The organism is Pseudoalteromonas aliena SW19, assembly GCF_014905615.1.
GTDB lineage: Bacteria > Pseudomonadota > Gammaproteobacteria > Enterobacterales > Alteromonadaceae > Pseudoalteromonas > Pseudoalteromonas aliena.
In genome coordinates, this window is sequence record NZ_AQGU01000029.1 from 749,729 (window position 1) to 807,399 (window position 57,671).

50 protein-coding genes and 1 pseudogene (2 of these 51 running past the window's edge) are annotated in these 57,671 nt (G+C 38.1%); 32 read left to right on the plus strand and 19 right to left on the minus strand.

Annotated features, from left to right (window positions below; all coding sequences use genetic code 11):
• Positions 1-519: the 3' portion of an alcohol dehydrogenase AdhP gene (gene adhP, locus PALI_RS19700; RefSeq protein ID WP_182702252.1), read on the plus strand. Its footprint begins 492 nt before the window's first position; only the last 519 of its 1,011 coding nucleotides appear in the window; the start codon falls outside the window, past its left edge; it ends in the stop codon at positions 517-519.
• 100 nt (positions 520-619) lie between these two features.
• Here the strand turns inward: adhP and PALI_RS19705 are convergent, their stop codons facing one another.
• Together PALI_RS19705 and PALI_RS19710 are read right to left on the minus strand one after the other, a co-directional pair.
• Positions 620-3,037, minus strand: a complete 2,418-nt coding sequence (locus tag PALI_RS19705) for a TonB-dependent receptor (protein ID WP_193156713.1) — start codon at positions 3,035-3,037, stop codon at positions 620-622.
• Positions 3,038-3,289: 252 nt separating this feature from the next.
• On the minus strand, positions 3,290-4,567 hold the full coding sequence (locus PALI_RS19710; RefSeq protein WP_193156714.1) for a Xaa-Pro dipeptidase: 1,278 nt from the start codon (positions 4,565-4,567) through the stop codon (positions 3,290-3,292).
• A gap of 154 nt (positions 4,568-4,721) precedes the next feature.
• Here PALI_RS19710 and PALI_RS19715 point away from each other — a divergent pair, with 154 nt between their 5' ends.
• The 3 genes from PALI_RS19715 to PALI_RS19725 all read left to right on the plus strand — a co-directional run bounded on the left by PALI_RS19715 (position 4,722) and on the right by PALI_RS19725 (position 7,685).
• Entirely contained in the window at positions 4,722-6,563 is a 1,842-nt protein-coding gene (locus PALI_RS19715) for a DUF885 domain-containing protein (protein WP_193156715.1), read from the plus strand.
• Between the two features lie 97 nt (positions 6,564-6,660).
• A complete protein-coding gene (locus PALI_RS19720) occupies positions 6,661-7,173 on the plus strand; it encodes a YcgN family cysteine cluster protein (protein ID WP_138586654.1) in 513 nt (170 codons plus the stop codon).
• Positions 7,173-7,685 (plus strand): RNA methyltransferase, encoded by a 513-nt coding sequence (locus PALI_RS19725; protein WP_138586653.1) that lies wholly within the window; start codon positions 7,173-7,175, stop codon positions 7,683-7,685. Before PALI_RS19720 ends, PALI_RS19725 begins: the two co-directional genes overlap by 1 nt.
• A gap of 296 nt (positions 7,686-7,981) precedes the next feature.
• Here the strand turns inward: PALI_RS19725 and PALI_RS19730 are convergent.
• Positions 7,982-8,742 (minus strand): IS5 family transposase gene (locus PALI_RS19730; protein WP_193156716.1). Its coding sequence is split into 2 segments (ribosomal slippage): positions 7,982-8,464 and positions 8,467-8,742, totalling 759 coding nucleotides; the frame shifts between segments, so codons are not numbered across the junction.
• 573 nt (positions 8,743-9,315) lie between these two features.
• On the opposite strand from PALI_RS19730, the gene PALI_RS19735 reads away from it, so the two are divergent.
• The 12 genes from PALI_RS19735 (at position 9,316) to PALI_RS19790 (ending at position 25,529) form a co-directional block, all read left to right on the plus strand.
• The gene (locus PALI_RS19735) at positions 9,316-10,209 is read left to right on the plus strand and encodes a substrate-binding periplasmic protein (RefSeq protein WP_077535302.1); all 894 of its coding nucleotides are present in this window, start codon (positions 9,316-9,318) and stop codon (positions 10,207-10,209) included.
• A gap of 577 nt (positions 10,210-10,786) precedes the next feature.
• Positions 10,787-12,040 (plus strand): L-fucose:H+ symporter permease, encoded by a 1,254-nt coding sequence (fucP, locus tag PALI_RS19740; protein ID WP_193156717.1) that lies wholly within the window; start codon positions 10,787-10,789, stop codon positions 12,038-12,040.
• Between the two features lie 248 nt (positions 12,041-12,288).
• Positions 12,289-14,178 (plus strand): methyl-accepting chemotaxis protein, encoded by a 1,890-nt coding sequence (locus PALI_RS19745; RefSeq protein WP_193156718.1) that lies wholly within the window; start codon positions 12,289-12,291, stop codon positions 14,176-14,178.
• Positions 14,179-14,192: 14 nt separating this feature from the next.
• The gene (locus PALI_RS19750; RefSeq protein WP_226894569.1) at positions 14,193-15,269 is read left to right on the plus strand and encodes a GGDEF domain-containing protein; all 1,077 of its coding nucleotides are present in this window, start codon (positions 14,193-14,195) and stop codon (positions 15,267-15,269) included.
• A gap of 424 nt (positions 15,270-15,693) precedes the next feature.
• Entirely contained in the window at positions 15,694-16,446 is a 753-nt protein-coding gene (locus PALI_RS19755; protein ID WP_077535306.1) for a DUF3450 domain-containing protein, read from the plus strand.
• A gap of 10 nt (positions 16,447-16,456) precedes the next feature.
• On the plus strand, positions 16,457-17,824 hold the full coding sequence (locus tag PALI_RS19760; RefSeq protein WP_193156719.1) for a MotA/TolQ/ExbB proton channel family protein: 1,368 nt from the start codon (positions 16,457-16,459) through the stop codon (positions 17,822-17,824).
• A 3-nt stretch (positions 17,825-17,827) separates the two neighbouring features.
• A complete protein-coding gene (locus PALI_RS19765) occupies positions 17,828-18,355 on the plus strand; it encodes a MotA/TolQ/ExbB proton channel family protein (RefSeq protein ID WP_193156720.1) in 528 nt (175 codons plus the stop codon).
• A gap of 50 nt (positions 18,356-18,405) precedes the next feature.
• Entirely contained in the window at positions 18,406-18,816 is a 411-nt protein-coding gene (locus PALI_RS19770) for an ExbD/TolR family protein (protein WP_077535309.1), read from the plus strand.
• A 9-nt stretch (positions 18,817-18,825) separates the two neighbouring features.
• The gene (locus PALI_RS19775; RefSeq protein ID WP_193156721.1) at positions 18,826-19,431 is read left to right on the plus strand and encodes an energy transducer TonB; all 606 of its coding nucleotides are present in this window, start codon (positions 18,826-18,828) and stop codon (positions 19,429-19,431) included.
• Positions 19,432-19,482: 51 nt separating this feature from the next.
• A complete protein-coding gene (locus tag PALI_RS19780) occupies positions 19,483-20,823 on the plus strand; it encodes a tetratricopeptide repeat protein (protein WP_193156722.1) in 1,341 nt (446 codons plus the stop codon).
• 296 nt (positions 20,824-21,119) lie between these two features.
• Positions 21,120-22,733, plus strand: a complete 1,614-nt coding sequence (locus PALI_RS19785; RefSeq protein WP_193156723.1) for a hypothetical protein — start codon at positions 21,120-21,122, stop codon at positions 22,731-22,733.
• 72 nt (positions 22,734-22,805) lie between these two features.
• The gene (locus tag PALI_RS19790; RefSeq protein WP_193156724.1) at positions 22,806-25,529 is read left to right on the plus strand and encodes a TonB-dependent receptor plug domain-containing protein; all 2,724 of its coding nucleotides are present in this window, start codon (positions 22,806-22,808) and stop codon (positions 25,527-25,529) included.
• A gap of 615 nt (positions 25,530-26,144) precedes the next feature.
• On the opposite strand, the gene PALI_RS19795 is transcribed toward PALI_RS19790, so the two are convergent.
• The 4 genes from PALI_RS19795 to PALI_RS19810 form a co-directional block, all read right to left on the minus strand.
• On the minus strand, positions 26,145-27,857 hold the full coding sequence (locus PALI_RS19795) for a GGDEF domain-containing response regulator (RefSeq protein ID WP_226894570.1): 1,713 nt from the start codon (positions 27,855-27,857) through the stop codon (positions 26,145-26,147).
• A gap of 45 nt (positions 27,858-27,902) precedes the next feature.
• Positions 27,903-28,325 carry a response regulator gene (locus tag PALI_RS19800; RefSeq protein ID WP_138584001.1) on the minus strand — a complete coding sequence of 141 codons (423 nt, stop codon included), beginning with the start codon at positions 28,323-28,325 and terminating at the stop codon, positions 27,903-27,905.
• Positions 28,318-29,805 (minus strand): PAS domain-containing sensor histidine kinase, encoded by a 1,488-nt coding sequence (locus PALI_RS19805; protein WP_193156725.1) that lies wholly within the window; start codon positions 29,803-29,805, stop codon positions 28,318-28,320. The genes PALI_RS19800 and PALI_RS19805 overlap by 8 nt, the downstream gene beginning before the upstream one ends.
• A 785-nt stretch (positions 29,806-30,590) precedes the next feature.
• Entirely contained in the window at positions 30,591-31,010 is a 420-nt protein-coding gene (locus tag PALI_RS19810) for a hypothetical protein (RefSeq protein ID WP_193156726.1), read from the minus strand.
• Between the two features lie 269 nt (positions 31,011-31,279).
• On the opposite strand from PALI_RS19810, the gene asd reads away from it, so the two are divergent.
• On the plus strand, positions 31,280-32,413 hold the full coding sequence (gene asd, locus PALI_RS19815; protein WP_193156727.1) for an aspartate-semialdehyde dehydrogenase: 1,134 nt from the start codon (positions 31,280-31,282) through the stop codon (positions 32,411-32,413).
• Between the two features lie 99 nt (positions 32,414-32,512).
• Here the strand turns inward: asd and PALI_RS19820 are convergent, their stop codons facing one another.
• A complete protein-coding gene (locus PALI_RS19820) occupies positions 32,513-33,589 on the minus strand; it encodes a GGDEF domain-containing protein (RefSeq protein WP_226894571.1) in 1,077 nt (358 codons plus the stop codon).
• 348 nt (positions 33,590-33,937) lie between these two features.
• On the opposite strand from PALI_RS19820, the gene PALI_RS19825 reads away from it, so the two are divergent.
• A complete protein-coding gene (locus tag PALI_RS19825; RefSeq protein ID WP_193156729.1) occupies positions 33,938-35,056 on the plus strand; it encodes a DUF748 domain-containing protein in 1,119 nt (372 codons plus the stop codon).
• A 70-nt stretch (positions 35,057-35,126) separates the two neighbouring features.
• On the opposite strand, the gene PALI_RS19830 is transcribed toward PALI_RS19825, so the two are convergent.
• Complete coding sequence (locus tag PALI_RS19830; protein ID WP_193156730.1) at positions 35,127-35,942, minus strand: ion transporter; 816 nt, start codon at positions 35,940-35,942, stop codon at positions 35,127-35,129.
• Positions 35,943-36,042: 100 nt separating this feature from the next.
• On the opposite strand from PALI_RS19830, the gene PALI_RS19835 reads away from it, so the two are divergent.
• From PALI_RS19835 to PALI_RS19855, 5 genes are all read left to right on the plus strand, one after another.
• Positions 36,043-36,255, plus strand: coding sequence for a hypothetical protein (locus PALI_RS19835; protein WP_077535320.1), 213 nt, complete (start codon positions 36,043-36,045; stop codon positions 36,253-36,255).
• A 15-nt stretch (positions 36,256-36,270) separates the two neighbouring features.
• Positions 36,271-36,552, plus strand: a complete 282-nt coding sequence (locus PALI_RS19840) for a hypothetical protein (RefSeq protein WP_193156731.1) — start codon at positions 36,271-36,273, stop codon at positions 36,550-36,552.
• 69 nt (positions 36,553-36,621) lie between these two features.
• Entirely contained in the window at positions 36,622-36,813 is a 192-nt protein-coding gene (locus PALI_RS19845; RefSeq protein WP_007377588.1) for a YwbE family protein, read from the plus strand.
• Positions 36,813-37,331, plus strand: coding sequence for a DUF4240 domain-containing protein (locus PALI_RS19850; protein WP_182703163.1), 519 nt, complete (start codon positions 36,813-36,815; stop codon positions 37,329-37,331). The genes PALI_RS19845 and PALI_RS19850 overlap by 1 nt, the downstream gene beginning before the upstream one ends.
• A gap of 209 nt (positions 37,332-37,540) precedes the next feature.
• Positions 37,541-38,002: a hypothetical protein gene (locus PALI_RS19855; RefSeq protein ID WP_193156732.1), complete on the plus strand. Its 462-nt coding sequence runs from the start codon at positions 37,541-37,543 to the stop codon at positions 38,000-38,002.
• 11 nt (positions 38,003-38,013) lie between these two features.
• On the opposite strand, the gene PALI_RS19860 is transcribed toward PALI_RS19855, so the two are convergent.
• The 3 genes from PALI_RS19860 to PALI_RS19870 form a co-directional block, all read right to left on the minus strand.
• On the minus strand, positions 38,014-39,273 hold the full coding sequence (locus PALI_RS19860; protein ID WP_193156733.1) for a Y-family DNA polymerase: 1,260 nt from the start codon (positions 39,271-39,273) through the stop codon (positions 38,014-38,016).
• Entirely contained in the window at positions 39,261-39,674 is a 414-nt protein-coding gene (locus tag PALI_RS19865; protein ID WP_138583991.1) for a S24 family peptidase, read from the minus strand. Before PALI_RS19865 ends, PALI_RS19860 begins: the two co-directional genes overlap by 13 nt.
• 81 nt (positions 39,675-39,755) lie before the next feature.
• The gene (locus PALI_RS19870) at positions 39,756-40,175 is read right to left on the minus strand and encodes a MarR family winged helix-turn-helix transcriptional regulator (RefSeq protein WP_193156734.1); all 420 of its coding nucleotides are present in this window, start codon (positions 40,173-40,175) and stop codon (positions 39,756-39,758) included.
• Between the two features lie 122 nt (positions 40,176-40,297).
• On the opposite strand from PALI_RS19870, the gene PALI_RS19875 reads away from it, so the two are divergent.
• The 3 genes from PALI_RS19875 (at position 40,298) to PALI_RS19885 (ending at position 43,468) form a co-directional block, all read left to right on the plus strand.
• Complete coding sequence (locus PALI_RS19875) at positions 40,298-41,041, plus strand: siderophore-interacting protein (protein ID WP_193156735.1); 744 nt, start codon at positions 40,298-40,300, stop codon at positions 41,039-41,041.
• A gap of 141 nt (positions 41,042-41,182) precedes the next feature.
• Positions 41,183-42,172, plus strand: a complete 990-nt coding sequence (locus tag PALI_RS19880) for an LLM class flavin-dependent oxidoreductase (RefSeq protein WP_182703169.1) — start codon at positions 41,183-41,185, stop codon at positions 42,170-42,172.
• 282 nt (positions 42,173-42,454) lie between these two features.
• A complete protein-coding gene (locus tag PALI_RS19885; protein ID WP_193156736.1) occupies positions 42,455-43,468 on the plus strand; it encodes a patatin-like phospholipase family protein in 1,014 nt (337 codons plus the stop codon).
• Positions 43,469-43,561: 93 nt separating this feature from the next.
• On the opposite strand, the gene PALI_RS19890 is transcribed toward PALI_RS19885, so the two are convergent.
• Positions 43,562-43,993, minus strand: a complete 432-nt coding sequence (locus PALI_RS19890) for an Lrp/AsnC family transcriptional regulator (protein ID WP_004334897.1) — start codon at positions 43,991-43,993, stop codon at positions 43,562-43,564.
• Between the two features lie 171 nt (positions 43,994-44,164).
• On the opposite strand from PALI_RS19890, the gene PALI_RS19895 reads away from it, so the two are divergent.
• The 4 genes and pseudogenes from PALI_RS19895 to PALI_RS19910 all read left to right on the plus strand — a co-directional run bounded on the left by PALI_RS19895 (position 44,165) and on the right by PALI_RS19910 (position 48,849).
• Positions 44,165-45,238 carry an ornithine cyclodeaminase gene (locus PALI_RS19895; protein WP_193156737.1) on the plus strand — a complete coding sequence of 358 codons (1,074 nt, stop codon included), beginning with the start codon at positions 44,165-44,167 and terminating at the stop codon, positions 45,236-45,238.
• Positions 45,235-46,146: a citrulline utilization hydrolase CtlX gene (gene ctlX / locus PALI_RS19900; RefSeq protein ID WP_193156738.1), complete on the plus strand. Its 912-nt coding sequence runs from the start codon at positions 45,235-45,237 to the stop codon at positions 46,144-46,146. Before PALI_RS19895 ends, ctlX begins: the two co-directional genes overlap by 4 nt.
• A gap of 127 nt (positions 46,147-46,273) precedes the next feature.
• On the plus strand, positions 46,274-47,680 hold the full coding sequence (locus tag PALI_RS19905; protein WP_076924661.1) for an alanine/glycine:cation symporter family protein: 1,407 nt from the start codon (positions 46,274-46,276) through the stop codon (positions 47,678-47,680).
• Positions 47,681-47,809: 129 nt separating this feature from the next.
• Positions 47,810-48,849 (plus strand): annotated as a pseudogene (locus tag PALI_RS19910) (patatin-like phospholipase family protein).
• Positions 48,850-49,060: 211 nt separating this feature from the next.
• Here PALI_RS19910 and PALI_RS19915 read toward each other — a convergent pair.
• The 4 genes from PALI_RS19915 to PALI_RS19930 form a co-directional block, all read right to left on the minus strand.
• Positions 49,061-49,222 (minus strand): hypothetical protein, encoded by a 162-nt coding sequence (locus PALI_RS19915; protein ID WP_008139000.1) that lies wholly within the window; start codon positions 49,220-49,222, stop codon positions 49,061-49,063.
• 2 nt (positions 49,223-49,224) lie between these two features.
• Entirely contained in the window at positions 49,225-49,407 is a 183-nt protein-coding gene (locus PALI_RS19920; protein WP_008138997.1) for a hypothetical protein, read from the minus strand.
• 4 nt (positions 49,408-49,411) lie between these two features.
• Complete coding sequence (locus PALI_RS19925) at positions 49,412-49,696, minus strand: BrnT family toxin (protein ID WP_008138995.1); 285 nt, start codon at positions 49,694-49,696, stop codon at positions 49,412-49,414.
• Between the two features lie 291 nt (positions 49,697-49,987).
• Positions 49,988-50,551: a lipid-binding SYLF domain-containing protein gene (locus tag PALI_RS19930; protein WP_193156740.1), complete on the minus strand. Its 564-nt coding sequence runs from the start codon at positions 50,549-50,551 to the stop codon at positions 49,988-49,990.
• 149 nt (positions 50,552-50,700) lie between these two features.
• Here PALI_RS19930 and PALI_RS19935 point away from each other — a divergent pair, with 149 nt between their 5' ends.
• On the plus strand, positions 50,701-51,912 hold the full coding sequence (locus PALI_RS19935; RefSeq protein WP_193156741.1) for a tyrosine-type recombinase/integrase: 1,212 nt from the start codon (positions 50,701-50,703) through the stop codon (positions 51,910-51,912).
• A complete protein-coding gene (locus tag PALI_RS19940) occupies positions 51,912-53,105 on the plus strand; it encodes a cation:proton antiporter (protein ID WP_193156742.1) in 1,194 nt (397 codons plus the stop codon). The genes PALI_RS19935 and PALI_RS19940 overlap by 1 nt, the downstream gene beginning before the upstream one ends.
• Positions 53,106-53,257: 152 nt before the next feature.
• Here the strand turns inward: PALI_RS19940 and ydiJ are convergent, their stop codons facing one another.
• Both ydiJ and ppsA read right to left on the minus strand, forming a co-directional pair.
• Positions 53,258-56,305, minus strand: a complete 3,048-nt coding sequence (ydiJ, locus tag PALI_RS19945; protein WP_193156743.1) for a D-2-hydroxyglutarate dehydrogenase YdiJ — start codon at positions 56,303-56,305, stop codon at positions 53,258-53,260.
• A gap of 691 nt (positions 56,306-56,996) precedes the next feature.
• A protein-coding gene (gene ppsA / locus PALI_RS19950; protein ID WP_193156744.1) for a phosphoenolpyruvate synthase crosses the window boundary here: on the minus strand, positions 56,997-57,671 show its end. Its footprint extends 1,701 nt past the window's final position; 675 of the gene's 2,376 nt are visible here — the last part of the coding sequence; its start codon lies off the right edge, out of view; it ends in the stop codon at positions 56,997-56,999.

Sequence of the window (57,671 nt, forward strand, 5' to 3'; positions counted from 1 at the left end):
GGCCAATGGGTTGCTATTGTTGGTGTGGGCGGGCTTGGGCACTTAGCTGTGCAATATGCCAAAGCGATGGGCTTTAACGTTATAGCCGTTGATACCGGCAAAGAAAAGCTCGCGCTCGCTAAAGAACTCGGTGCCGATATAACACTCGATTTTAAAGAGGTGGTTCCGAGCGACGCTATCTTTGAGCAAGTAGGTGGCGCGCACGGCGTTGTGTGTACTGCGGTATCAAAAGCGGGGTTTGAACAAGCTTATAAGAGTGTACGCCGTGGCGGTAAATGTGTATTAGTGGGGTTACCTCCAGAGGATATGCCGTTGCCTATTTTTGATACCGTGCTTAATGGAGTCTCGGTAGTTGGCTCTATTGTTGGTACTCGTAAAGATTTACAAGAATGTTTAGAGTTTGCTGCACAGGGCAAAGTTAAAGCAATTATTGAAGAAAAACGCTTAGAGGATATTAATGAAATTTTTGACGATATGATCAAAGGTGAAATTAATGGTCGCATAGTAGTTACGATTTAATATTAGACCCCATATATAAGCAGATTGGTATAAGTCTTTTTACATACAAAAAAGCACGGTGTCTGAATTAGCATACCGTGCTTTTTAATTGTTTAAACTATTAAAGTGTATAACTAAAGCTTAGCTTCGCATTGCGCTCTTCCCCTGGCATACCACCTAGAAACATTGCTTTTGAATAATACTTTTTATTAAACAGGTTATTTAGGTTTAATTGTATATGCCATTTGTCTGTAGTGTACGAAACAGCGGTATCGTAAAGTATGTAACTTGGTACATAACCATCAGGAATACCAAATGATGTTGAGTTAGTGCTACGCTGTGCAACATATGACACACCGCCGCTAATATTTATCGCTTGAGGTAAGTCAAACATATTCGCGTAGTAAGTCACCCATGTACTTGCTGTTACATACGGTACGCCTTTTTGACGCGTATCGTAGCTGCTGCTATTTGGATTCTTTTTGTCGCGGGCATCTTGGTAAACACTGTTTAAGTTGATTTTCCACTTATCGTTTAAGTACGCGTTTAAATCAAGCTCAATACCTTTGGTCTCTTCTTTACCGTCAAAAAAGTTTTCGCTGACATTCGGGGCTGATACGCCAGCTTCATACAGTGGGTTACTGTATTGTAGGTTTGTACGAGCGCTTTCAAATATAACAACTGAGGCAAGTAATTGATCATCAAATGCCTTGAAACGAACCCCTAAATCATTACTTAATGATTCAGAATCTTTTCGGTCGGCTTCGTTACCTGTCACTGTGCCTAAAACACTATAAGCCGTCCGGCCTTTCGAGTGGTTGACAAAAATAGATAGGTCTTCATTAGGTTGATATGTTGCGCCTAAGTTATACGTCAAACCTCCGTCAGAGGTATTCGCTTTAGGCTTAGGTGCTGCAAGGCTCTGTCTATAACGCGCATCAACGCCAAGGTGTTCATAGCTTTGTTTAATTTGGTTATAAGCCGCCCCTATACGCGTAGTAAATTGATCATTTATATACGCTACATGTTGAATACCTAAGCCCCATGCTTGTACTTTTTTATTGTAATTACTTGTTTTAAGTGGATCGTAATCTTCAAAGTTACCTGTTGGCCAGTTTGGGTTTCTAATATCAAAAATGTACGGAAGCTTACCCTGGTAACTAATTGCTTTGTTTTTATCTCTAATAATATAGTCTTTATCGTAAATTGAATATTGCTCAAAGCGGATATCACGATCTTCATAATTTGCGTTTAAAAGTAGCTCATTGTCTACGCCGCCCAACATAAAGTCATAGCGTAAATCAGCAAAATATTGCCACGACTTTTCATCCGCTTCAACTTGACGATATTCTTGTCGGCGAGCTGCAAAAGGGTAAAGTACATCGTCAACCACTAATGGCGCTCTTGGATCTTGATTAATTACCCCTCTACGATCCCAATATACATAGTTATAAGCACCTGTTTGGCGTGCAAAACTTGATGTGTAATTACGATATTGTAGCTGCTGATTTAAAAACAAATCGTCGGTAATGTAATAGTTATGCGTTAATTTAAAACGTAGTTCTTCACCTTCGTTATCTTTAGCCATCGGTGAAATAATACCGTTTGTGCCAAAGCTATAAGGCGTTAAGCCATCTGATGCGGATAATGAACTTGCTAATTGGTCGCGTTGTGATTCATTGAGTTGTAAACCTGCTGATGTGGCATCATTTACTAAATCGGCACCAGTTACTTCTCCTGCTGTTAGACCATTTACCGACGCAGAGTTGAATATACGAATAGGGTGACCGATAGAGTCAACCGCAATCGCATCTTTAATGTATGCAGCTGAAAGCATGATGTTTTGCTTATCACTAAATACATATTTTAATGACGTAAAAATTTCATCACGGTTTTCTTTTAAATCACGAAAGCCATTGCTTGATGCTGTTTTAGCCACCACACGGTACGCTAAATCTTCGGTAATCGCATTTGTGCTATCAACAGACAGTGCATAACTATCCCACTGACCAAGCTCGACAGCCACTTTGTGATTTTCGTTAAACTCAGGTTTTTTTTCTATTAAATTAATGACGCCACCGGCACTGCCCATACCGTATAAACCCGTTGCAGGGCCTTTTAATATTTCGACAGAGTCCACATTGGTCAGCGAACGCGTAGGGTTAAATGTGTTGCCAAGTCCTGCACCACCATACATGCCATCGTAGGTGTAGTTAGCGCCTAAACCACGAACGATTAAATTATCACCAATGCCGTAGTTGTTTCCAGCTTGTGTTAAGCCACTCACGTTTCTTACTAAATCTTGTAAATTGTCAACGCCTTGAGATTCAATGAGTTCTCGGTCAATAATCACAACCGGTGCTGGCGTTTCCATTAACGACATGTCAGATTTAGTCGCAAGTCCTGAACTCATAACAACGCGGTTTTGTTTTTCGTATACGCTTATACGTTCAATGTCTTCTTCCGCTGTGGTAACTGCAATAGCTGCCTGTGCATTTAAGCATGCAAGAGTAAGTAGTGAGTATTTAAATTTTTTCATGGGGTGATAATTATTCGCATTTAACAAGTTTGCGCGAATGATAATGGTTATTATTTTTAAAGTGAATAAAAAGTTCAATTATTTTTCTAAACTGGAACTGTTTGATTGATGTTTGAGCTTTAAACTGTTTTTTAGCAACTTTAATTTAAACTAGTTAACATTTAGTTTAAATTGAGATGTATGTAAGAGAGTAAACACGCTGGCTTAAAAGATTATAAAGGCGTGCACTGAGAGTACACCGCCTTTATTTTATTATTTATTTTCTTTATAAATAATGCCTGCTTTCATTACAAAAGGAATTTGCTCTAATAAGGCGATGTCTTTTAATGGGTTGCCTTTTACAGCAATTAAATCTGCGGCAAAGCCTATTTTAATTTGTCCTAACTGATCGTCCATTTTTAATAGTTTCGCGCTATTAATCGTTGATGCTTGGATTGCCTGCAGCTCAGTCATGCCAAATTCAACCATACGTGAAAATTGCTTTGCGTTATCACCATGGGGATAAATTGCAGCATCGGTGCCAAACACCATTTTAACGCCGGCTTTAACCGCACGGCTAAAGCTATCGCGTTGTTTTTTAGATACTTGGCGTTCTTTATTGAGGTTTTCTTCGTCAACGCCGTTTTGCTCACCAAAGCTCAGCGTGTATTCGGTATTGTAAATGTCCATAGAGAGCCAAGTACCGTGCTTTTTTGCAAGCGCTATTGCTTCGTCGTCTAAAAAGCTGGCGTGTTCAACACTATCAACGCCTGCTTTAATAGCCGTTTTTATTCCGCTTGTTCCGTGTGCATGCGCGGCTACGGGTAAATCTCGCATGTGAGCTTCATCGACAATGGCTTTCATTTCTTCAAAAGAATATTGCTGTACGCCTACTTTAGTGCCTTTTGAAAACACACCACCCGTGGCACAAAACTTAATCGCATTTGCACCATACTTTATGTTCTCACGCACTTTTATACGTGCAGCCCAAGGGCCATCTGCTATACCTGTTGATGTATATTTAAGTTCTGGCGGAAGGCGGTTGTTATCACAATGCCCACCTGTAATGCCCAGTGCTGGTCCTGCAGCCCAAATACGTGGGCCAACAATATCACCCGCATTTATACCATCACGTACTGCTATTACACTATAACCTTCAGCGCCAACATTACGCACCGTTGTAAATCCGGCTTCGAGTGTTTTTTTTGCAAAATGAGCGGCCTTAATCGCCATACGTGGCACTGACTGCCCTAAACGTTCACTGCGAGGAACCGTAGGATCGCTTGTTAAATGCACATGCATATCCATTAAACCTGGAAGTAGCGTTAGCGCTGGTAAATCAATTAACTTATCTGTTTTGGTGAGCGTTGGTTTTTTATTGCGTTCTATGGATATGATCATGCCATTATCAATGGTAATTAATGGCGATTGTATTAACGTACCGTTTTCTACATCTAGCATGGCTTTTGCCGATACATAAGTTACGGCGTGCACATTTAAGCTCGTTAAACACAATAATGTTATAGAAGCTGAGAGCAGGTGTTTTTTCATTTTATTCTTCTTATAGAGAAAGTAGGAACTTCCTTGACTGTACCAAGCTTAATTAAAAGAGCAAATAAATAGCGATGAACGTAATCTGTCGTAATTTCTTTATTTAGTCACTATTAATGCTCATAATCAGCGGGCAAATTTTAAAAGGATTATCATGAAATTAATTAAATTAGCTTTAGTAGCCAGCGGTGTAATGTTTACATTAACTGGTTGCATTAATACAGAGCTTAACGCAAGTGCTAGTAACAGTACTGCGCCAACTACAACAAACGATCCAGCAAGTATTATTTCAGAACTTTCTGCCCAGCAACAACTTGATGTGCTTGTTGCACAATATTACGATGAGTCTCTTACATTTAGCCCAATCAGCGCAACCTATAATGGTCGTAGTGAATTTAACGATAAATTTACTGCTGAAATCTCACAACACAATCGTGATAAAAAAGCGGCTTTTTATAAAAAATATCAACAACGATTAGCATATATTGATCAAGCTCAGCTAAGCGGGCAAGCATTATTAAGTTACGAAATATTAAATCGTGATTTAGCATTGAAGCTAGAAGGTATGCAATTCCCTGATTATTTATTGCCTATTAATCAAATGTCGGGCGCACATAATACCTATGCGGGCTTTGGCTCAGGACAAAGTGCACAGCCATTTAAAACGCCCGATGACTATCTTCATTTTCTAACCCGTAGCGATGGTTTTATTAAGTGGCTAGCAAGTGTTGAGAAATCAATGGCTCAAGGCATTGAGTTAGGGGTGGTGTTGCCTAAACCTCTTGCACAAAAACTTGCCCCACAGTTTAAAGCGCATGTTGTGACAAAAGCCGAGGATTCGTTATTTTGGGGGCCAATTAAAAACCTACCAGAATCGTTCAGTGCACAGCAAAAAGAAGATATTACCGCACAATATCGTGAGCTAATTATGCAGCGTTTAGTACCTGCCTATAACAGCATGAGTCAGTTCTTAGTTGAGCAATATATTCCTAATAGCCGAGAAACAGTAGGCTATAGCGATTTACCAAATGGAAAGGCATGGTACGAACACAAAATTAAAAAAAATACCACACTGAGCTTATCCGCTGACGAAATTCATGAAATTGGTTTGAGTGAAGTGTCGCGTATTTTAAGTGAAATGAAAAAAGTAAAAGAGACAGTCGGTTTTAAAGATGACTTAGCTGCATTTTTTATTCACTTACGAGATTCAGATGAGTTTTACTTTGATACAGCGGATGAACTTGTTGCAGCGTACGAAAACGTTAAGAAAAAGATAGATGCACGTGTCCCCTTATTGTTCGATGTCGCCCCAAAAGCACCTTATGTAGTGAAGCCGGTTGAAGCATACCGAGCACAGTCGGCTGCAGGGGCATCTTACTCATCTCCCGCACCAGATGGCTCTCGTCCAGGTATTTTTTATATCAATACCTTTAACTTAAAAGCACAGCCTAAATTTTTACTCGAAACTTTATCGATTCATGAAGCTGCCCCAGGACACCACTTTCAAATTGCGCTACAGCAAGAAATAGAAGGTTTACCTAATTTCAGAAAATTTGGTGGTTACACCGTATTTGCTGAAGGCTGGGCTCTGTACGCTGAAAGTCTTGGTAAAGAGCTTGGTTTATTTACCGACCCTTATATGTGGTATGGCCGTTTATCTGATGAGCAATTACGTGCTATGCGTTTAGTGCTTGATACCGGTTTTCATGCAAAAGGGTGGACGCGTCAGCAGGGGATTGACTACATGCTTGCTAATTCGTCTATGGCAAAAAGCGACGTTGTTGCTGAAGTGGAACGTTATATCGCATGGCCTGGGCAAGCACTTTCTTATAAGTTAGGGCAGTTTAAAATTCAAGATCTGCGTGAATACTGTAAAAAAGAGCTCGGTGATCAGTTTGATATTAAAGCGTTTCATACACAAATATTAATCGATGGGGCATTGCCGATGCCAATTTTAGAAGAAAAAATTAAGCGTTGGGTTAAATTCCAACGCTAATTTGTAGCGCAAAGATAGTATTTTTAAAGGGTATTGGCTTTGCGCCATTTGCAGCAATACGTTAGAATGCGCGCTCTTTAGGGGGCGCGAGTAAACTATGTTTGATCAACAATTAGCAAATACACAATTTTGGCTTAAAAAAAGCTTAAGCGACATGAGCCAAAACGAATGGGAAGCCATTTGTGATGGGTGCGGTAAATGTTGTTTAAATACCTTTATTGATAGTGAAGATGAAGACGAATTTACTGCAACCGATCAACTACGTGAAGGCGAGCAATTAATATTTACTAATATTGTGTGCCAGTACTTGGATAACAACACGTGTGGTTGTAGCGAGTACGAAAACCGCCAAACCCTTGTACCTTCTTGTGTAAAACTTACCAAAGAAAACCTAAAAGACATTTTCTTTATGCCTCAAAGCTGTAGTTACCGACGCTTACACGAAGGTCGCGGCTTGGCTTCTTGGCATCCGCTATTAAACAGTGGTGATAAAACAAAGATGCATCAGTTAGGTATTTCTGTAAAAGATAAAACAGTAAAAGATTGCGACGTAAAACTCGATGATTTTGATTTATACATTGCAGAGTGGCCTACAAAGGACGCTGATTAATGAGCAAACAACAAGCTGTAATTGGTTTAATTAATCCAAAAAGCCCTACTAATGTTGGCGGTGTACTTCGTGCTGCAGGGTGTTACAACGCGAGCCAAGTTTTTTTTACAGGTAATCGTTATTTAAACGCTAAAAAATTTCATACCGATACAAAAAATGTGGTTGAGCGTATCCCTTTAACTGAAACGGATAGTTTAGAAAAAGTGAAGCCAAAGGGTGCAACAGTTGTTGTTATTGAGCTAATTGAAGGTGCTACACCGCTGCCTGATTTTGTGCATCCTAAAAACGCATTTTATGTATTTGGCCCTGAAGATGGCTCTATCCCCAAAGAGGTTTTAAAGTGGTGCGATGAAGTGGTTTATATTCCGACTATCGGCTGTATGAACTTAGCTGCTACCTGCAATGTTGTTTTATATGATCGCTTAGCTAAATTAGGCGGCGTTGAAAGTTGCGACACAACTATTATTAGCTCCCGTGATACCAATAACAAAATGAAATGGCAAAAAAAGTAGGGCGTATTAGCTCTTTCCCTTCGTTTCTGTTAAACACAAAGGCTATATCTGTTTATCTTTCGAGGTTAAACATGCGCTGCCCTTTGGGTTGTTTTTAGGGACGATTAACTCTTTGTTGCCTAAATGGATGTAGGTAAGGGGCGTGAGCAGGACGCGGAAGCTTTGCTCGGTTTTTACTTAGCCCACTAGATTACAAACCTCGCGCCGCGATTAAATCGCCCCTAGATTGAACAAATTTCAATCCACAAAGGTCAACACGCCCTAGGAGCTGTTGATCTTTGCTGTATATAAATTGTTCACGCATGCATTGGCAGCCACATCATCAAAAAACTAAGCGTAACCATACTTGAATAATTACGCGATAACTTATCGTATCTTGTTGCTATCGCTCGATAATTTTTAATTCTACCAAATGCATTTTCAACTAAATGCCTGTATCTATATAAGCACCAATCAACATCCTCATTCCCTTTCTTCTGGTGTTTTCTTCTTGGAATTGTTGAATCTGCTCCCATTTTTTCTACTTCCTCACGAAAAGTGTCGCTATCGTAACCCTTATCTGCGACAACATGTTCAGCTTTCGGCGAGTTTTCTACCAAACTTTTTGCATGAACGATATCGTTTACTTGCCCTTGTGAAAGCTCAAAGTAAACAGGTAAGCCGCCGCTATCTACCGCTAAATGGATCTTGGTTGAGTTGCCTCCTCGGCTTTTCCCTATATCTTCGGTCGCTGAAGAAGCTGCCCCTGTTCCATGTTGATGAGCACTGATAATACTCCCCCATCTATAAAGAGCCATTCGACGTCTTCAGAATCCACTAATGTATTGAAAGCATGAGATAAACCCCCTTTTCTTGACCATAGGTTAAATCGTCGAAAGACCTTGCTCCAGCACCCAAATTCTTTTGGTAAATCACGCCATGGCAAACCTGTTCGCATCCGATAAAGTATTCCTTCCATCGTTATTCGATGCGCTGGCTTATCATAAATTCTCCCCGAACTTAACATTGCTTTGTACAGGATTTCCCAACGTTCATCTGTTAACATTAGCCTTGGCATAGTGAGTCGCTATTTTTTGTTTTTGGCGAAGTAAATTATACCTGCTCACTATGCTGTTTAAAAAGTATACTTGAAAGATCAACAGCCCCTAGTAATAATATGAAATATTTTGGCTAGTCAAGCAAAGGGCTTGCCTTAATTATTATTTGACTGATGAAAGCCTTGATTTCTTCTGTTTTGAAAATATAACCTAGCACATTCCTGCAAAAATTTTATTTCGATCTACACTAAAAACGTCGCTTTATATTAGGGCCTGTTGACCTTTTAGGTAAAGCAGTGTTTATTTGGTGTGGTTACTCCCCATAAATAGGCGATAACGCAGTATTAATGGCAAACATGTGCTGCCCTTTGGGTTCTATCTAAAGGCTATTTACTCTTTGTTGCTTATATGGATGTAGGTGAAAGATGTGAGTAGGACGCGGAAGTTTTGCTCGGGCTTACAGTGATATAAGTCATAAGAGTGACGCAGGAACGGTTATAGAGCCCACAGGGCTAGAAACCTTGCGCCGTGATTAGTCGCCCTTGGATAGAACAAATTTCAATCCTGACAGGCCAATAGGCCCTAGGATTTATATGCACTACTTAGCTTTTGTTTTTTTATTAATTAGCTTTAATAGCTACGCGGATCTGTCGATCAATTATTATCATGATAACACTAAGCGTGTTTTAGCTGGTTATAACCATAAATCGGGTTTACTATTTGAGGCTAAAAACGCGGAGAAAATAATTCATATTGCTACCGTGGAGTGGCCTCCTTACATTGGCGATCATTTATGTAATAAGGGCTGGGTTTATCAATTTGCAGTCGCATTGTTAAACAGTAAAGGCTACAGCGTTTATATTGAGTTTTTACCTTGGGCACGCGCGGTACGAAATGTTGAGCTGGGTAAAGCGGACATACTCATGCCCGAATACTTTATTGAAGATACAGCGCCTTCTGATTATGTGCAGGGCAAAACACGCCGTGAATTACTGGGTTTATCAAATTCATTTAAAGGCGGTGAAATTGCTTTTTTAAAACGAAAAGGTGAAGTTGATCGGTTTTCAGGTAATTTAAAATCACTTAAAGGTCAAAAAATAGGGGTTGTACGCGGTTATCAAAATACCCCCGAGTTTGATGCCATGATGGACAATAATGAATTTCAAATTATTAGCGCAGTTGATGATTTACAGCTGGTACAATTACTGGCAGCGAAACGTGTTGACTTAATTATAGGTGATCCGACTGTGCTCAAGTTCTCTGTAGAATACTCCTCGTTAACCTCCTCTGAAAAAAAATTCTTATTAAGCTCGCTAGCGCAAGAAACCATACCGTTGCAATATAACCCACTTTATTTTGCAATCAGTAAATTGACTCCCGATTGGCTGCTGATTTTAGATAATATTAATAAAAGTTTGTATCAGTTTCATAATAGTGGTGAAACAGAACGTTTAATCAATTTTTTGAGTCATGAATGCCAATCTTGATCTTATACCAAACTGCATAAATCTTTGATCAATTTAACGAATTAAATTGCACTATAACGTCGTTAAAATTTTTTATTTAGAACAACTAGGGCGTGTTGACCTTTCGTGATTAATTTTGCAGCAGACTGTTTGGTATTTAGGCAAGGCAGAGCCTATGGTGTGTGGTTGTTCCCCATAAATAGGCGATAACGCAGCATAAATGCCAAACATGCGCTGCCCTTTGGGTTCTTTCTAGGGGCGATTAACTCTTTGTTGCTTACATGGATGTAGGTAAGGGGCGTGAGCAGGACGCGGAAGCTTTGCTCGGTTTTTACTTAGCCCACTAGGTTACAAACCTCGCGCCGCGATTAAATCGCCCCTAGATTGAACAAATTTCAATCCACAAAGGTCAACACGCCCTAGATACAAAAATTTTTGCCTAGTTCTAGCGTAATTTTCTTAACGTTAAATAGACCCCATATATAAGCAGGTTGGTATTGAAATCCATATATAATTGGAACGTTCTTTTTTAGTTTATGTGTAATTCGCTGATAAACATGTAAAATCGTTTTCAACTTGTTAATGGAGTGAAAACAACGTGAGTGAACTAAATACAAATCAACCATTCGCGGTCAATGAGCAGCCAAATAAAAATTACCTGTTCCCACTGACTGCGATGACAACCCTCTTTTTTTTATGGGGGTTTATAACTGTTTTAAACGATGTACTAATACCACGCCTAAAGGGGGTATTTGACCTAAGCTACTTTGAAGCAATGTTAATTCAATTCTGCTTTTTTGGGGCTTACTTTATTGTCTCTATTCCGGCAGGGATGTTAGTTAAACAACTAGGTTACAAAAAAGGTATTTTAACAGGGCTCGTCGTTGCGTCTATAGGGTGTTTATTATTTTACCCTGCTGTAGTGGTGCATGAATATTGGATCTTTTTAAGCGCTTTATTTGTTCTCGCTTCTGGTATTACTGTCTTGCAAGTTTCAGCTAACCCTTATGTAGCTGCCTTAGGTCCTGAAAAGACAGCCTCATCACGCCTTAATTTAGCACAAGCATTAAATTCATTAGGCACAACCGTAGGGCCTTATGTTGGTGGCTTATTGTTTTTCGGTACAGCTGGCACACTTGCGGCTTCTGCAGCTACAGCTGAATCGGTAAAAGTACCTTATTTGATGCTAGCGGCTGCACTCCTTATTATTGCTATTGTATTTGCATTTATTAAACTTCCTGAAATAGAATCGCACAAAGAAGAAAATAATCAGCGAGATCAAGCACGCTCTTTGGCGCAAGCACCACATTTAAAAATGGGGGTTATTGCTCTTTTTTGTTATGTAGGTGGTGAGGTAGCAATAGGAAGTTTTTTAGTTAATTATTTTGGAGAGGCTCATATTGCAGGACTAGAAGAACATGCAGCCGCTACTTTGATTAGCTATTACTGGGGAGGCGCTATGGTTGGCCGTTTTATAGGCTCAGCTTTACTGCAAAAAATAGCCCCCTCTAAAGCGATAGCATTTAATGCCTGCTGCGTTATTGCATTATTGTTGACCACTATTTTTACCCAAGGCGATGTTGCTTTATATTCCGTACTTGCGATTGGCTTATTTAATTCGATCATGTTTCCGACTATTTTTTCTGTTGCTATTGAAAGACTTGGGCCGCTCACGAGTAAAGGTTCGGGTTGGTTATGTTTAGCGATTGTAGGGGGTGCACTCGTACCATTAGCTCAAGCTTTAATTGCAGATACGATAAGTATACAAGATAGCTTTTTTATACCCATGATCTGCTATGTATTTATTGCTTGGTACGGATTTAACGTCGTACGCCTAGCTAAAAAGTGGTAAACGCCGACTTTTTATAAGTGACTGAATACGTATTCAGTCACTTATAAAACAATATTCTTTTGGAACGCTCCAATAGGCGCGTGTAAAACTAATCATATTTCTAACCAGCAGGTTTTCTGATACTTGCTTTAAGTCTTTATTCTTATTTTTAATCAATTACCCACTTATAAGCCTCAAGAGCTAAGATGTTTTGTTAAATTTTGCTAAAATGTAAATGCTTATAAAGATAAAAATAAATAAGGGCGTTTATGTTCAACTCATTGAAATTTACAAGTAAGGTTACGATTGCAGCATCGCTAGTGCTAGTGCTCGTTCTTGGTCTTTTTACTATTAATAATTATGTATCGATGCGCAATGAAACACAGCAACAGTTAGCGCTCGTTTTACAGCAAAATTCAGAATCTGTTTCACAAAATATAGCGAGCTGGCTCAATGCTAAACTTGCAATTGTCGTCTCTGTTGCTAAGACGTATAAAATTGGCGATTCTAAGTCACTTACCTTATCTCAGCTTAATACAGCAGAATTAGCCGGTAGTTTTAAAAACACGTATATTGGTAAATCCAGTGGTGTATTTATTTTAAATGATGAAACGGTTGTTTTACCCCCCGACTTTGATGCAACAGCACGGCCTTGGTATAAGCTAGTAGAGAATAAATCAAATACGGCTTTTACCACTCCTTATATCGACGTAACTACAAATGAGTTAACCATTTCAGCCGTTGTACCTATACAAGATAATGGTCAATTTAGCGGTGTTGCGGGTGCTGATATTGATATGCAAACCGTTTCTAAAATTATTGCTGATATTGACTTTTTAGGTTTGGGGTATGGCTTTTTACTTGATGAAAACGCGCAGGTCCTTAGCCACCCAGATAGCGCACTTAATTTAAAAAATACGACTGAGTTATTCGGTACAGCTACGCCTTTGCAAAGCACATTTACAGAGTATGAGGTTCAAGGCCAAACTAAATTAATCTCATTTACTAAGATACGCGGTATTGAGAACGTTGACTGGTACTTAGGTGTGGTTATAGATAAAGATAAAGCATTCGAAAGTGTATCAAGCTTTGGAAAAATGGCGGCTTTATATATGGTTATCGGTATTGCCGTTATTGTGCTTTTAATGCAAATGCTGTTACGTTATTTAATGCAACCGATGAATCGATTAAACGATGCCATTAAAGATATAGCGCAAGGCGAGGGCGATTTAACACGTCGTTTGGTCGTCGAAAATGATGATGAATTTGGCGAGCTAAGTCATTTTTTTAACATGTTTATTGAAAAAATTCAGCACTCTATTGAGCAAGTAAAACACACAACAGCACTATTAGAGGAGGCAATAACAAGTCTGGTTTCGCAAACGCACTCGTCGCTATCAATGTTTGATGATCAAAGTAAACGTACTAATAATGTAGCGGCAGCTATTAACCAATTTTCAGCTACTGCGTTGGATATATCTCATAATGCGAGCAATGCCTCTCAGTTAGCAAAAGATGCAAATCAACACTCCACGCAGAGCCAGGAAACATTAAATAATAATGTAGCAAGTATTCATCAACTATCTGCCAATATTGAGCAAGCACAGCAAACGATAAATAGCCTAAATGCTCACACAGTAAGTATTGGTCAAGTTCTCGAAGTTATTAAAGGGGTCAGTGAGCAAACTAATTTACTGGCACTCAATGCTGCAATTGAGGCGGCTCGAGCCGGTGAGGCTGGTAGAGGCTTTGCAGTCGTTGCGGATGAAGTAAGGCAACTCGCGTACAGAACTCAGCAATCTACTCAAGAAATTGAAGACACCGTTGGTCAGTTGCAAAAGGGCTCAAATTTAGCTGTTGAACTGATGAAAACCAGTTTAGAGGATAGCGAAAAAAGTGTTCAACAAGCGGATGCTGTTGGCGATGTAATGTCACAAATTATTGAAGCGATAAAACAAATTAATAATGCCAACCATACCGTTGCTAATGCAACAGATGAACAAAATCAGGTTGTTAAAATATTAGATACTGATATTCGCACTATCAGCGAACTTTCTGAGCAAGGTATTGGCAATCTAAATAATACACTTAATGAATGCACTAAGCTTAAGCAACAGTTTAGTAATTTAGACAGTATGGTTAAAAAATTTAAAGTATAGGTAATGCATAAAACATGGTAAATAAACAAAATTGGCTCAATGTAATAAACATCGACAGTGTTTATAGTTCAGATAAGCAACGCCAAGCGTTTTCTTTATTTACTATGATAGGCATTGCAATAGTGGTGATCACGCTGCTGGTGTTTTTAAATTATAGCGTTTATTCACCAATACTAACTGTTGCTTTGGTGATAGTGAACTTTACAATTATAAGTTGTGCAATTTACTTTATAAAAACAGGTAAACTCGAAATTGTCGCATTGATCAGTATGATCATTGTATTCATTATGTGTATTGCGCTTACTTATACTGGTGGAAAAGAAAACACTGCTTTGTATTGGCTGATGTTTTATCCTGTGGTTACCTTCGCGAGTTTAGGCGTGCGGCTTGGTTGTTGGTTGGGTCTAAGTTTACTACTTTGCTGTATTGCGCTTTTATATGGTCCCAATTTTGGCCAAGTTAGTTATGGTGATGTAGAAAAAACCCGTTTTATAGCTTCTTTTTCCCTTGTTTTTTTATTTTCGTTTATTGGTGAGTATTTTAGGCATAAAAGTCATTTGGCTATTGCTGATATTACGCTTGAACAAAAGCAAGACGCTTATACTGATCCCTTAACAGGTGTTGCTAATAGGCGTTTTATAACCTCGCATTTTTTAAAGCTTGCACAAACTCGACCTGAGCAATATTTACCCTTCTCAATTTTATTAATCGATTTAGATAATTTTAAATCCTTGAACGATACATATGGTCATGGCTTTGGTGATACCGTTTTGATTGAATTTACTAAATTACTCGAATCACAGTTTTCAACGTCTGCTTTAAAATCTCGCTACGGTGGGGAAGAGTTTGTGGTCATTTTACCAAAACTCAAATCGGCTGAAGCAACTTTATTAGCCGATGACTTTCGTGAATGTGTGGCAAAGCATTTAATGATTACTAACGACAATAAAAAAGTGACTATCACCTGTAGCATTGGCGTTGCACAAGTAAATGAAGTGGAAGGCTATAGCAATGGCTTAAAAGAAGCGGATGAATTTTTGTATAGGGCTAAAGCGCTTGGGCGAAATAAAGTGATATCTATTAATAACTAACCTGAACTCTGGTTATTCCACATAAATAGGCGATAACGCAGCATAAATGCCAAACATGCGCTGCCCTTTGAGCTCGATCTAGGGACGATTAACTCTTTGTTGCTCGGTTTTTACTTAGTTCACTCGATTACAAACCTCACGCCGCGATTAAATCGCCCCTAGATTGAACAAATTTAAATTAAAACACATAAATTGAAGGGTGTTTGATTAATTAATATCCCTTCTTTTTGTCAAATCCCCTTTATAAGTCTTTATTGTTACCACTGTCATAAAAGCGACTTTTTTACGCAACATCCTTGTCATGTTTTATCTATAAACTCCTGCTCATTGAAATTCTAAAGTCATAAATTATTTATATTACAAAGTTTATGACCTTAAAAAACAAACTAGCAAATCCGCTAATTAACGAGTAAAGGTGTATGCGATGAAAGGCGTTAAACCATTAATCTTAGCTGGTATTGTGGCCGCAAGTGCAGCAGTACACGCAAACGATTTAGATAAGGTTATTGATAAAAGCAGTGAAATTAATAAATCAGCTGCGCAATCACAAACAAAAATAGACAAGATTGCAGATTCAATGCAAGGTCGTTTACAGCAATTTAAAACCCTCAATAAAGAGATTGATGGCTTAGCTGTTTACAACGCCCAGCTAACTAAGCAGTTAAATAATCAAATAGAAGAAATGGAATCTTTAAATCTGTCAATGGATCAGGTTTCTATTATTGAACGTCAAATTACACCATTAATGATGCGTATGATCACAGGCCTTGAGCAATTTGTATCGCTTGATGTGCCATTTTTACAAGATGAGCGTGCAAAACGGTTAGCCTCTTTAAAAACCATGATGGATCGAGCTGATATTACGTCAAGCGAAAAATTTCGTCGCGTACTTGAAGCTTACCAGGTCGAAGTTGATTACGGCCGTACAATTGAAGCGTATACCGCGTTGTTAGAGGTAAGTGGAAAAGAGCGTGAAGTGGACTTTTTACGCATCGGCCGTTTAGAGCTTATTTATTTAACACGTGATGGTAAAAAAGCCGGTAGCTGGGATGCACAAACAAAATCGTTTACAGCATTAGCTGATTCAACAATAAGCCAAATCAACAAAGGTTTACGCATAGCGCGCAAGCAACTTGCCCCAGATATGTTAACTCTGCCAGTACATGCAGCAAAATAAGAGGTTAAAAATGAAATTGTTTACACAAATGACAAAAATGGCTTTATTTGCTGCAAGTATTAGCTTTGCGGGTGCCAGTGTAGCTGCTGAGGCAATGAACCTTGATTCGCTCCTTAAGACGCTAGAAGAAGGAAAATCTGTTCAAACTGCAGAAAATAAACAGCGTGAACAAGTGTTTGCAACACGTCAAAACGAACAAGTACAAATGTTAAAAGACACACAAGCAAAGCGTAATCAAATGCTTGTTGAATCTGAGCGACTAGAAACACAGTTTGAAGAAAATGAAGTTAAGCTTGCAAATTTAACTGACACTTTATCTAAGCGGATGGGCTCACTCAAAGAGCTATTTGGTGTATTGCAGCAAGTTGCAGGTGATTCGAGCAATAAGTTCGCAACGTCTGTGGTATCTGCACAATTACCAGGTCGAAGTGCATTTATGGACGACCTTGCTCAAAAAATGGGATCGACTTCAAAGCTTGCATCAATCGAAGATATAGAAAAAGTATGGTACGAATTACAACGCGAAATGACAGAGCAGGGCAAAGTAAGTCGCTTTACTACCACGGTTATAGTTGAAGGCGGTAATAAAGCAGAGCAAGAAGTAATGCGAGTAGGTGCTTTTAACTTAATCTCGAACGGTAAATACGTAGAGTATAACCCAGTTACAAATACGCTAAGTGAGCTTACTCGCCAACCTGTATCTCGTTATACCGCGACAGCGGGTGATTTACAAAATGCCAAAAGTGGTGTTGTGCAGTTTGCGCTAGACCCAACGGGTGGTTCAATCTTAGGTTTATTAGTGCAAGCCCCAGACACCGTTGAGCAAGTACATCAGGGTGGAGCCGTTGGTTACGTTATTTTAGGTGTGGGTCTATTGGCACTTTTAATTGCGATTGAGCGCTTTGTATCTTTACTACTGGTAGGTGGCAAAATCCGTCGTCAGTTAAAGGATAATGTAGCGCGAGATGACAATCCATTGGGTCGAGTTATGAAAGTAAAAGACGATTACCCAAATGTAGCCTACGACACGCTTGAACTTAAATTAAGCGAAGCCATTTTACGTGAAATGCCAAAAATCACCCGAAATTTAACACTTATCAAAATTATTTCAGTGGTTGCACCGCTATTGGGCTTACTCGGCACAGTAACCGGCATGATCAACACATTCCAAGCAATCACATTATTTGGTACTGGGGATCCTAAGTTAATGGCGGGTGGTATTTCTCAAGCACTAGTCACTACGGTACTGGGTTTGGTTGTGGCGATTCCTACTGTATTTATATACACACTACTTAATACTCGCTCAAAAGGTTTATTGCTTATTTTACAAGAGCAGAGCGCGGGAATTATAGCCCAACGAAGTGAGAAAGGAGAATAAACCATGGTGCTATTGATTGACTCAATCAATGCTATCCGTGATTTTCTCGACACTGGTGGCCAAGTTCTCTTGGTCATCGGGGTGTTAATCTTCGCGATGTGGTTATTGATACTTGAGCGATTTATTTATTTTTTTAATGGTTTTCGTAGCTATAAAAAAGATGTCAAAAACACATGGACTACTCGCCAAGAACGTAACAGTTGGAATGCTGAGCAAATACGCCAAGCAATGATCTCGCGAGCGAGCATGCGACTTAACACTAATTTACCCTTAATTAATGTAATGGTTGCGTTATGCCCGCTACTGGGGTTGTTAGGAACCGTGACCGGAATGATCGAAGTATTTGATGTTATGGCAATTACAGGTACGGGCAGTGCCCGTTCAATGGCATCGGGTGTATCTAAAGCAACTATTCCAACAATGGCGGGCATGGTGGGTGCGTTATCAGGTGTATTTGCCTCAACGTATTTACAACGTAAAGCAAAACGCGAAGTAGAACTTCTTGAAGACAGCATGGTATTAGACCATTAAGTATATTTTGATAAGCGGCTATATACAGTCGCTTATTCTAGGAGAATAAAATGAGAGCACCTTTAGGTAATTTAATGCAAGAAGATGAGGCTGAAGAAATAAACATGACACCTATGCTAGATGTTGTTTTTATTATGCTTATTTTCTTTATTGTAACAGCGTCGTTCGTAAAAGAGGCCGGTATAGATGTGAACCGCCCTGAAGCTGCAACAGCAGTAAAAAAAGAACGTGCAAACATATTAGTGGCTATTTCAGATCAAGGTGAAATTTGGATCAACAAGCGTCAAATTGATATACGTGCAGTTCAAGCAAATATTGAACGCTTAAAAGCTGAAAACCCACAAGGTAGTGTTGTCATTCAGGCAGACAAAAAGTCTACAACCGATACTTTAATTAAAGTAATGGATGCAGCACGCGCCGCTGGTGTGTTTGATGTGTCGATTGCAGCTCAAGAAGCATAAGGGTTAGTAATGCGTTATTTAGTAGCATTAATTGTAGCCGGTGTAGTGACTTTTATGCTGTTTTTAGGCATGCAAGCACTGATCACCGGTGGCGAAGGGGCAATGAGTGAGCCTGCTAAGGGCAATGTACTTGATTTTGTAAGGCTTAAAAAAGAAGAGAGCATACAAAAGAAAGAACGAAAACCACAAAAACCACCGACACCAAAGGAGCCACCGCCGCCGATGGAATCACCACAGATGCAAAGTAGCGATGCGACTGCAAATGCTAATAACTTTGACTTTGGAGCAAATGTGGATGCGGATGTAAACCTATCAGGTGGCTTATCACTGGACTCAAGTGACGGTGAATATTTACCCATTGTAAAAGTAGCCCCTGTATACCCACGCCGTGCTTTATCTCGAGGTATAGAAGGTTACGTTATTGTTGAATTTACAGTAACTAAGCAAGGCACTGTGCGTGAACCTCATGTTTTAAAAGCAGAGCCAGAGTCACTGTTTGACAGAGCGGCTATGGATGCAGCACTTAAATTTAAATACAAACCACGCGTAGTGAATGGGGAAGCCGTTGAAGTTGCGGGTGTTCAGAATAAAATTTCTTTCCAGATCAGTGGTTAATTTAGCGATTAATTAAACCTACGAATAAATGGTTCGAAAAGTGAGATGATTATGAAATCAATGACAACATTACGACCTGTAGCAAAACTTTTGAAATTAACACTGTTTTGCACCGCAGCGATAAGTACAAGTATTATTGCTCCTAGTGCGTTGAGCATTTTACCCAGTGTAGATGTAGCCACAGCCAATGCAGCACAAGAGCAAAAAACTAAACGAGTGCCTGCATTGCGTGAAAAGGTGTACAGCCAATTGGCGCGAGCGCAAAAACTAGCTGATGATGGCGACGTTAAAGCAGGGCTTGAGGCATTAGATACCATCAATGAGCGCTCATCAAGTATGAATTCATACGAAATTGCGATGATGCATAACTTTTATGGGTTTATTTATTACAACGAGAACGATTTACCAAAAGCAATAGCCTCGTTTGAAAAAGTAGTTGCAGAGGAAGGAATTCCTGAGTCATTACGTATAAGCACTACATTTAGCTTAGCGCAATTAGCAATGGCTAACAGTGACTACAAAAAAGTAATTTCATTTTTAGATAAATGGGATGACATTAATACTAAACCCATCACCGAAAGTTATTACTTATTACGAGCACAAACCTACTATCAGCTAAAAGATTACAATAAAGGGCTGGAGTATATTTCTAAAGTAATAAAATTAAGTGATGATGAAGGTAAAACACCTAAAGAAAACTGGTTGGTATTACAACGTGCAATGCATTACTCGCTTAATCAAACTGATAAAGTAGTCGCAGTATTAGAGCGTATGGTAAAACTGTATAACAAGCCAGAATATTGGATTCAGTTATCGGGTATGTATGGTGAAACAGGGCAAGAGAAACAGCAACTTGCTGTTATTGAGGCTGCTTATCAACAAGGGTTTTTAACCTCAAAATCTGATTTGCGTCAACTTGCTCAAGTGTATTTATACAATGGTTTAGCTTACAAAGCAGGCGTAGTTATGAGTAAAGCAATTGAGGCGGGTGTTGCTGAGAGAACGGCAAAAAATTACGCGTTTGTAGCCGAAGCCATGATCCAAGCTAAAGAAGACGATAAGTCAATTGCATACTTTGTTAAGGCAGCTGATTTATCGGTTAATGGCAAGTACGATCAACGCTTAGCGGAAGTGTATGTCAATACTGAGCAATATGAAGAGGCGGCCGACGCTGCGCGTAAAGCACTCGATAAAGGCTCACTTGATTTTGAATCAAATGCCTTTGTTGCTCTTGGTATGGCGCAGTATAATTTACAAAATTTCGATGCCTCAATTTTAGCGTTTGAACAAGCTGAGAAACACAAAAAATCTCAGCGTTTAGCGCAGCAATGGATCAAGTATGTAAAGCGTGAAAAAGTACATGCCGAAACACTTAGAACGGCATTACTTTGATCCCTATTTAATACGTTATTTGTATAGCAAAAAACCAATTTCATAATCGCACTATGCAAACCGCCTTAAATTTATTTTAGGCGGTTTTTTCGTTTTATTTTAAGTAACCATTTGAATTTAATAAATTAACGTTGTCATCTTATGTTTATTAAAGTGTAACGGCGCTGTCATACAGCTCCCGTAAGGTAGTCGCAGCTAAGAACTCAAGTGACCTAAATACATCAACTTATGTACTTAGGTGACTTGAGTTTAATAACACGCTAACAAAATAATTAAATACTTTAACGGAGTGAACAATGAAATTATCTGGTTTATTTAAAGTCAGCCTAGTAGCTGCTGCAATCTCACTTACTGGTTGTGGTGGTGATATTAACGTTACACCTACAACTGCTGATAACAGTGTAGACAATAGTGTAGACAATTCGGTGACTAACCCAGGTGGTAACAGTGGTGAAACTGTTATGTGTGCTACATACACATTAGATGGCGCGACATTTACAGGTGAGGCCAAAGGCGTTAATTGTCTTTATAGCCAAGCATTTGCAAGCAATGCTAAAGAAATCACCAGCTCTTTTGTCATTTCTGCATTAGATAACGATGGTGCGCATGTGTTTGAAGGTGCGTTATTTATTGGTGATGATGTAGACACATCAACAGGCGCTACAATTGACGGCAATGGCCCTACATTATCTATTGAAGCCGGTGCGACAATTGCTTTTACTAAGCCTGAGAGTTTTATTCGTGTTGCACGTGGCGCAAATATTGAAGCAATTGGTGAAGTAGATAAGCCAATTATTTTCACAAGTATCAAAGAAGTTGATGGCGATGATTCAACAACAGCACAAATTGGTGACTGGGGTGGCGTACAGGTAAATGGTCGTGGCCATTCTATTCGTTGTACAACAGCAGCTGCTGCACAAGACATGTGTAATCACTCTGCTGAAGGTATTGTATCTTACTACGGTGGTAATGATCCGCAAGATAACAGCGGTATCCTTAAGCATATCGTTATTAAATATGCGGGCTTTGGTGTTGAAGGTGATGAACTCAATGGTTTAACTCTAAATGCTGTCGGTTCAGGTACAACCATTGATTACGTGCATGTACATAATGGTTTCGATGATGGTATTGAGCTATTTGGTGGCAGCGTTAACCTTAAGCATATTGTTGTTACTGATACAGGCGATGACGGCATTGACTGGGATGAAGGCTGGAAAGGTTTTGGACAATTTATTCTTGTTCGTTCAAATGAATATGGTAACCATGGCTTTGAAACAGATGGCGCAAAGGTAGATCCATTATCAGCAGACGCTCAAGATTTAGTAACAACCGTTTCTAACCCAACGATTGCTAATGCAACGGTTGTAACTACGGGTGACCAAGGCGCAGATGGACGCCGTACTGGTGCCGGTATGGAAATGAAAGAATGGGGTAAGGCGCAATTAGCTAACATGCTGTTTGTAAACTCGTCATCTGTAGATGGTGCCGGTTGTTTTGATTTATACAATGAAAAAGACAAATCAGGCGATGCAGGTGTGCATGCCAATGCAAATAAAGGCGATATTGCATTTATGAGCTCAATTTTTGCCTGTGGTAAAAACTTTGAAAACGTAAACACGCCTTTAACGGGTTCATTAGCTAGTTTTGATGTAAGCACTTGGTTTACTGGTGGCGATAATAACCAGTTAATTGGTTTCGCTGATTTTGCAAATGTGCTTGGTGCCGATGGTGTTTCAACTGCTGCAACTATTACTGATTCACAAGGTACTGCTGTTGCAACAACGGCTAAAGACATGAGCGAAGTTAACGCTTTCTTTACTAACGCAGGCTACATTGGTGCGCTTAAAGAAGGTGAGTCAAGCGAGTGGGCTAGTTTTGTAGCTGCATCTTTACAACGCGCTAGTAATTAATCTAGACCGGCTCTAATTATAAGGCGCTACGGCGCCTTTTTTAAGGGAACTTTAGGTTTAGAGGATATAAATATGAAACATCAAAAGCAGTTTAAAACTAATCTAATAACTTTATCGCTGCTCTCCCTTTTTTCTTCATTTCATTCTTTCGCCGAACAGGCACAAGAAATAATAAATGATGAGGCTATAGAAGAAGTTGTTGCAACAGGCACGCGTCTTAAAGGGAGTGCGAGCGCAGTTATTGATGAGCGTAAAAATCAGGCATTCGTCGCTGATATAATGGGCGCTGAGCAAATCTCTCGAACGGGTGACAGCGATGCCGCTTCAGCACTTCGTCGTGTTACAGGCTTGTCGTTAGTTAATGATAAGTTTATTTATGTGCGTGGGTTAGGTGAGCGTTATTCAAGTGTGCGTTTAAATGGCGCTATAGTGCCAAGCCCTGATTTAACAAGAAACGTTATTCCACTTGATATTTTTCCATCAAGTATTATTGAATCTTTGGCTGTTCAAAAAGCCTACTCACCTAATATGCCGGCAGCATTTGGTGGTGGCGACGTTAACATTAGAACAAAAAGCATTCCTAGTGATACGTTATTTAAAGTCGAAATTGGCGCAAGCTATAAAGATACAAATGACGAAGGCTATACATATAATGGTGGCAGTGATGATTGGCTTGGCCAAGATGATGGCACGCGAGCATTACCTAATAGCGTTAAAACAGCGTTAAATACGTATATTAATGGCTTATCTGATATTTCGTATAGAAATATCAGAGACGTAGAATCAAAGCGCACGGGAGCTGATATAGGTCAAGCCGCAGCGATTGATTTAAATAAAAGTTTAGCTAAAGCGTTGCCAAGAGACTTTGGCTTGGAAAAAGAAAGCTTGAACCCTGATGCCGGTATTAAAGCGGTCTACGGCGATCGTTTTGATAACTTATTTGGCTTAGATGGATCTTTTGGTTTTTTAGCGTCAGTTGCTTATGAAAATGAATGGTCAAATGCTGAAAAGTTTAGCGCAGTCCTTTCTTCAGTTGACGCATCGGAGTCTGCTTGTTCACAAGATGACTTTACCTGCTACTCTGCAACAGAAAAAGAAGTGTCGACAAAGCATAATATAAAGTTAAATAGCTCTTTAAATTTAGGGTATAAAATACAGGGCCATGATTTAACTGCAACCTACATGATGTTGCGAGACACTGAAGATGAAGCCTCTGTTGCATTGTACCAAGAGCCATCAAAGTCATTAAGCATCGATGCTGGTCAATTACAGCGCAGCCACTTAACCTCTTTTGAAGAGCGCGAATTAGAAATACTTCAGCTTCGTGGTACGCATAATTTAGAGTGGGGATTTTTGCAAGGTGTAGGTGTTGATTGGCAATACACTGATTCTACAGCAACAACAAGTATCCCAGGTGAGCTTAAAGTAACGGTTCGTGATGAATATCTTGATGGTAAATATAAACGCACATTTTACAACGGTAGCTTAGGGGGCAATCCCTATTTGTATCGATTTGTTGAGTTAGAAGACGATGTAGAAAACTGGGGTGTTAATGTAAATAAAGTTTTTTACTTTGACAATGCCGAAGTTGAAATTGCGGGTGGCGGTTATTTTGTAGAAAAAACACGTGACTACCGTACCGACTTTTTTAACTATCGCTTTAGCCAAACTCAAGCTTTAGAGCTCGCGCAAAGTGAAGATGAAGCACTGTCAATCGGCAGTTTTTTTGCTAATGACTCTGTTATTGATTCAACTGATGTCGAGTTGTTATTCCAAGAACCAACAGCCGATGATTATCTTGCAGCGCAAATGATTGATGCTTATTACGGCTCTTTTGACATAACGTTTGCTCAAGATTGGCGCTTAAGTGGTGGCGTACGCTATGAAGATTTTCGCCAAGTTGCTTTAGCTTTTTCTCGCTCAGCATTTAATCCTGCTTTGCTAGCTGACAAGCTAAGTGCAGATGCGATAGAACAAGCAAGTGTCATGGAAGATGATTATTTTACTTCACTATCTATGACGTATAGCCAAGAGGCATATCAAATTCGTTTTGGATATGGCAGTACGGTTGTTCGCCCTGATTTACGTGAGCTAAGTCCTGTTCAATTCCAAGATCCGCTTACAGGATACCGTACTCTAGGTAATCCATTCTTAGAGTCTAGCGCTTTAGATAACTTTGATGCGCGTATCGAATTTTATATGGACAATGGCGATAACTACTCTGTTGGCGCTTTTTATAAAGATATCGATAAACCAATTGAAGCACTGTTAACTGAAAGCGATGGCCGTTTCACCCTGCAGTTTGATAACGCTGATACAGCCTATGTTTATGGTATTGAAGCCGAATGGTTAACTGAGTTGCACAGTGATTTTCTTGGCGGTGCTTTCTTTACTTCTGGTAACTTAACACTCAGTGATTCAGAAGTTGAAATTGCACAGGAGCAGCGCGGCGATCTGACAAACCTAAAACGACGCATGACAGGTCATTCAAAATACGTTGCTAATTTACAATTGAATTACGATTCGCATGATGGCATGCATCAAGCCTCTGTTATCTATAATGTATTTGGTGATCGTATTTTAGCTGCGGGTGTTAATAACTTTGATGATGCTTACGAGCAACCTTTAAACTCGTTAGACATGGTTTATAGTTATTACCCTACCTTTAACACCACGCTGACATTTAAGGTGAAGAATATGTTAGGACAAAATTTTGAAGTTAATCAAAATGATGTGTTAATACGTTCTCAAGAAACACCGAGAGAGTTGAGCTTAAGCTTTAGTTATGAATTTTAACACTCTCTAATAAATAGCAGTTACAGTAAGTATTACTTAGCCCTACCAAATGTAGGGCTTTTTATTGCTTGTTATTTATGAAATCAATAATAGTGTCGTAAGGGGGATGGTAATACCAACCTGCATAAATCTTTGCCTAGTTCTAGCGTAATTTTCTTAACGTTAAATAGACCCCATATATAAGTAGATTGGTATAAATAGTGTTTTGGTTATGTGCCTAAGTGAATGAGCATTAATTTAACCGATTACGGCTCATACTTTAGAGAATCCGCTAATTATTTTTGAACCTAGTTTGGGTATTGCAAGATTTAGGCTTTGCGTGTAATCAACACGATGCCAAATTGAACTGATAATCAGTGGCTAGTTTCTTTCAAACAATATGCTTTACTCGCAACTTTTAAGTTACATTATAAAATATTTTTGTTTTATGGATAGCGTAACTGAGGCTACGATGAACTTAGGGTTATTCGAATGCACATTTACAACGTTCCTTCTACATTTTTTGGGTAAACTCCGATACCCAGTTCTTCATATGATCTTATACACTTAGTTTATGCTTTTTCAGTTATTCAAAAAATTAGTGTTATTAAGCAAAATATAGGGTAGATATTTAATTTAATGGATAGGCTTTTTTACCATATTTTGGATCCATGCGGTCATACTATCAGCAGACATGGGTTTGGCAATATAATACCCTTGCCCGAGACGGCACCCCATATCAATTAAGACCTGTTCATGCTCTAAAGATTCTACTCCTTCTGCAATCAGGTTATAGCCAAACGCTTGACTGAGCGCCACAATACAGGTGACGATGGATCTATCTTCACCGTCTGATAGGAGTTTTTTGATAAAACTTTTATCTATTTTTAAAGTGTCTAATGGTAATTTTTTTAAATAGCTTAAAGAGGCATAGCCTGTACCAAAATCATCTAAGGCAATATTAACCCCTAAATTACGACAACCTTCAAGCACATCTACAGCTTGGTCAATGTTTCCAATTGTTGTGCTTTCTAGAATTTCTAATTCTAGTGTCTTAGATCCCATGCTATGTGTACTTAATAATAGGTCGTTTAAATTTTCGACAAAACCCTCACTGAGTAAATGTGCTGGAGAGATATTAACACTCATGGCTAGCTGTGTATTTTGCCAAATTTCATGTTGTTTTAAGGCTTCGCATAGCACCCACTCACCCATTAAAATCCCAATACAGGGATGCTCTAGTGCATCAGAAAAGTCAGCTGGATATAGCAAACCTAAAGTTGGATGATTCCAGCGTATTAATGCTTCAACGCCTATTAAACGCTGGTCTGTCATGTCTACCTTTGGTTGATAATGTAAAATAAATTCGTTACGGGCAATCCCTTTTTCGGCGGCCATTAGTAGAGTATGTTTAGCATGTCTTCGGCTTTCTTCTTCAGGATCATAAAATAGAACTTTATTCGTACCTAAGGTCTTAGCTTGATACATGGTTTGGTCTGCTCTGCGTAGAATATCATCACAGCTTAAACCAGCATCATTGGTAAGAGCCACTCCAATACTTGCTGACGCTTGTACTGAGCAAGCGTATTCCTTTAATAGAATAGGGTCATTGATCTCAATAAGAACATTTTGCAGAAGATCTTCATATTCTTGATTTGTGTGTAAGGATCCTTTTAATAGCAGGACAAATTCATCACCTCCAATACGTGCAAGGGTGTCTTCTTTACGAGCAATAAGCTTTAGTCGGTTGGCGATGGTTGTTAAAACAAAATCTCCTATTTCATGCCCGTATTTATCGTTAATGGGTTTGAAATTATCTAAATCTAGATAGGCAACAGCGAGTGTCTGCCCAGAAGCGATCGCATTGCTAAGCTGTTCGAGTAAGGTTGGCCGACTGGCTAACCCCGTTAAACTGTCATAATGTGCCATATTATGGAGGTTTTTCTCTAACGTGGCTCGTTGAATTGAGCTAGATATAGAATGCAAAAGTTGAGTACTCTTTAATTTATCTTTTAATAAATAGTCACTTGCACCAAGTCGCATAGCTTCAGCTGCAATATTTTCATCGCCTAGGCCCGTGACCATTATAACGGCACAATGATGATTCACAGACTTTCTAATGTTACTGAGTAAGGTAAGCCCTGAACTGATCCCCAACCGATAATCAACAATAATACAATCAAACTCTTTTTTTTCTAGACAAGACATAGAATCTTCTAACGAAGAGGCTTCAAAAATGTTAGCTTGCATACTAGAACGAGAGACCATACGACGTATTAGCTCCCTATCAATACTATTGTCATCAACAATGAGAAGGTTAACGCTATCGGACAGATCAAATTTTTCCATTGTATTTACCCTGTTCATCATAATCATAGCTCTTCTCAAAACGATCTATGTGAGCTCAATCGCATTCATATATGCATCCATAAGCTTTGCTAACTTAGCAAACTGAGGGCCTATAGAACTTTTTACCATGTAGCCTGCCACATTGTTGTGGTACGCTCGGGTTCGGTCACTGTCTTCGTTTGACGTACTAAGAATAAATACCACAGTATCGTGCAGCTTTATATCAAGGCGAATCTGCTCTAAAAATTCGAACCCGTTCATCACTGGCATATTTAAATCTAGTAATACCAAATATGGTTCAGCTATCCTTCCTGATTGATCCTGTTCTCGTAATGCATCAAGGGCCAACTGCCCATTTTGTTTCCAGTTGACTTTAATTGCAGGCTCCACTTTTCTTAAGCTGCGCATAACTGATTCTGCAGCCACATCATCGTCTTCTACGAGTAATATTGTCAGATTCTTAATCATTGATTTCTTTCCTTGCAAAACGAGGCCACCAAACATGGAATGTTACTCCTCTTTGTGGTTGATTCGACGTAACATTAAGCTTTCCTCCGTGCGCTTCTGTAAGCCGTCGGCTTATGGATAAGCCAATACCTGCCCCTTGTCTTTCGCCTGAAGTTGTCGTTTGAAATAAGCTAAAAATACGTTCATAAGCTGCTTCTGGTATTCCCGGTCCATCATCAGAAACGGTTAAATGGCAGAGAGTATTCTCTGCAACAGATCGAATTAAAATAATTCCTTCTTCACGGTCATGGTGTCCGATGGCATTACTCACCAAATTGCGAATAACAGTTTCAAGTGGTGTCCATGCAGACACAATACTGTCGAGTTGAATGTCTTTTTTAAGCTTTATACCCACAGGAAATTCTAATAACTCCTCTACATTATTGACCAACTTATTGATATCGATTTTTTGTGTATCCAGTGTGGCCTTACCTGCTTTTGCATAGTCTAATAAGTTATCGATTAACGTTTCCATTTTTAAAATACGTTCATCAATACGCGTTAAATTGTGCTGTACCTCATCTGTCGTTGTCCCCAGATCTTCTTTAATCCATTCAACTAAATTAGAAATTCCTCTCAATGGAGAACGTAAGTCATGGGAAGCCACATAAGTAAATTCCTTTAGGCTAGTATTGTTTTCCTTTAGCTCTACTTCCATTCTCTTTCGATCGCTAATGTCCAATAGCGAGACAAATACCATGTCTTCATTATTCGTGTTCTCAAAAGGGCTTAAACCTATTTCTACAGGAAACTCTTTGCCGTCTTTATTTAGCGCGGTTAAGTCTCTTCCAACTCCCATACTTCTTATGCTGGGCGCTTGATGAAATGAATGACGCAGCCCTGCATGATGTCCTTGATAGCGTTTTGGTAATAGCATTTCCATTTTTTTATCTAATAACTCTTCTTCACTGTAACCAAAAGAGGAGCAAATCGATTTATTCACTGATTGAATAATGCCATTTTTATCTATTATTAAAACCCCATGTGGTACAGCCTGAATAGAGCGTTGAAACATATTATTAGCGCGAAGCCTTTGTGAAATATCTACCAGCGTTGCTAATACTAATTCTTGTTTTCCGCGTATGGGGTTTAAGCCTATTTCAATCGGAATTTGAGCGCCATTTTTTTGACTGGCAAACAATTCACGACCTGCACCCATTAAACGTTTTCTAGGCTTTGCAAAAAACTGGCTCATTAAATGTGTATGATTGGATTTAAATTGTGAAGGAAGTAAACTGTCTATGTTCATTCCTATAAGCTCTGAGTCAGTGTAGCCAAGTATTTCAGACAGTTGATCATTTGCAAAAAGAATTTGAGCCTTAGCATTCACTATCATTGCACCCATAGGCAAGCAATCAACCAATTGCGCCAAAAACGCATTGTCTATTTTAAAATCAGTATTTAAGGGATCAACACCCGTGTTAACTTTAGTTTCGTTCATTTACATACCTATTTAAAAACTACTCATATATGAATAGACGAGGAAATGATGAACATCAAATTAAGGGCGATTATTTTCGCTAAAAACTGTTACCTTTAATAAATTTTCATTATATGTGTCAGGTAATTATATTTAAGGAAGAAAATTCCTGTTTGTTGCTTTGTCCAAGCGTTCTATTTTTACATCGTAAAATAGCAAATCTTATTAAACAAAATAAAGGTAGATTCAACTTCGAAGTAACGTCAATAAACTAGACTTATATAAACGCTACCTTGAGAAAAATAGCGATTATATTACTGACGTTATTGCTGATGTTATTACCTTCTGTGAGCTATACAGAGATATTTAACAAAATACCGAGCATTTCGAATGTGTGGTTACAGAGTACTACTCTTGATATGTTTGCGTTTATCGCTTCACTACGCTTTAATCTAGCTCTCTTATTTTCTGTACTTACATTGATTTCGCACTTTTACCATGGCTATACTTCAGCACTTATGGTGTTATTTGGCCATTGTAAGGCGTTTCTTTGAAAGCTTAAGTAAGAAATTTAATTAGCGGCTGTTTAACTGTATTTTAACTATGTCATTAAATTGGAATGGGTCGTTAGAATCAAATTTAGACTTTATACATCGCAATTATTGACTGGCTGTAATTCGCTCATAACTGTACGTTAGATTGAAACCTCACTTCTACACTGTCAAGATTGATGTGAGCCATTACAGCTAAAGTAGTCAATAGTTACGTGCCCTGCATTTAATACAGGGCTTTGTTAGTTTGATATTTTATTGGCACTTTATAGTTGCATAGAGCTGATAACATTGGTTTTTACTGCCCGTGCTTTTCATGCCCCATGATTGGTTATACCAATCGAAGTCTCCATAGGCGCTTTCATCCTCTCCGCAAGTAATTGTGCTTCCAGATATTTCTTGGTTGTGGCCGCGCTCTTCACAAAATTGATTCCCATTTGTAGAGCCCACAAAAAACTGCTCTAAGCGCCCATTTATCCATACCTTTGGGCTGTAATAGGTTGTTGCAGTATTGACTAGTACGCCTTGTTGCTCTTCCATATTTATTTCTGCGCGTTTAAAAGAGACTTTTTCATTTTCTTTTAATGTCATTGTGCTTGCTGAAAGCGTTGTATCTGCAAATACATTAAGTGATGCTGAACTTAAAGCGAGTAGAGCGAAAGTAAGTGTCTTCATTATCTTTTCCTTTAGTTGAATATAGAATTACACAAAACGTCTTTATTCAATGTGCCTACTAAGCTTGGTAAATACAGGTTTCAACAAAGTTAAGCTTTTATTAAAGTTTAAAATAATCGCTTTATATCATTGTATTTTTTCGCACCATGAAAAATATTTGAGTTACAGTTTATTCACTAGTTTTAGGCTGCTGGTGGTGTTATTTTGACGTTAATGAAAATTAAATCTCACGCAATGAATTTTAATTTTTAATGAATTAGGTAATTTTTATGACTCAAACTTTGGAACAAACAATGAAAAAAGTAGGCTTGGTTGGTTGGCGGGGCATGGTTGGCTCTGTTTTATTAGAGCGAATGCAACAAGAAAATGACTTTGCACTAATCGATACTACTTTTTTTACCACCTCACAAACCGGCCAATTAGGCCCCAATTTAGCGGGTGATGCAAAACCATTGCTTAATGCAAGCGATATTGGCGAGCTTGCTAAAATGGATATTATTATTACCTGCCAAGGTGGTGACTACACCAATGCGGTATACCCTGCACTTCGCGAGTCGGGTTGGGATGGTTACTGGATTGATGCCGCTTCTGCACTGCGTATGAGCGACGACAGTATTATTGTACTCGACCCTGTAAACAAAGATGTAATTAAACAAGGCTTAGATCAAGGTGTTAAAACGTTTGTTGGGGGCAACTGCACGGTATCACTTATGCTACTTGCTTTAGGCGGGTTATTTGAGCAAGACCTAATTGAATGGGTAAGCCCAATGACTTATCAAGCGGCCTCTGGCGCCGGTGCACGTAATATGAAAGAGCTTATTGCACAAATGGGCGCTATTTATGCAAGTGTTGCACAGCAGCTCGACAATCCAAGCTCCGCTATTTTAGAAATTGATAAAATAGTGAGTGAAAAAATGGCAGTAAACGATTTACCGCACGATCAGTTTGGTGTTCCTTTAGCTGGGAGCTTAATTCCTTGGATTGATGTGCCTATGCCAAGCGGCCAATCTAAAGAAGAATGGAAGGCGCAAGTTGAAGCAAATAAAATATTGGGCTCATCTAAACAGCCGGTGCCAATTGATGGCTTGTGTGTACGTATTGGTGCTATGCGTTGCCACAGTCAAGCGATGACCATTAAACTACGTGAAGACATTAGCGTTGAAAGAATTGAAGAAATATTAGCGTCTCATAATGAATGGGTAAAAGTTATCCCTAACGAACGTGAAATTAGCGCCACAGATTTAACCCCAGTGAAAGTAACAGGCACTTTGAACATTCCTGTTGGCCGTATTCGTAAATTAGCAATGGGAGCAAAATATATTAGCGCATTTACAGTCGGCGATCAGCTTTTATGGGGAGCAGCAGAGCCACTTCGTCGTATGCTGCGCATTATCGTTGGTTAGTCGTAATGTATTTTAATAATTAAGCATCATTAAAAAGGGTTGGCAAAACACTAACCCTTTTTAATATAAAGGTTAATAACTTACAGGCTTAATTTTACACTATGCATAAACGACGACATTTTTGCCTTTATGTTTAGCGTTATATAAGGCTTTATCGGCTTGATTTATTGCACTTTCAACAGTCATGTTGTGACATTGTATGTTGATTGCTCCAAAACTTGCTGTGACATTAATAGATTGCTCGTTAAGATCAAAAGGCTCATTTGCTAACGCAAGTCTTAGCTGTTCTGGTATTGCTTTAGCTTTTTCTTCACTGTTACTGGTTGCGAGTATAACAAATTCCTCACCACCAATTCGACCAAATAAGTCATTCGTATTTATATGACTAGTGACTCTTTTTACCGCTTCAATGAGCACTGAGTCGCCGTTAGCGTGGCCGTAATCATCATTTATCTTTTTAAAGTTATCTATGTCCCAATAAATTAAACTCATGTATTGCTCAGTGCACTTTTCAGCTAATTTGGCTTGGCTTTTTTGATAAAATCCTCGACGGTTTAAACAACCTGTTAGTACATCTGTCATTGCTAAATTTTCCATTTCATCGGCCAGATCAGAAGCCATAATAAATATGATAAATACAGCCATACCAACATTTGCTGTAGGGACGGTAAGAAAATTAATAAGGTTGTATAACTCAATGTATTCGCGATTAACTTGACTGCCTTGCATAAGCGCTACCGTGGCGGCAAAAAATAAAAATATTCCGCATAAAATATAAGTAATAGAGGCACCTATTTCTGCAGGGAGTGATTTTTGCTTATGCTTTAGAATGATCGCAGCGTTGAGCACCAATAAAATAACATCGTAATAAATATACAAGGACATAAACAGGCCCACATGTACATTTACAGCTTTAAAGTAATAAACGGCTGCAAGTGTGATTATGGCAAGAAAAATTAAATATCGGATACGTATGCTTGAATTTACTCTTATGCAATGTCCCCACGTGCCAAGTAGCACTGAGCCAACTGAAAAACTACTTGCCAGCATCCATACTGTTATATCTGAGGAGAACAGTGATCTGCCTAAAATAGTTGCCCATTGACATACTGATAGAGTAAAAGCACCAGTCCAAAGTAATGCATATTGCTTTTTACCTAAAGTGAACCAAGACATTAAAAAAATGATAGCCCAGATAATACTGGTCAAAAGAAGAGTAACTAATATGTAAGAAAGTGGGTTCATATATGCTCTATTTTAAGACGCGTTAGCTTAACTTTAGTTGAGTATATTTATTTATTCGAGTTACGTTCACGCAATTATTTCAGCTAAACATAGCTAACTGTCTAAAGCTATTTATAACACTGGTATAGCGCTTGCTATAAAATTTTAGTAAAGCCGTTATTGATAAGAAATAACTTTATTTTGGGGTATTTAAAGCGGTGTATACGTGGTGTTTTTACAATTGTATGTTGTTTTTACATATTTTAATTACTTACAGAGTTACATATAAAGGAAATTAAAATGAGTTTATCTTCTAAACTTTTATTCAGTAAATGGTTTAATGCTTTGGTTGTTGTTTTATTGGTGTCCCTTATTATCAGGATCGCTGCACCTCATGCGATTCAGTATTATGTAAATTATCAACTTAAACACACACAAGGTATTACTGGACATGTAGGCGATGTTGATTTGTTTTTATACAAAGGGGCCTATGCCATTGATGATATAGAAATTTATGCTGTCGATTCCGTTTCTGCCCCTAAACCATTACTTGGTGTAGAAACACTTAATTTTTCACTTGCATGGTCAGCACTTCTTAAAGGCAATGTAGTGACTAACATGGTGTTTACCCGCCCAGAAATTGTTATTTATGATAAAGATCCCAATACAGTAGAGCAAAATCAACAAGTAAAAGATGAAACAACATGGGTTGGACTTGCAAACAATTTAGTTTTGTTTTCTATTGATAGTTTGATGGTTAAACAAGGAAACGTAACGTTAGTTAATGTGACTAACAATACGGAGCAACCCACTTTTGTATCAAATATTAATGCTCGCATTAAAAATATCACAAATGCACAAAATTTAGAAAATCCTCTTGTAACATCGTTAAACATTGAAGGAAAACTAATGGGAGAGGCGATGTTAAAGCTCAGTGGCAAGCTTAATCCTTTTAGCAAACAGGCTAATTTTGATTTAAATGCTGAAGTGCAACGCTTTTCAGTTAAAAACCTCGACACTGTGTTTAAAGTATACACACCATTTGATATTGAAGCTGGTGGAATAGATGGCGCTATGGAACTTGTGGCTAAAGATAATAATTTAACGGGTTATGTAAAAGCAGGTGTTCAAAACTTACGAGTCTTCTCTTGGCGTGAAGATATTGAAAAAGATGATGATGAGATATTCACGGTCATATTTGAGGGAAGTGTTGATTTACTCAGCAGCATACTTGAAAACGATGAATCAAAGCTCGTTGCAGCACGTATTCCTATTGAAGGGCAATTAAATAATACTGATGTTTCGACTTTTCAAGCTGTTGTATCGGTTTTAAAAAATGCCTTTTTTGATGCATTTAATATGAAAATAGATGACGTTATATCATTTGAAAATACAAAAAAGCAGCAAGCTGAAAAATAGCAAATATGAATAGGGCGGTTTATTCTAATGGATCTTAAGTGGCACCAAACCTTATAGAGACAGGTGCCACTTATACAGATCTAGGCCTTTTCTCTAATAATACTTTTAACTCCGCAATTTGCGTTTTTAATTCGTTTACTTGCCCTTGTGTTGCGGGCAGCGAGTCATTATCAGCAAGTTCTTCTCGTGCATTACGATGCTCTTCACCCATAACTTCTAAAATGGCACCTACCATCATGTTTAAAAAGACAAAAGCGGTTAAAAATATAAACGTTAGGTAATAAACCCAACTTAGCTCGTATACCGCCATTGTTTCGTACATTATGTCGGTCCAGTCTTCAAATGTGGCGATTCTAAACAAAGTTAACATTGAAATGGATACGTCTTGCCAAAGGACAGGGTTAATATCAGCAAACATCATGCTGCCCATTGCGGCGTAAATATAAAAAATAACAAACATGAGCAGCGCTATATAGCCCATTTGTGGAATTGCTTTGAGTAGTGAGTTTACTAATAAGCGTAACTCTGGGATCATAGAGACTAACCGTAACACTCTAAATATTCGTAATAATCGCGCAATTAACATAGTAGAGCCTGCAGCAGGGTATAAACTGCCAAGTACTATAATGGTATCAAATATATTCCATCCTTTAGAAAAAAAGTTTTTTATACCTTTACTTGCAATAAAGCGAATTACTAACTCAATTAAAAAAAAGGCGGTAATGCCAATGTCCATCCAATATAAGGCAAGCTCTACGGTTGGATGGAGTGAATAAGTATGTGCACCTACAGTAAGGGCAGAAACAATAATGACAGCTATAACAAATGATTGAAATATCTTGCTTTTGTCTATACGCTGAAACGACGTTTGTAACTGCGACATCATAATAAGGGGTCCTGTGAAAAGTAAGGTTTTATCGCGCTAATATACAATAATATTGCCATAATTTAACGCTTTTTTGATATCGAAAGTGTAAGGAAATTTAATGTTTATCAATAAACTAAAAAATAGTGCATTACCGATTATTGGATTATGCCTGTTAGCTGGTTGCAGTTCAGACGCACGCTTTCATGAGGTTCAATCGGCGCGGCTTAATGAATGTAACTATAAAGCAGATAAAGAATATTATGAATGCTTAAATAAACAAGACTCTAATTACGAAGAGTTTAAAAAAAAGCAAAAAGCAGAGACGAAATAAGTTGCGTGATTATTTATGACTAAAACACAAAAGCAGCGAGAGAAACAAATTCGCTTAGCATTAACTGTTGCGTGTGAAGCAATAAAAGAAACAGTAGTTGGCTTTAATTATTTAACACACACAGTCGATTTAAGTAATGAGGAGAGCACGTTAAAGGTACAGTGCTATTTTAATGACGATATTGCGCTTGTCGCTGCTAAACCTCAGCTTGATGAATTAGCGGATATCATATTTACGCAGTTGGCGAGTATTAAACTGAATATTAAACCAGCACAGATTTTATTTTTTGCCAATTAATAGTGGTTTAGTTGGTTTGACAGCACAGTGATGTTTATAATTACATAAATTACTTTAAAGGTTTCAATTATGGCCGTTCCTACGCGTTCGCAAATTTCACCAGGCATAACAGTAAATATTGTATTAAAAGAAGATCAACGCAGCGGTACATTAACCGAAGGTGTTGTTGAGCGCCTTTTAACAAAATCACCAAATCACCCACACGGCATTAAAGTACGTTTAGAAGATGGTCAAGTTGGCCGAGTAAAAGAGATTTTATAATGGCAGCGTTAACAGAGCAGGCTTTTTGGGAATTAGTAACAACACCTGATTTAGGACTCGACCCACAAAGTGTGAGCGATAACCTAAAAACTAAACTTAATGATTTAAGCGATCAACACCTTATTGATTTTGATAAGCACTTTGGCATACATATGCGTAAATGTTTTACCTGGGATTTGTTTGGTGCCGCTTTTGTAATGGCTGGATGTAATGACGACTACGGTTTTAGTGAGTTTAGATGTTGGTTAATTTCTCGAGGTAAAACTGTTTTTGAAAATGCGCTAGTGGATCCCGACTCGATTGCACAGTGTACGCCTGTTTACTATTTAAACGAGCAACCTTATCCATACATCGATGAATATGACTTAATTGCTGGTTTATTATTTGAAGATCGCAATGAAGATGAATTACCGTTTATTCCATCAGGCAGCGATGAACCCAACGGTAAACGTTTTAAAGACAAACCTAAGTTTTTAAAGCAAAGCTACCCTTTATTATTTGCAAAGTACTGGCAGTAGCAATAGCACGTTAATCATTTTGTTGTTCGAGTCCGTATATAAACAGTACCAACAACAAAATGATTGTTAATGCAGTATCTACTTCCTGTAGTGCGACTTCTCTCCTTTTATAGTAAATCTCTGTTATAGTTGTTAAAAGTTATAAAAGCTAAGTGATTAGGCATTTTGCTATTATTTAACACGCTGACTCACGAGGATATATCTACAAAATGAAATACATAACACTCGCTTTATTAACAGTTGCTTTTACAAGCGCAAATGCTTTTTCTGAGCCAAGCAATAAAACCCGCTTTATACCACTTTTAAAATCAAAATTGGGTGCTTATGAGGTGCTATCAACTAACTCTGCATTGTGCGTTGATAGTGAGTTGAGTTTATTAGAGAAAAATAATCCAAGTGCAGGTTTTAAGCTTGGTGAACAAATTATATTTGGTTCGCTACACAATGGCACACAAACAGTTAAAAAGCCGAATTTTTGTTTTATCACTAGTTCGTTAAAGTACAAAAGTGACGGCCTAGATAACGGCTTAAGAATGAGCCGTTGTGAAGACACCGTAAATGAAAAAACAATCAGACAAAGCATTCAATTTTTAGCTAACAATACGCTTAAATATACGTTAAGTGAGCCAAGTGTTGAATGTACGTTTAAAAAGCAAAGTAATAGTAAATAAAGTAGCTTTAATTATTCACAATATATTTTGGGTATATCACGCCAGCGAGTGGTGTACTGAGGAGATAAAAAATCTCTGTTCATATGCCAGCGTTCATTTAGTTTACTACTAGCTAAACTAAGCATTCCTTTACCGTATCGTGTATTAATGGCATCTAGGCAGTTCATTAATTGTGGGTTGTCACTGCGTTGATCAAACAAATCACTTTGCTGAAATTGCTGTGAAGTTAGCTCTAAAGCGCCTACACCGCATTTATAAAACCGCACAGCGGGCCTGTATATTTGCTCAAACACTTCAGACAGTGCATTGGCCATAATGCACGTGTTGTTTGTGGGTGTAGTAAATTGATATACAAATGATTTTTTATAAAATATATCTTCATGGGATGAACTTGCCGCAAAAATATAAAGCTGCTTTGTTACTGACTTTTGCGCCCTTAATTTTCGTCCGACTATAGTTATGTGATTTATTAATGCAGTTTTAAGTGCGGTAGGCTCGCTTATACGCTCTCCAAAACTTCTCGTTGAATATATCTCACGCTTGTCTTGTCGTACATCATCCCAGTTTAAACAAGTTATCCCGTTAAGCTCATTTACTGTGCGTTCTACTACAACGCTAAAAGCACGGCGTATAGTCTTAGGGTTTTGTTGTGCTAGTTGCCATGCAGTATGTATGTTCATTATTTTTAGCTTTTTTACTAAGCGTTTACCTATCCCCCATACATCTTGGCAGCTCATTCTTTGCAAAATAGCTTGCCTACTTGCTTCGTTGTCTATAACAGCGACGCCATTAAAGCCACTGAGCTTTTTAGCGGCGTGGTTAGCGGCTTTTGCTAAAGTAGGGGTTGGGCCAAAACCTACACCTACAGGAAGCTTTGTTTCGCGCCACACAGTGCGTCTTATTGTATGGCCGTATTCATGCCAATCTTTAATTAACGATGTGTAGCCATTAAAGTTCAAAAACGATTCATCAATACTGTATATGTGTTGTGTATCGCAAAAGCGGCCAATAATATTCATCATCTTGTCGCTTAAATCAGCATAAAGCGCGTAATTGCTAGAGCGAATAACAACGTTGTTTTGCTCAAGTAAATGCTTAACTTTAAAGTACGGGCCAAATTTAGGAATATTTAAATGCCGTGCAATAGGGCACATTGCACACACGCAACCATCGTTATTAGTAAGCACAACCACTGGTTTTGAACGAATTGCAGGATCGAATACTTTTTCAGCACTGGCATAAAACGACACGGCATCAACTAAAGCATACATGACAGTAGTTCAGAGTTTTGGCGGTGCATTCTTATTGATAAACTAACCACTCCTTCTAATTGAAACTCGTCAGTGGGTGTTATTTGTACTGGTTGATACAAAGGTGATGCCGATAAAAGCCGTGCATTTGTCTTATCAAGCAGCTTACACACAAATAAACCGTTTAAATTAGCAACAATTACATCGCCATCTTTAGCTTGCTCTGCGCGGTCGACTACCAGTAAATCGCCTTCAAAAATACCCACTTCTTGCATAGAACATCCCGATGCTATACCTATAAAGGTTGCATCGGGATGTTTTATTAACAGTTGATCAAGCGATACACCATGCACAGAATACTGTGCAGCAGGGGATTCAAAACCGCACACGCCTGCTTCTATATAAATGGGAATGACAAACATAACTCAACCTAAAACGCATATACTGTATAAGTGTACAGTATATGCGTTTTGTGTAAGTTATGCCAAGAAATGTATGGCTGATCAATCCATATTTTTGATCATTTGTTGTGCGGTATCTAAAAAGTCTTTGATTTGTTGAGGATTTAAGTTTTTACACATTTGATTATTTATTTTTTGCTCTGAGGCTAATAACTTATCAAAAAGAACTTTACCTTGCTCTGTAAGCGACAAAATAAAACAGCGTTTATCGTGCTCGCTCGCCTGTTTATTAATTAAATTTAAGCCAGTAAGCTCTTTCACTAAACGTGCTATTTGCGCTTTATCGCGCTGCGTTTTAGTAACAATATCGTTAGCCGTACAGTTATTTACGTTTGCGATAATATGTATGCAGCGTACGTGCATAGCATTAATACCAAGTTCGCCTGCGTTAATTGCTTCGCGAATTGTTACACGGTAATTTTGCATTAATTCAAACAGCGTATTTGATAAAGGCGTATTCATAGAACTCTCAATATAGTTGACAAAGTCAATTAACTTGTTATAGTTGATTTTATCAACCAATGGGGCGTTGTGCAATGCCTGCTTCTATAGCAGCCAATTATTAATGTAAAACGAGGTAATACATGAGTAAACAGGTTCGTAAAGCCAACGTATTAAGTACAGAGCAAATTACACCTCACCTACAACGTATTGTAGTAGGCTCTGATGATTTTAAAGACTTAACCTCAGAGTATATTGGTAACTATGTAAAAGTACTGTTCCCAAAAAATGGTGAAGTGGATTTTAACTTAAAAACAGCCTGTGTACGGTCATATACAATAAGGCATGTAGATGCACAAACAGGTGCGCTAACACTTGATTTTGTTATAAATATGCACCAAGGCCCTGCAACTGACTGGGCTAAAATTGCAAAAGTAGGCGACGAGCTAGGTATTGCAGGGCCAGGCCCTAAAAAGCTAGATAATTATGATCATTCGCATTATGTATTACTAGGCGATTTAACATCGGTAAATGCAATAAAAGGGTATGTGCAGCAATTACCTTTAACTTCAAAAATTGATGCTTTTTTACATGCGCCTACTGAGCAAGATATTATTGATTTAGAAACAAATCGCGACATAAACTGGGTAATCACCGATAGTGCTGATACAGTAATGCTAAGCGCACTTAAAAGTTTGCACATTACAGTAGAGCCTCCCATTGTATTTATGGCATTAGAGGCTGGGCTTGTCCGCAAAACAAAAGCATTGTTAATAGAGCAATTTAATATACCGCGCGGTAATATTGTTTCCTCAGGATATTGGAAAAAAGGCGTGGATTCAGAAGGCTATAAAAAGCAGCGCCAACGTGATGCACAGCTTGCCTGAATACCTTAGAGCAAAATAACATATACCTATTTTGCTTTAATACCTCTGCGTAACTTGAATTGAGCTAATTGCAAACCCATTTAAGTGTTTTATGTTAATGATGTAATCCATTATTAGCATGCATTTTTAGGAGCTGCTATTTTGTTAAATTCCATTCCTTTTTCGTTATTAGAACTTGCCCCCATGATCAAAGGGGACAGCGTTACTAACACTCTTCATAAAAGTACTAAATACGCCCAACGTGCTGATGAGCTTGGCTTTAACCGTTTTTGGCTTGCTGAGCATCATAATATGCCAGGTATAATTTGTGCGGCCACTTCTATTTTGGTTGGTCACATAGCGGGTAATACCAAAAAGATACGCGTTGGATCAGGTGGTATAATGCTGCCAAACCACTCCCCATTAGTTGTTGCTGAACAATTTGGTACATTAGAGAGCTTATATCCTGGGCGAATAGATTTAGGACTAGGGCGAGCACCAGGCAGCGACCAAGTAACGAGTCGTGCGCTAAATAACGATATGAGCCGCGCAGAAAACTTCCCAGGTGAAGTAACTGAGCTGCAAACATTGTTAGGTCCTTACAACGGTACGCATCCTATACGTGCTATACCAGGTGAGAACACAAATGTTCCTATTTGGTTATTAGGCTCGAGTTTATTTAGCGCGGAGTTAGCGGCGCAAAAAGGATTACCGTATGTATTTGCTGGGCATTTTGCACCGCGCTTTGTGCACGATGCAATAGCGTTGTATAAGCGCGAATTTAAAGCATCAAGCGTACTTAATAAGCCATACGTCATGCTTGCACTGCCTTTAGTGGCAGCAGACACCGACGATGAAGCGCAATACTTGTCGACTACTTCTAAGCAACGTGTGCTCGAACTTATACGCGGTAACGAGCTGTGGCTAAAACCACCTGTTGAGAGTATGGACGGGTTGTGGAGCGAACAAGAACGCGCTCATGTAGAGAACTTTTTAAGTCTAAGCGTAGTAGGCGGACATGTAAGTATTAAACACAAGTTAGAGATGATAGCGAAACAGCTAGAAGTTGATGAGTTTATATTTACTAACGACGTATTTGATAGTGAAAAACGCCACCGTGCACTCGAAATTTTAATGGAAATAAAGCACTAAAATATAGTTAGTTAAGCAAGCGTAAACTCTGGGCTTGTTAACATACAGACATCATCAAAAGTTAAACTTTTTAACTCATTTTATTAACTTTAAGTGATGTCTGTATTTGTTATTTAAATATTCAAAGTAAATTTGATTGCTATTTTTAGTACATATTTTGCTTTATATACCGTTCTGTTTTTTCAATCGAACTGATTTAAACAATCAATTTTAAGATATCACTTTTGTTTTTTATAATGTAGCTATTAAACCAGACATCATAAAATTAAAGGCAGGTACACCGTGAACTCTCTAAACACCGCAACAGCTAATTCAGTTAACAAAACAGCGCAGCCAAAAGTTGCTCTGATTGCTGAAGGTGGCGGGCAGCGAGGGATCTTCACAGCTGGCGTACTTGATGCGTGGTTAGAGCAAGAGTACGACCCATTTGATTTATTTATTGGTACCTCAGCAGGCTCACAAAATTTAACCAGCTACTTAGCGCGTCAAAAAGGCTATGCTAAACGTTTAATTAGGGGACTATCTCGTAATAAACGCTTTTTCCAATTAGGCCGTGGCTTGGTTGGGAAACACATCGTCGATTTAGATTGGTACTTTGACAAAACCACCGAGGTAAACAGAGCCATAGATTTTAAAACGGCTAAAATCAGTTTAGGTGAGCGTGAACTACTTATAACAGCAACAAATGCACGAGACAGAAAAGCTTATTACTTATCGCCAACAGGTGAGAGTGGTCAATGGCGTGATTTGTTAAAGGCTTCTAGCGCACTGCCATTTTTATACAAACAAGGTGTAAAGTTAACACCTTGGTTAAATGCAAAAGCAGCGAACGAAACCCACTTAGTCGAAGAACAAACTCAAAGCGATTTCTATCTTGATGGTGGCTTAGCTGCGCCATTGCCAGTACGAGAAGCTTATAACAGAGGTGCTCGTAAGATTGTGGTAATAAGAACGGTTGATGCTAATTTTCAAGCGCAATCTGCGTGGGTTCAAAAACTAAGATTGCTTGCCTCTGCAGCAGGTTATTGTCCAAAAACATTAGACTACTTAATACAGCACGAACAAGCTTACTTAGATGAGCTTGAGTTTATTGCAAGTCCACCGGATGATGTAGAAATAATACAAATTTTTGCAAATGAAAAACTACACAGCAAATTATTAGGCAGCTCGAATAACGATTTACGTTTTGATCATAAATTAGGCCTTGAAGCGGGCAGAAGCTATTTAGTACAACAAAGCCTAAATGCGAGTACTAGCACACACGACTATGCGGTAAGCGAATATTGTTATAATTAAGCAAATCGGATACCTAGATCATGAATAATACTGGAACTTGAAGTTGCAGTATTATTAATTCAAAAGTTTTTAAATTGAAATATTAAAAATAACTTAAGTTGATGAAAGCAATATGCTTGTTTCACTATTTAAAATACCGTCTATTTCACGTACTTGCCTAAGCACTCCATCAAACTCACTTAAATTCGCGGCCTGTATCTCTGCTACCAAATCCCAAGCACCATTGGTAGTGTGCAATTTTGTAAGTTCGGGTATACCACGCATAGTTTTAATAACTTGAGAAGTTGATTTACCAATCACTTCCACCATCATAATTGCACGAACGGCTTCGGTTTCTATGTGTTCATGCACTCTTATGGTAAACCCTAAAATAGCGCCTGAGCTCACTAATCGATCTAATCTATTTTGCACTGTCCCGCGTGACACATTTAAAGAACTTGCTAAAGCAGAGATAGAGGCGCGACCGTCTTTTCGTAATTCAGCAATTAAAGCGTTATCAAGGGAATCGTAAATATAAGGAGTCATAAATCAAACCTTTTAGAGCATGGCCTACTAAAATACACAATTTGTATATACCTGCATAGCAAAGTGATAAAAATTAATAAAATTTGTATAACTAATTGCCATATTAAATAGCATGCGGCCTCGCTAAACTTGTTTTAAATTAACTAATACATTTATTTAAGAGGTTTCAACATGAGTCATTTTATAGCACAGCCAAAACAAGGCGTTCCGTTTGTTAGCGTTCAGGCAATGGCTAAGCTTATAAATAGCTTAGGTATCGAAAACGTTTTGTTAGAGCTAACACATAAATTAGAAACCGACTTTGCCCGTTGGACTGAGTTTGATAAGTCACCTCGCTATGCAGCACACTCACCAGAGGGTGTAATAGAGCTAATGCCAGTGAGTGATGGCCAAATGTTCAGCTGTAAATATGTAAATGGTCACCCAAAAAACACCTTTCGAGAACTTCAAACAGTCGCTGCATTTGGTATTTTAGCCGATGTAGATAGTGGTTATCCGGTAATGATCAGCGAAATGTGCCTACTAACAGCGCTACGTACAGCGGCTACATCGGCGCTGGTGGCTAAGTATTTAGCACCAAAAAACTCAACAACACTTACATTAATTGGTAATGGGGCACAGTCTGAGTTTCAGGCACTGGCATTTAAAGCTGTATTGGGCATAACACATATTCGTTTATACGATATAGATGCAAACGCGTCTAAAAAAGCATTTACTAATTTAAGTGCTTACGGGTTAAACGTAACTATTTGTAATAGCGTACAGGAAGCTGTGCAAGGTGCGCACGTTATTACAACCTGCACCGCCGATAAAACCAATGCTACAATTTTAACAAACGAGATGATCCCACAAGGTGTGCACATTAATGCCATAGGCGGCGATTGCCCAGGTAAAACAGAGTTAGATACTAAATTACTCGAGCGCGCTAATGTATTTGTAGAGTACGAGCCACAAACTCGAATTGAGGGCGAAATACAGCAAATGAGTGAAAGCTTTGTTGTAACTGAGTTTCATAAAGTCGTTAATAAGCAATCGCTTGGCCGTACTAGCCAAGACGAATTAACTATTTTTGATGGTGTAGGCTTTGCGAGCGAAGATTTTACAGCGCTTGTATTTATACGCGATCAACTTATTAAAAGCGGTGAATTTACATTGCTCGATTTAATTACACAGCAAGCCGATCCGCGCAACTTGTTTTCGGTACTTAATACAGAGCAAACATCAGCACAAGAGCACGTAGCATGAGCCACGTAAATCAAGCACCGAGTGCGGTTGTTATGGTACGTCCGCATCACTTTACGTCTAACCCACAAACAATGCTCGACAATGCATTTCAAAGTGAATGCTTAGCACCAAATCAAAGTGAACAAGCATATAGCGAAGTCACAAATGCAGTAAAATTATTAAAAAATGAAGGGGTAAAAGTTCACCTTTTTGAAGATGAGCAAACACAGACTCCCGACTCTGTGTTTCCAAATAACTGGTTTTCTACTCATCAAAGTGGGGAATTAATAATCTACCCAATGTTTGTAGAAAACAGAAGGTTAGAATATCGAAAAGATATTATTGATTTTTTAACGGATCACTATAAAGTGACGGTTGTGACTGATTATGCGCATTTGGTGAAAGAAAATTCATTCCTAGAAGGCACGGGCTCACTGGTTCTCGATCATCAACATAAACTGGCTTATGCAGCAAAATCTAAAAGAACAACTCAATCGGTTGTTAATACAGTTTGTAATTTTCTCGCATTAAAACCCGTTATATTTAATGCATATGATGAACAAGGCACTGCGGTTTATCACACTAATGTATTAATGTGCGTTGCAACTGAGTTTGTAATGGTTGGCTTAAACATGGTGCCAAGTGAGGAGCGTAAAGCGCTAGTTACTCATTTTTTACAAAGCCATCACGAAGTAATTGATTTATCACTCGATCAAATTAATCAATTTTGTGGTAACGCCATAGAGTTACAAGGTAACAATGGCCGTATTTTAGCGTTATCGCAAACAGCATTTAATGCGCTCACAACAGCACAAATAGCAGCCATACAAAAAACGGCTAAGCTTGTACCGTTACCGATTCCTACCATTGAGTCGGCTGGTGGATCAGTTAGATGCATGATTGCAGGAGTTCATTTGCAAAACAAATAATGTATAGTTTTAAGGCAGCAAAAAGTATGGCTGCCTTATTAGTATAAAATTTAAGTCGATGTCGTAAGCAAAAGCCGTTATATCCGCAACCGGATACTAATATAAAAAATATAAGAAGGAATTAGCAATGTTCGATACCGTCGTCAAAAGCGTAAACAACCTTTTGTGGGGAGAAGGTCAGGTACTTATTTATATACTCTTGTTTACAGGAATATGGTTTTCAGTACGACTAAAAGCAATTCAAATACTTAAATTTAAACATATGTTTAGCCTTTTAAAAGGCAGTAGCAAATGTAAAAAAGACGACATTTCATCATTTCAAGCATTGTGTACAGGGCTTTGCGCACGTGTAGGCACAGGTAATTTAGCCGGTGTGGCAGTGGCAATTTCACTTGGTGGCAGCGGAGCTATATTTTGGATGTGGGTAATAGCCATATTGGGTATGGCTACAGGCTTTGCTGAAAGCGTACTTGGTCAAGTATATAAAGTGCGCGATAGTGGCGGCGAGTTTAGAGGCGGCCCTGCATATTATATTCAACAAGGTTTGGGTAGCCGAGCATTCGCAATTGTGTTTGCCGCGTGTTTGTTTTTAGGTTACGGCTTTACGTTTAGCGCAATGCAAACTAACACAATTACCGACGCACTTAATTACGCGTTTGAAGTTCCTACATTTTATTCAGGCCTAGTTATTACCGTACTAGCAGGCTCAATTATACTCGGTGGCTTTAAAGCAATTGCCCGATTTGCAGAGCGTGTTGTGCCAATAATGGGCATTGTGTTTGTACTTGCTGCCGTAATTATTACTATTATAAATTTCACGCAAGTACCCGCGATGCTTAAAGATATATTTTTATCGGCGTTTGGTTTACAAGAAGCAGGCGCCGGTGCAATGGGCGCAGCCATTAAAAACGGTATTCAACGTGGTTTATATTCTAATGAGGCCGGTGCAGGCAGTGTTCCGCATGCTTCAGCAAGTGCCAGCCCAATTCCTAATCACCCTGTTACGCAAGGTTACATACAAATGCTAGGCGTATTTTTCGATACAATCGTACTGTGTAGCTGTACCGCTGTGATCATTCTATTGGCCGATATAGACATTAGCGGTGAAATGGAAGGCATTCGTTTAACACAAAGCGCGATGACCGCTCATTTAGCACAAGGTGGTGTTTATTTTGTCGCAGCCGCTATTACCTTGTTTGCTTTTACATCGGTGGTGGCAAACTACGCTTATGCAGAGAGCAACTTGCACTTATTTAAGCTCGACAACAAAGTAGGGCGCGGCATTTACACTTTGCTTTATTTATCAATGATGTTGTGGGGCGCATCGGCCACTTTAAAAGAAGTCTGGGATTTAGCCGATATTGCCTTAGGGTTAATGACAGTGGTTAACGTTATCGCTATTATACTGTTAACGCCGACTATTTTGTCTGTCACGAGCGATTACCACGCACAAAGAGACAAAGGTTTAGAGCCCGAATTTAAAGTAAAAGATGTAAAAGTACAGGGCAAATGCGAAGACGGCATTTGGGACTAACTCAAGCACACTTAACTATAAAAAGCGGTTTTATGGCAACATAAAGCCGCTTTTTATTTTGCATAAATATTCACTTTCAGTATTGTGAAAATAACTGAAGAAACTAAAATTTAAGGCACAATTTTTTAGATGATCGAGATTAACGCAGGGAAAACAGCGACTAAAATTATTAACGAACAGGGCTTTAAACCTGAGCTATTTACCTCATTCTTAGGGGCAAGTGGTGGGCCTAAATGGTTTACATTATTTGGCTTAGATAAATATATTTTTGGTGAATTTTTTAAAAACCGCACCCAACCACTTAATTTAATTGGCTCATCTGCCGGCGCTTTTCGCTCTGCGTGTTTTGCACAAAACGATCCCGTTGCTGCCATTGAGCGCTTAGCAAAATCGTATTCGCAAACTAGGTACTCAAGTAATAAACCAACACCAAGTGAAATAACAATAAAAGCGCGCGCATTACTTGAAGATGTTTTTGGCGATAACGGCGTCACCGAAATTATAAATAACCCAATATTTAAAGCGCACTTTATTGTAGCAAAATCGAATGGATTCATAGCCAGCGAAAATAAATTAATACAGTTACTGGGTTTATCAAAAAGTTATATGTTAAACCGCGTTAACCGAAAATTATTAGGCTCACAGTATGAGCGTTTTATATTTGGCCCAGCAACAAGTGACTTATCAATTACCGACAGCTACAATTTTAAAACGCAAAACAAAGCGCTTACTCAAAATAATTTAAAAGACGCGTTACTTGCATCGGGTTCAATACCACTTGTTATGCAAGGCATAAAAAATATTGCAGGCTCGCCGCAAGGTATGTATCGCGATGGCGGAATAATTGACTACCACTTTGATTTAAAAATTAATAACCCAGGACTTATTTTATATCCGCATTTTAATAGCGAGCCAAAAGCAGGGTGGTTCGATAAAAATTTAAAACGTAAAGTATCACCACTTAATTACGATAACGTAGTGATGATCACTCCATCAAAAGAATTTGTAGCGAGCTTACCTTACGGAAAAATTCCAGATAGAAATGACTTTACCGATCTTGATGCAGATACGCGCATTAAATATTGGAATACCGTTTTTAGTGAAACTGAAAAATTGGCTGAGGCGCGTTTGACAAGAAATTAAATAACTTAAAGTTTGATATTAAATAGTATTGGTAATTTACACTGAATGAAAACTTTAGAATTATTGTTCTATAGCAAATTGAGGTGGATATAAAATATGAACTATAACCCCATAAATTACGGTCTGCTATTAATAATAAAAGGGCAGAAAGCCCTTTTATTTCAGTGTATTAGTTTAGAAATAAAATTGTCGAAATGATAACCGTTGTACAAATTAAGCGCTTTCAGAAAGCGCTCTTTATTTATTTTTTATTACTTTCTTAAACTGTTTTTTACCAACTAATTCGGGGTTTTCCTCATCTATTTTCGGCTCGTTAGAACTTACTACTACAGTTGACCAGTTAGTCTTGCCCGTAGATTTATTGCCCTTGATATAATTTTTAGTAATTTTATTTTCCATTATCAATCCTTTGATTTTTTAACTTTCTTGAATTTTTTCAGTTCTTCATCTGTTAAGAGTGGAGCATCGGGATCATCTTTTGCATTTTCCTCGATCTCACCTTCAGTCATTTTTTTTAGGCGCTCGTAGTCAGTCTTTCCATCTACAGAGTCATCTTTGTTTCTTTTAATATGAGTTTCTGACATAAATTTATCTCGCTTTCATACTTTGATAGACAACACGTTCTTTTTGACTGGCAGTTCTAGCAGAAATCATTCGTCTTGAAGTGCCGCTTTTTCTCCATGTATAGACAACCATTAAAACACCGGGCTTAGCTTCTCCAATAACTTGTATCCGCTCTTCACCATAATCATTACGGTCATCTATAGCTTCAATTCTTTCATCATCATCAAATATAGTCACAGCATCATTGAAATCGATACCATGCTTATCTATATTTTTACTATTTTTATTATCATCCCATTCAAATAACACAACTATTTCCTTGTTAGTAAGTAATGATTAAAATCACTAAATTTTATTTTTCTAAAACACATACTGTTTTTATATCTATAATTTAGACATCTTCATAATTTTCCCATTTTTAGTTTCAATACGCAAATAACAAATATGTTTCAGAAAGTAACTTACCAAAAGTATATTTTTTCTGTCTAGGTAAAATACTAAGACGCAGCCCATAAATTACGTTATGTTAAATGGTGTGGCTTTTAATAAAGCGAGCGTGATTATACAAACCAGCTCGCTTTTAGGAGAGTAATTTGGTGGTTAATTAAGCTCTGAATCAACCCAAAACTTAGTACCTTTTAATACAGCTTGTAGTGCAAGGCCATTTTCGGTTACAGAATATACAGTAACCTGATCTGCAATAGCTTCGGCAACTACAGCGCCACCTTTATCACCATATTTAGCTGCAGCATCAGCGTTTCCGCCAAATGCCCAACCATGTTCAATAAATCTATTTAATGCAGCTTGGTTATGAAAAACCATTACAACATTAAAATCTTTAACACCTAAACCAAGCCCTAAACCGGCTTCGCCCATATTCATATAAGTCGATTTACCCGTAAGGTTATTTTTAACTACGCCATAACCGCCACCAAAACTAGCTAAAACCACATTTACGTTAGCGTTATCAAAAACGGCGAAACCAGCAGAATTAGCAATTTGTTTTTTTACATCAGGTTTTTCAGCGTATAATTTATCTAACGTGTTTGCTTTCATACTTTGTACAAGTGACCGTTTTTCGCTTGGTGATGCACTACCTGTAGTCGCACAACCAGTTAACGCAACAGTTAAAGCAAGTACGCTTAGTATAATTAGTGTTTTCATAATGTTTTCCTTAATAAGATATAGCAACCAACAACCATAGAATAATCACGGTATTAAAATAATTAGAATTTCACTATGTCCAATACTAGACAGTATCGGACTTTAACGTTATTCTGTAAGTCTATTATTTAATTGAACATTTATATATTATGCTTGTTGCTTTGGTTGATACGTTAAAACAATTAAGATATCAAATTGCCCATCTAGATGACGGCACTCTAAATTCAGAATACCCAGAACTTGCATCCTTTATACAGCAAGTTGGCTTGACTGTAACTGAATCTAAGATCGATCTGACATTCTTGTATCAATTTTTATATGTTTATGGTCGAAAATCAGAAGCCACTTATAGTCGTTTTCGAAATGAGCTTGAACGTTTTTATTTATGGTCGTGGTTAATAGCAAAAAAATCAGTATTTAATTTAAAACGTGAAGATATTGAAGCTTACGTTGATTTTATGGTCGAACCCGATAAAGCATGGGCTGCCACTTCAGTGCAATGGCGCTATAAAGATGAGCAAGGAATTCGTCGCTTAAATCAAAATTGGCGCCCTTTCATGCTTAAAGAATCCATTGCTAGCCAACAAACTTTATCGTCTATGTTTACTGCTCTAAATGTGTTTTATAAGTTTGCCTTATTGGAAGAAAAAACATTTGCTAACTTTGTCCCTGTTGTTAAAAAAAATAGCCCGTACTTAGTTGTTCAATCTCAAATTCAAATTCCAGATACATTGAGCGATATACAATGGGAATATGTTTTTGGCGTAACGCGTGATCTATGTGAGCATAAACCAGATTTAGAACGAAACTTATTTACGCTTGCCTGTTTAAAAGGCCTTTATTTACGAATTTCAGAATTATCTGAGCGCCCGCAATGGTCGCCGGTGATGTCTCATTTTTGGCAAGATAATGATGGTTTCTGGTTTTTACGTATTATGGGCAAAGGTAATAAATTACGAGATGTAACCTTAAGTGATGATTTTGTTGAATATTTAAAGCGTTATAGATTATACCGAGGTTTACCTGCCCTTCCTCGTGTTGACGAATCAGATCCTCTGGTTCATAAAATTCGCGGTCAAGGTGGTATGACCGTTAGGCAAATTAGGCGTTTGGTTCAGCAAAGTTTTGATTATGCACAGCAATCATTACTTGATGATGGTTTTAAAGATGATGCTGAACAACTTGGCGCTGCAACTGCACATTGGCTTCGTCATACTGGTGCCACACATGATGCGCAAACTAGACCACTTAAACATTTATCAGAAGATTTAGGTCATTCTAAAATTGCGACTACCGATCAAATTTATATTCAAACAAATATTAAAGAGCGAGCAAAGTCAGGACTTAAAAGGAAAATTTAATGGAGTATTTAGTAATAGCATTTATAGGCGGACTATTTTTAATTTATTCTTTAACACTTCGTCAGTTAGAAAAAACCGAAGTAACGGGACCGATGTTTTTTGTTGTTGGCGGAATATGTTTAGCTTTAATGCTACCCAACGAAGGGCATAAAATAAAAGAAGGCGTTGATCTTTTATTACCATTTATAGAGCTTACGCTAAGTATTTTTTTATTTTCTGATGCAGCTAAATCAAAGTTGAGTGTATTAAGGCATAGTTTTCAGTATCCTAGTTTACTGTTGTTTGTTGCCCTACCCTTAACTTTGTTACTTGGTATTGCTGTTGCTTTATTTTTCTTTGCTGAGCTTTCACTTATTCAAGCAGCGTTGCTCGCTATTATTTTAACACCTACCGATGCGGCATTAAGTAAAGGGTTACTAGCAAGTACACAAGTGCCTGAAAAAATACGCGAAGGAATAAATACTGAAAGTGGTTTGAACGATGGATTATGCGTACCCATATTTTTAATATTTATATTACTCGCTAAAAATCCTGACTCAGCTATTACCGCAACACAAACATTAAGTGTGTTTGGCCGAGAGCTTGGCTTGGCTTTATTAATAGCTATTACAAGTATTGCTGTTTTTATACCGAGTTTAAACTTTGCAATGAAACATCATTACTTTGCACAAAATACCAGTCCATTTTTATTACTCGGTTTTGCTATGGCGGTGTTTTCTGTCACTCAGTATTTTCATGGCAGTGGATTTATTGCGGTGTTTATTACAGGCTTATTATTTGATAAGTTTTCGACCGAAGAAGTTAGAACAGAATTAATTGAAGACTCAGAGCACATCGCAGATTTTACATCGTTAATGATTTGGTGCTTGTTCGGGTTTGTTTGTGCTTATTTAGTTATTCCTAAATTAAATACTGAAATAATAATTTACGCTTTATTGAGCACAACATTAATTAGAATAATTCCGGTTATGTTGTCTCTGCAATTTACAGTGCTGAATATTAAAGAGCGTTTTACATTTGCGTGGTTTGGGCCAAGAGGATTAGCTTCCATTGTTTTTACCTTGATGGTGATAGACACACAAATAGAAAATAAATATCAAATTGCGACGATAGCAATGACGACTATTTTGTTTAGTGTATTTATACATGGCATTAGCACTAAACCTATTGCTGATAGTTTTGCTAAAAAGTAGTTTTTAAAACAGTTATTTAAATTAGATAATTAAAATAAAAGATTTAAAAAAGGCGTAACGATTACTTTCATCATTGATGAAGTTAATTGTTACACCTTTTTTGGTTAAGAACTAATTTAATAAATCTATTTAAGTACTCTTATTTTATAAAGTTATTTTAAAGCTTGAGCTAGTAATTCAATCGGGTGTTTTGGTTTAAACTTTTCAAAGCGTTTAACTTGGCTACGACACGAAAAGCCGGTAGATAAAAGTTGCTCTGGTTTATTTTTATCTACAATTGGTTTCCAACTCATTTCGTAAAGCGCACGTGAGTTATCTTGATTTTGAGCTTCGTGGCCATAAGTTCCCGCCATTCCACAACAACCTGTATTTGTTGTTTTTAATGTTAAACCAATATCATTAAAAATTGTTTGCCATACATTTGCGGCTTTTGGCAGTGCAGTTGTTTCAGTACAGTGACTCAATAATGTAAATTCGGTGTCTGTATTTTGCTTTGCGCTTAGTAATTTAAACGATTGTGTTTCTAACCACTCATGTGCAAGTTGCACGTTAAATTCACCACGGTTATTTTCTAAAATTGTATTATATTCATCGCGATAACACATAACGAGAGACGCATCTAAACCGACTAAGGGCGCATTTATATCATTTAATTTATTTAAAAACTCAGCAGCATTTTTTGCTGTTACTTTAAACTCATGTAAAAAACCTTTTACGTGCTGAGGTTTACCATTTGGTTTAAATGGTAATAGCATTGGCTTTTTGCCAAGCTGGGTTATTAAAGTAATAAAACTTTCTACTAGTTCGGCTTCGTAAAAACTCGTAAATGGGTCTTGTACTATTAATACATATTCACTTTGTTGCTCTGCATTTAATTTATTTAATAAATCAAAATCGAATTTTTGTGCTTTAGTAATACGTTTTGAAAGTGCAGGAATGCTTAACTGTGGTGTATCAACATAACCAACCGTTTTTTTAATAACATTGCTTACTAATGATGTTTTAACAATTGGGTTTACTACTTTAGCGAACTTTGCCATTAATGGCGCGCTGTTTTCTATATTGCCAACAAGGTAATCTTTTAGCGGGCGCGCATAATAACTATGATAATAATTTAAAAAGCGCGAACGAAAAGTGGGTACATCTACTTTTATTGGGCAGGCAGTTGTACATGCTTTACATGCTAAACACTCATCCATTGACGCTTTTACTTCGTGTGAAAAGTCGTAAATACCTTTTCGTTTTTCGCGGCTGTGAACAAAACGTTCCCACCAGGTAATTACTTCACCCTTGTTAAGCTGTTTTTCTACTTCTAGTAAATCTACATCTTTTGACTCTTGAAGGCGTAACCATTCGCGCATTAAACTTGCACGTCCTTTTGGTGAATTACGACGATCGCCAGTCACTTTATACGATGGACACATAGGTGAGTTTTCATCGTAATTAAAGCATATGCCATTACCATTACAGGTCATTGCATTGTTAAAACTAGTTTTAACTTCTATTGATATTTGCTTATCGAAGTGCGATCTCTTTTGTCCATCTACACTAACTAGTGAGTCTTCACTATCGATAGGGGTGCATATTTTACCAGGGTTAATGCGATTGTTAGGGTCGAAAGCTGTTTTTATTTTACGAAGTTGTGTATATAAATGCTCACCAAAAAATTCAGAACTATATTCGCTTCGGTAACCTTTACCGTGTTCACCCCACATTAAACCGCCGTATTTAGCAGTTAATTTTACGACCTGATCGGAGATAGTTCTAAGTAGTTTTTCTTGCTCTGGGTCACACATATCAAGTGCCGGACGTACGTGTAAAACGCCCGCATCAACATGACCAAACATACCATATTGTAAATTGTGGCTGTCGAGTAATGCTCTAAATTCGACAATGTAATCGGCTAAGTTTTCAGGTGGTACAGCGGTATCTTCTGCAAAAGCGAGTGGTTTTTGACTGCCTTTTACATTACCTAATAAACCCACTGATTTTTTACGCATTGCGTAAATTTTTAGTATATCGCTTTTATCACTAGTTAACTGATAACCAATAACGCCATTAGTTTGATTTGCTACGCATTCGTCTAGAAGCTTACAAAGCGTGTCCACTTTGTCTTTTATATCATCGTTCGATACTGCATTAAACTCGACCATGTTCAGGCCTTGCATATCTTTATTTGGTACATCGGTTATTAAGTCCGATACTAAATTCCAGATGATATCTTCACGCGCTAAGTTTAAAACTTTGCTATCAACGGTTTCTACCGATGTTGCGCGTGCATCGACTAAAAATGGTGAATGGCGTAATGCTGAGTCGAAACTATCATACTTGATATTTATAAGGGTTTTAAATTCAGCAATAGGTGTGAGGTTTAATTTAGCTTCTGTAACTATGCCTAATGACCCTTCTGAACCCGTTATTAAGCGGCTCATGTCAAAAGTAAGTAAGTCATCACTTACCACATGCTCTAGGTCGTACCCAGTTAAAAAGCGATTTAACCGTGGAAACTTAGCTAAAATAGCATCACGTTCATTAATCGAAATATCTAAAACTGTTTTATATAAATTACCAATTAGTGAGTCTTGATTAGCTATAATTTGTGCTTTGTCGATATCTATTGGGGAGGTGCACATAGGTGTGCCATCAACTAAATAAGTTGTAAGCCCTAAAACATGGTCACTTGTTTTTCCGTAAACTAACGAACCTTGCCCCGAAGCGTCAGTACTTATCATGCCACCAATAGTTGCCCTGTTACTGGTAGATAAATCAGGTGAGAAGAAAAAGCCATAAGGCTTTAAAAAATCATTAAGTTGGTCTTTTATGACGCCGGTTTGAACGCGTACCCAACCTTCATCAACATTTATTTCAAGGATTTCGCGCATATAGCGTGACAAATCTACAACAATACCAGGTGTTAACGATTGACCATTAGTGCCTGTTCCACCGCCTCGAGGACCAAAAGTTAATGATAAAAATGGGTCGCGAGATGCAGTTTGCAATGCGAGCTGAATATCTTTTTCATTTTTTGGAAAAATAACACCTTGCGGTATTTCCTGGTACACACTGTTATCGGTTGATGCGGTAATACGCGTCGCATAACTTGCGTCGGTATCTCCAGTAAAACCTTGATTTGCAATGGTACTTAGGTAGTTTTCGACAAGTTCTGTCGCGGCATCTTGCTGTGTAATTGTTGCTATCATGACGGCGATATTTTAGGGCATTTGACTAATTATATCATGATGATGGCGAATAGAAATTGAAGATTTTACAGTTTGTAACACTCTTTTAGTCGATTTTAATGCAGCTTAAATTATACTCAAGATAACGAGTAATTAGGTGTGTTATATGAAAAAATTACTATTACAGATCAGTGGCGTGTTATTTATTTTGCTAGGGCTATTTTTTGCGGTTGTAGCTAGGGCGTGTTGACCTTTGGTTGTTGAATTTGCAGCAGTATGTTTGGTTTTTAGGCAAGGCAGAGCCTATGTAGTGTGGTTACTCCCCATAAATAGGCGATAACGCAGCATAAATACCAAACATGCGCTGCCCAATGGGTTCTTTCTAGGGACGATTAACTCTTTGTTGCTCGGTTTTTACTTAGCCCGCTAGGTTACAAACCTCGCGCCGCGATTTAATCGCCCCTAGAATGAACAAATTTTAATCCACAAAGATCAACACGCCCTTGGCCTTCGCTTATATTTTTTATGGCCGGTTTATTATGTTTTTCGCCTTATTATCCTAAAGCGCGGCATTATTTATCGCTGTGCCAAAAGGTGTTAACTAAATCATGTGCTTATTTAGATAAAAAATTAGCCCGCTAATTTACTTTAATTGAGTATAAAAAAATGCCAGCAAAACATTGCTGGCATTTTTTATAGCTTACCTATTTAATTACTTTGCTAATTTTTTAGCTAGGTATAACCATGTTTCTATTACTGTATCTGGATTTAGTGAAACAGAGTCAATGCCCTGCTCTACTAACCATGCTGCAAAGTCTTCGTGATCTGAAGGACCTTGGCCACAAATACCTACGTATTTTCCTTTTGCTTTAGCTGTTTTAATTGCCATAGAAAGTAGCTTTTTAATTGCAGGGTCACGCTCATCAAATAAATGTGCGATTAACCCAGAATCACGATCAAGACCAAGTGTTAACTGTGTTAAATCATTAGAGCCGATAGAAAAACCATCAAACATTTCTAAAAATTCATCAGCAAGTAATGCATTTGAAGGTAGCTCACACATCATAATTACTTTAAGATCATTTTCGCCGCGTTTAAGGCCATGCTCTTCTAGTAATTCTATTACGCGTTTACCTTCTTCAAGGGTACGTACGAATGGGATCATGATTTCTATGTTAGCCATATCCATGTCGTTTCTTACACGTTTAATAGCTTCACATTCTAGTGCAAAACAATCGCGGAAGTCTTCAGAGATATAACGTGCGGCACCACGAAAACCAATCATTGGGTTTTCTTCTTCCGGCTCGTATTGCTGGCCACCAACTAGGTTTGCGTACTCGTTTGATTTAAAATCAGACATACGCACAATTACACGCTCTGGTGCAAA

Bases quoted from the DNA above. Each gene is read 5' to 3' on its own strand.
- PALI_RS19705 (WP_193156713.1), bottom strand. From the start codon at position 3,037: ATGAAAAAATTTAAATACTCACTACTTACTCTTGCATGCTTAAATGCA.
- PALI_RS19710 (WP_193156714.1), bottom strand. From the start codon at position 4,567: ATGAAAAAACACCTGCTCTCAGCTTCTATAACATTATTGTGTTTAACG.
- PALI_RS19715 (WP_193156715.1), top strand. From the start codon at position 4,722: ATGAAATTAATTAAATTAGCTTTAGTAGCCAGCGGTGTAATGTTTACA.
- PALI_RS19720 (WP_138586654.1), top strand. From the start codon at position 6,661: ATGTTTGATCAACAATTAGCAAATACACAATTTTGGCTTAAAAAAAGC.
- PALI_RS19725 (WP_138586653.1), top strand. From the start codon at position 7,173: ATGAGCAAACAACAAGCTGTAATTGGTTTAATTAATCCAAAAAGCCCT.
- PALI_RS19735 (WP_077535302.1), top strand. From the start codon at position 9,316: ATGCACTACTTAGCTTTTGTTTTTTTATTAATTAGCTTTAATAGCTAC.
- PALI_RS19745 (WP_193156718.1), top strand. From the start codon at position 12,289: ATGTTCAACTCATTGAAATTTACAAGTAAGGTTACGATTGCAGCATCG.
- PALI_RS19750 (WP_226894569.1), top strand. From the start codon at position 14,193: ATGGTAAATAAACAAAATTGGCTCAATGTAATAAACATCGACAGTGTT.
- PALI_RS19755 (WP_077535306.1), top strand. From the start codon at position 15,694: ATGAAAGGCGTTAAACCATTAATCTTAGCTGGTATTGTGGCCGCAAGT.
- PALI_RS19760 (WP_193156719.1), top strand. From the start codon at position 16,457: ATGAAATTGTTTACACAAATGACAAAAATGGCTTTATTTGCTGCAAGT.
- PALI_RS19765 (WP_193156720.1), top strand. From the start codon at position 17,828: ATGGTGCTATTGATTGACTCAATCAATGCTATCCGTGATTTTCTCGAC.
- PALI_RS19770 (WP_077535309.1), top strand. From the start codon at position 18,406: ATGAGAGCACCTTTAGGTAATTTAATGCAAGAAGATGAGGCTGAAGAA.
- PALI_RS19775 (WP_193156721.1), top strand. From the start codon at position 18,826: ATGCGTTATTTAGTAGCATTAATTGTAGCCGGTGTAGTGACTTTTATG.
- PALI_RS19780 (WP_193156722.1), top strand. From the start codon at position 19,483: ATGAAATCAATGACAACATTACGACCTGTAGCAAAACTTTTGAAATTA.
- PALI_RS19785 (WP_193156723.1), top strand. From the start codon at position 21,120: ATGAAATTATCTGGTTTATTTAAAGTCAGCCTAGTAGCTGCTGCAATC.
- PALI_RS19790 (WP_193156724.1), top strand. From the start codon at position 22,806: ATGAAACATCAAAAGCAGTTTAAAACTAATCTAATAACTTTATCGCTG.
- PALI_RS19795 (WP_226894570.1), bottom strand. From the start codon at position 27,857: ATGGAAAAATTTGATCTGTCCGATAGCGTTAACCTTCTCATTGTTGAT.
- PALI_RS19800 (WP_138584001.1), bottom strand. From the start codon at position 28,325: ATGATTAAGAATCTGACAATATTACTCGTAGAAGACGATGATGTGGCT.
- PALI_RS19805 (WP_193156725.1), bottom strand. From the start codon at position 29,805: ATGAACGAAACTAAAGTTAACACGGGTGTTGATCCCTTAAATACTGAT.
- PALI_RS19810 (WP_193156726.1), bottom strand. From the start codon at position 31,010: ATGAAGACACTTACTTTCGCTCTACTCGCTTTAAGTTCAGCATCACTT.
- asd (WP_193156727.1), top strand. From the start codon at position 31,280: ATGACTCAAACTTTGGAACAAACAATGAAAAAAGTAGGCTTGGTTGGT.
- PALI_RS19820 (WP_226894571.1), bottom strand. From the start codon at position 33,589: ATGTCTTGGTTCACTTTAGGTAAAAAGCAATATGCATTACTTTGGACT.
- PALI_RS19825 (WP_193156729.1), top strand. From the start codon at position 33,938: ATGAGTTTATCTTCTAAACTTTTATTCAGTAAATGGTTTAATGCTTTG.
- PALI_RS19830 (WP_193156730.1), bottom strand. From the start codon at position 35,942: ATGATGTCGCAGTTACAAACGTCGTTTCAGCGTATAGACAAAAGCAAG.
- PALI_RS19835 (WP_077535320.1), top strand. From the start codon at position 36,043: ATGTTTATCAATAAACTAAAAAATAGTGCATTACCGATTATTGGATTA.
- PALI_RS19840 (WP_193156731.1), top strand. From the start codon at position 36,271: ATGACTAAAACACAAAAGCAGCGAGAGAAACAAATTCGCTTAGCATTA.
- PALI_RS19845 (WP_007377588.1), top strand. From the start codon at position 36,622: ATGGCCGTTCCTACGCGTTCGCAAATTTCACCAGGCATAACAGTAAAT.
- PALI_RS19850 (WP_182703163.1), top strand. From the start codon at position 36,813: ATGGCAGCGTTAACAGAGCAGGCTTTTTGGGAATTAGTAACAACACCT.
- PALI_RS19855 (WP_193156732.1), top strand. From the start codon at position 37,541: ATGAAATACATAACACTCGCTTTATTAACAGTTGCTTTTACAAGCGCA.
- PALI_RS19860 (WP_193156733.1), bottom strand. From the start codon at position 39,273: ATGTATGCTTTAGTTGATGCCGTGTCGTTTTATGCCAGTGCTGAAAAA.
- PALI_RS19865 (WP_138583991.1), bottom strand. From the start codon at position 39,674: ATGTTTGTCATTCCCATTTATATAGAAGCAGGCGTGTGCGGTTTTGAA.
- PALI_RS19870 (WP_193156734.1), bottom strand. From the start codon at position 40,175: ATGAATACGCCTTTATCAAATACGCTGTTTGAATTAATGCAAAATTAC.
- PALI_RS19875 (WP_193156735.1), top strand. From the start codon at position 40,298: ATGAGTAAACAGGTTCGTAAAGCCAACGTATTAAGTACAGAGCAAATT.
- PALI_RS19890 (WP_004334897.1), bottom strand. From the start codon at position 43,993: ATGACTCCTTATATTTACGATTCCCTTGATAACGCTTTAATTGCTGAA.
- PALI_RS19895 (WP_193156737.1), top strand. From the start codon at position 44,165: ATGAGTCATTTTATAGCACAGCCAAAACAAGGCGTTCCGTTTGTTAGC.
- ctlX (WP_193156738.1), top strand. From the start codon at position 45,235: ATGAGCCACGTAAATCAAGCACCGAGTGCGGTTGTTATGGTACGTCCG.
- PALI_RS19905 (WP_076924661.1), top strand. From the start codon at position 46,274: ATGTTCGATACCGTCGTCAAAAGCGTAAACAACCTTTTGTGGGGAGAA.
- PALI_RS19915 (WP_008139000.1), bottom strand. From the start codon at position 49,222: ATGGAAAATAAAATTACTAAAAATTATATCAAGGGCAATAAATCTACG.
- PALI_RS19920 (WP_008138997.1), bottom strand. From the start codon at position 49,407: ATGTCAGAAACTCATATTAAAAGAAACAAAGATGACTCTGTAGATGGA.
- PALI_RS19930 (WP_193156740.1), bottom strand. From the start codon at position 50,551: ATGAAAACACTAATTATACTAAGCGTACTTGCTTTAACTGTTGCGTTA.
- PALI_RS19935 (WP_193156741.1), top strand. From the start codon at position 50,701: ATGCTTGTTGCTTTGGTTGATACGTTAAAACAATTAAGATATCAAATT.
- PALI_RS19940 (WP_193156742.1), top strand. From the start codon at position 51,912: ATGGAGTATTTAGTAATAGCATTTATAGGCGGACTATTTTTAATTTAT.
- ydiJ (WP_193156743.1), bottom strand. From the start codon at position 56,305: ATGATAGCAACAATTACACAGCAAGATGCCGCGACAGAACTTGTCGAA.